51 protein-coding genes (1 of these 51 running past the window's edge) are annotated in these 56,825 nt (G+C 69.0%); 27 read left to right on the top strand and 24 right to left on the bottom strand.

Translation table 11 applies throughout. The features are described from left to right. Both FL344_RS20940 and FL344_RS20945 read left to right on the top strand, forming a co-directional pair. On the top strand, positions 1 to 258 hold a 258-nt coding region (locus FL344_RS20940), incomplete at its 5' end, for a ThiF family adenylyltransferase (protein ID WP_228565238.1). A 12-nt stretch (positions 259 to 270) separates the two neighbouring features. After that, the gene (locus FL344_RS20945; protein ID WP_141619774.1) at positions 271 to 603 is read left to right on the top strand and encodes a rhodanese-like domain-containing protein; all 333 of its coding nucleotides are present in this window, start codon (positions 271 to 273) and stop codon (positions 601 to 603) included. Between the two features lie 15 nt (positions 604 to 618). Here FL344_RS20945 and FL344_RS20950 read toward each other — a convergent pair whose 3' ends face one another. Beyond that, a complete protein-coding gene (locus FL344_RS20950) occupies positions 619 to 2,913 on the bottom strand; it encodes a serine/threonine-protein kinase (RefSeq protein WP_141619775.1) in 2,295 nt (764 codons plus the stop codon). A gap of 254 nt (positions 2,914 to 3,167) precedes the next feature. Here FL344_RS20950 and FL344_RS20955 point away from each other — a divergent pair, with 254 nt between their 5' ends. The 14 genes from FL344_RS20955 (at position 3,168) to FL344_RS21020 (ending at position 18,585) form a co-directional block, all read left to right on the top strand. Further along, positions 3,168 to 3,629: a hypothetical protein gene (locus FL344_RS20955; RefSeq protein WP_141619776.1), complete on the top strand. Its 462-nt coding sequence runs from the start codon at positions 3,168 to 3,170 to the stop codon at positions 3,627 to 3,629. A gap of 176 nt (positions 3,630 to 3,805) precedes the next feature. Continuing rightward, on the top strand, positions 3,806 to 5,164 hold the full coding sequence (locus tag FL344_RS20960; protein WP_141619777.1) for a hypothetical protein: 1,359 nt from the start codon (positions 3,806 to 3,808) through the stop codon (positions 5,162 to 5,164). A 17-nt stretch (positions 5,165 to 5,181) separates the two neighbouring features. Beyond that, on the top strand, positions 5,182 to 5,895 hold the full coding sequence (locus FL344_RS20965) for a VTC domain-containing protein (protein WP_141619778.1): 714 nt from the start codon (positions 5,182 to 5,184) through the stop codon (positions 5,893 to 5,895). A 6-nt stretch (positions 5,896 to 5,901) separates the two neighbouring features. Beyond that, on the top strand, positions 5,902 to 7,602 hold the full coding sequence (tmk, locus tag FL344_RS20970) for a dTMP kinase (protein WP_141619779.1): 1,701 nt from the start codon (positions 5,902 to 5,904) through the stop codon (positions 7,600 to 7,602). Between the two features lie 9 nt (positions 7,603 to 7,611). Continuing rightward, positions 7,612 to 8,319, top strand: coding sequence for a DUF4956 domain-containing protein (locus tag FL344_RS20975; RefSeq protein WP_141619780.1), 708 nt, complete (start codon positions 7,612 to 7,614; stop codon positions 8,317 to 8,319). Beyond that, positions 8,316 to 9,101: a hypothetical protein gene (locus tag FL344_RS20980; RefSeq protein WP_141619781.1), complete on the top strand. Its 786-nt coding sequence runs from the start codon at positions 8,316 to 8,318 to the stop codon at positions 9,099 to 9,101. The genes FL344_RS20975 and FL344_RS20980 overlap by 4 nt, the downstream gene beginning before the upstream one ends. Before the next feature lie 129 nt (positions 9,102 to 9,230). Continuing rightward, entirely contained in the window at positions 9,231 to 10,865 is a 1,635-nt protein-coding gene (locus FL344_RS20985; RefSeq protein ID WP_141619782.1) for a metallophosphoesterase, read from the top strand. A 129-nt stretch (positions 10,866 to 10,994) separates the two neighbouring features. After that, complete coding sequence (locus tag FL344_RS20990; RefSeq protein WP_141619783.1) at positions 10,995 to 12,413, top strand: RsmB/NOP family class I SAM-dependent RNA methyltransferase; 1,419 nt, start codon at positions 10,995 to 10,997, stop codon at positions 12,411 to 12,413. Between the two features lie 30 nt (positions 12,414 to 12,443). Further along, positions 12,444 to 14,219 (top strand): M61 family metallopeptidase, encoded by a 1,776-nt coding sequence (locus tag FL344_RS20995; RefSeq protein ID WP_141619784.1) that lies wholly within the window; start codon positions 12,444 to 12,446, stop codon positions 14,217 to 14,219. A gap of 11 nt (positions 14,220 to 14,230) precedes the next feature. Continuing rightward, a complete protein-coding gene (locus FL344_RS21000) occupies positions 14,231 to 15,697 on the top strand; it encodes a tetratricopeptide repeat protein (RefSeq protein ID WP_141619785.1) in 1,467 nt (488 codons plus the stop codon). 44 nt (positions 15,698 to 15,741) lie between these two features. After that, positions 15,742 to 16,125 carry a carboxypeptidase-like regulatory domain-containing protein gene (locus FL344_RS21005; RefSeq protein WP_228565239.1) on the top strand — a complete coding sequence of 128 codons (384 nt, stop codon included), beginning with the start codon at positions 15,742 to 15,744 and terminating at the stop codon, positions 16,123 to 16,125. Between the two features lie 275 nt (positions 16,126 to 16,400). Continuing rightward, entirely contained in the window at positions 16,401 to 17,282 is an 882-nt protein-coding gene (locus tag FL344_RS21010) for a ribonuclease HII (RefSeq protein ID WP_141619787.1), read from the top strand. Beyond that, the gene (locus FL344_RS21015) at positions 17,279 to 17,914 is read left to right on the top strand and encodes a hypothetical protein (protein WP_141589558.1); all 636 of its coding nucleotides are present in this window, start codon (positions 17,279 to 17,281) and stop codon (positions 17,912 to 17,914) included. The genes FL344_RS21010 and FL344_RS21015 overlap by 4 nt, the downstream gene beginning before the upstream one ends. A 41-nt stretch (positions 17,915 to 17,955) precedes the next feature. Next, the gene (locus FL344_RS21020) at positions 17,956 to 18,585 is read left to right on the top strand and encodes a histidine phosphatase family protein (RefSeq protein WP_141619788.1); all 630 of its coding nucleotides are present in this window, start codon (positions 17,956 to 17,958) and stop codon (positions 18,583 to 18,585) included. A 25-nt stretch (positions 18,586 to 18,610) separates the two neighbouring features. Here FL344_RS21020 and FL344_RS21025 read toward each other — a convergent pair whose 3' ends face one another. The 3 genes from FL344_RS21025 to FL344_RS21035 form a co-directional block, all read right to left on the bottom strand. Next, on the bottom strand, positions 18,611 to 19,966 hold the full coding sequence (locus FL344_RS21025) for an aminotransferase class I/II-fold pyridoxal phosphate-dependent enzyme (RefSeq protein WP_141619789.1): 1,356 nt from the start codon (positions 19,964 to 19,966) through the stop codon (positions 18,611 to 18,613). Positions 19,967 to 20,261: 295 nt separating this feature from the next. Further along, a complete protein-coding gene (acs, locus tag FL344_RS21030) occupies positions 20,262 to 22,217 on the bottom strand; it encodes an acetate--CoA ligase (RefSeq protein ID WP_194863187.1) in 1,956 nt (651 codons plus the stop codon). A gap of 55 nt (positions 22,218 to 22,272) precedes the next feature. Then, positions 22,273 to 22,767, bottom strand: coding sequence for a hypothetical protein (locus FL344_RS21035; RefSeq protein WP_141619791.1), 495 nt, complete (start codon positions 22,765 to 22,767; stop codon positions 22,273 to 22,275). 61 nt (positions 22,768 to 22,828) lie between these two features. Here FL344_RS21035 and FL344_RS21040 point away from each other — a divergent pair, with 61 nt between their 5' ends. The 4 genes from FL344_RS21040 (at position 22,829) to FL344_RS21055 (ending at position 27,033) form a co-directional block, all read left to right on the top strand. After that, a complete protein-coding gene (locus FL344_RS21040) occupies positions 22,829 to 23,251 on the top strand; it encodes an NUDIX hydrolase (RefSeq protein ID WP_140861898.1) in 423 nt (140 codons plus the stop codon). 15 nt (positions 23,252 to 23,266) lie between these two features. Then, positions 23,267 to 24,577: an RIP metalloprotease gene (locus FL344_RS21045; protein ID WP_228565240.1), complete on the top strand. Its 1,311-nt coding sequence runs from the start codon at positions 23,267 to 23,269 to the stop codon at positions 24,575 to 24,577. Positions 24,578 to 24,918: 341 nt separating this feature from the next. Next, positions 24,919 to 26,181 (top strand): CmlA/FloR family chloramphenicol efflux MFS transporter, encoded by a 1,263-nt coding sequence (gene cml, locus FL344_RS21050; protein WP_141619792.1) that lies wholly within the window; start codon positions 24,919 to 24,921, stop codon positions 26,179 to 26,181. 48 nt (positions 26,182 to 26,229) lie between these two features. Then, positions 26,230 to 27,033: a hypothetical protein gene (locus tag FL344_RS21055; RefSeq protein WP_141619793.1), complete on the top strand. Its 804-nt coding sequence runs from the start codon at positions 26,230 to 26,232 to the stop codon at positions 27,031 to 27,033. Positions 27,034 to 27,042: 9 nt separating this feature from the next. Here the strand turns inward: FL344_RS21055 and moaD are convergent, their stop codons facing one another. The 11 genes from moaD to FL344_RS21110 all read right to left on the bottom strand — a co-directional run bounded on the left by moaD (position 27,043) and on the right by FL344_RS21110 (position 38,122). Beyond that, a complete protein-coding gene (gene moaD / locus FL344_RS39940; protein ID WP_141619807.1) occupies positions 27,043 to 27,723 on the bottom strand; it encodes a molybdopterin converting factor subunit 1 in 681 nt (226 codons plus the stop codon). Between the two features lie 8 nt (positions 27,724 to 27,731). Continuing rightward, a complete protein-coding gene (locus tag FL344_RS21065) occupies positions 27,732 to 29,564 on the bottom strand; it encodes a PKD domain-containing protein (RefSeq protein WP_141619794.1) in 1,833 nt (610 codons plus the stop codon). Between the two features lie 7 nt (positions 29,565 to 29,571). After that, positions 29,572 to 30,300: an MXAN_2562 family outer membrane beta-barrel protein gene (locus tag FL344_RS21070; protein ID WP_141589564.1), complete on the bottom strand. Its 729-nt coding sequence runs from the start codon at positions 30,298 to 30,300 to the stop codon at positions 29,572 to 29,574. Then, positions 30,297 to 31,196: an MXAN_2561 family MXYO-CTERM-anchored protein gene (locus tag FL344_RS21075; protein WP_228565241.1), complete on the bottom strand. Its 900-nt coding sequence runs from the start codon at positions 31,194 to 31,196 to the stop codon at positions 30,297 to 30,299. The genes FL344_RS21070 and FL344_RS21075 overlap by 4 nt, the downstream gene beginning before the upstream one ends. 125 nt (positions 31,197 to 31,321) lie before the next feature. Further along, the gene (locus tag FL344_RS21080; protein ID WP_141589566.1) at positions 31,322 to 32,356 is read right to left on the bottom strand and encodes an aspartate-semialdehyde dehydrogenase; all 1,035 of its coding nucleotides are present in this window, start codon (positions 32,354 to 32,356) and stop codon (positions 31,322 to 31,324) included. 52 nt (positions 32,357 to 32,408) lie between these two features. Next, positions 32,409 to 33,146 (bottom strand): tRNA (adenosine(37)-N6)-threonylcarbamoyltransferase complex dimerization subunit type 1 TsaB, encoded by a 738-nt coding sequence (tsaB, locus tag FL344_RS21085; RefSeq protein WP_026113974.1) that lies wholly within the window; start codon positions 33,144 to 33,146, stop codon positions 32,409 to 32,411. Positions 33,147 to 33,157: 11 nt separating this feature from the next. Further along, positions 33,158 to 33,661, bottom strand: coding sequence for a septal ring lytic transglycosylase RlpA family protein (locus tag FL344_RS21090; protein WP_141619796.1), 504 nt, complete (start codon positions 33,659 to 33,661; stop codon positions 33,158 to 33,160). 7 nt (positions 33,662 to 33,668) lie between these two features. After that, entirely contained in the window at positions 33,669 to 35,300 is a 1,632-nt protein-coding gene (rseP, locus tag FL344_RS21095; protein ID WP_194863189.1) for an RIP metalloprotease RseP, read from the bottom strand. 84 nt (positions 35,301 to 35,384) lie between these two features. Further along, positions 35,385 to 36,215 carry a phosphatidate cytidylyltransferase gene (locus FL344_RS21100; RefSeq protein WP_011552626.1) on the bottom strand — a complete coding sequence of 277 codons (831 nt, stop codon included), beginning with the start codon at positions 36,213 to 36,215 and terminating at the stop codon, positions 35,385 to 35,387. Next, positions 36,212 to 37,003 carry an isoprenyl transferase gene (locus FL344_RS21105; RefSeq protein WP_011552625.1) on the bottom strand — a complete coding sequence of 264 codons (792 nt, stop codon included), beginning with the start codon at positions 37,001 to 37,003 and terminating at the stop codon, positions 36,212 to 36,214. Before FL344_RS21105 ends, FL344_RS21100 begins: the two co-directional genes overlap by 4 nt. Before the next feature lie 165 nt (positions 37,004 to 37,168). Next, positions 37,169 to 38,122, bottom strand: a complete 954-nt coding sequence (locus FL344_RS21110; RefSeq protein WP_194863190.1) for an SDR family oxidoreductase — start codon at positions 38,120 to 38,122, stop codon at positions 37,169 to 37,171. A gap of 125 nt (positions 38,123 to 38,247) precedes the next feature. Between FL344_RS21110 and FL344_RS21115 the strand changes: the two genes are divergently transcribed. From FL344_RS21115 to FL344_RS38580, 4 genes are all read left to right on the top strand, one after another. Continuing rightward, positions 38,248 to 39,285 carry a YafY family protein gene (locus FL344_RS21115; RefSeq protein ID WP_141619799.1) on the top strand — a complete coding sequence of 346 codons (1,038 nt, stop codon included), beginning with the start codon at positions 38,248 to 38,250 and terminating at the stop codon, positions 39,283 to 39,285. A gap of 197 nt (positions 39,286 to 39,482) precedes the next feature. Beyond that, positions 39,483 to 39,617, top strand: a complete 135-nt coding sequence (locus FL344_RS39790; protein ID WP_255508235.1) for a hypothetical protein — start codon at positions 39,483 to 39,485, stop codon at positions 39,615 to 39,617. A 57-nt stretch (positions 39,618 to 39,674) separates the two neighbouring features. Then, positions 39,675 to 39,839, top strand: a complete 165-nt coding sequence (locus tag FL344_RS38575; RefSeq protein WP_194863191.1) for a hypothetical protein — start codon at positions 39,675 to 39,677, stop codon at positions 39,837 to 39,839. Positions 39,840 to 40,862: 1,023 nt separating this feature from the next. Beyond that, positions 40,863 to 41,822, top strand: coding sequence for a tetratricopeptide repeat protein (locus FL344_RS38580; protein WP_194863192.1), 960 nt, complete (start codon positions 40,863 to 40,865; stop codon positions 41,820 to 41,822). A 59-nt stretch (positions 41,823 to 41,881) separates the two neighbouring features. On the opposite strand, the gene FL344_RS21130 is transcribed toward FL344_RS38580, so the two are convergent. Next, a complete protein-coding gene (locus tag FL344_RS21130) occupies positions 41,882 to 43,990 on the bottom strand; it encodes a serine/threonine-protein kinase (RefSeq protein ID WP_141619800.1) in 2,109 nt (702 codons plus the stop codon). Between the two features lie 128 nt (positions 43,991 to 44,118). Here FL344_RS21130 and FL344_RS21135 point away from each other — a divergent pair, with 128 nt between their 5' ends. Together FL344_RS21135 and FL344_RS21140 are read left to right on the top strand one after the other, a co-directional pair. Next, the gene (locus tag FL344_RS21135) at positions 44,119 to 45,261 is read left to right on the top strand and encodes a serine/threonine-protein kinase (RefSeq protein WP_141589574.1); all 1,143 of its coding nucleotides are present in this window, start codon (positions 44,119 to 44,121) and stop codon (positions 45,259 to 45,261) included. Further along, positions 45,258 to 46,208, top strand: coding sequence for an RluA family pseudouridine synthase (locus FL344_RS21140; protein WP_141619801.1), 951 nt, complete (start codon positions 45,258 to 45,260; stop codon positions 46,206 to 46,208). Before FL344_RS21135 ends, FL344_RS21140 begins: the two co-directional genes overlap by 4 nt. Before the next feature lie 10 nt (positions 46,209 to 46,218). On the opposite strand, the gene FL344_RS21145 is transcribed toward FL344_RS21140, so the two are convergent. Further along, complete coding sequence (locus tag FL344_RS21145; RefSeq protein WP_011552617.1) at positions 46,219 to 46,632, bottom strand: secondary thiamine-phosphate synthase enzyme YjbQ; 414 nt, start codon at positions 46,630 to 46,632, stop codon at positions 46,219 to 46,221. Between the two features lie 48 nt (positions 46,633 to 46,680). Between FL344_RS21145 and dinB the strand changes: the two genes are divergently transcribed. Then, positions 46,681 to 47,889 (top strand): DNA polymerase IV, encoded by a 1,209-nt coding sequence (gene dinB / locus FL344_RS21150; RefSeq protein WP_141589576.1) that lies wholly within the window; start codon positions 46,681 to 46,683, stop codon positions 47,887 to 47,889. Between the two features lie 131 nt (positions 47,890 to 48,020). Here dinB and pcnB read toward each other — a convergent pair whose 3' ends face one another. From pcnB to FL344_RS21185, 7 genes are all read right to left on the bottom strand, one after another. After that, positions 48,021 to 49,718, bottom strand: a complete 1,698-nt coding sequence (pcnB, locus tag FL344_RS21155; RefSeq protein ID WP_141619802.1) for a polynucleotide adenylyltransferase PcnB — start codon at positions 49,716 to 49,718, stop codon at positions 48,021 to 48,023. A 404-nt stretch (positions 49,719 to 50,122) separates the two neighbouring features. Then, on the bottom strand, positions 50,123 to 51,163 hold the full coding sequence (locus FL344_RS21160) for a phosphatase domain-containing protein (RefSeq protein WP_011552614.1): 1,041 nt from the start codon (positions 51,161 to 51,163) through the stop codon (positions 50,123 to 50,125). Further along, a complete protein-coding gene (gene plsX, locus FL344_RS21165; protein ID WP_090489927.1) occupies positions 51,160 to 52,197 on the bottom strand; it encodes a phosphate acyltransferase PlsX in 1,038 nt (345 codons plus the stop codon). The genes FL344_RS21160 and plsX overlap by 4 nt, the downstream gene beginning before the upstream one ends. 10 nt (positions 52,198 to 52,207) lie before the next feature. Then, positions 52,208 to 53,494 carry an MFS transporter gene (locus FL344_RS21170; protein WP_141619803.1) on the bottom strand — a complete coding sequence of 429 codons (1,287 nt, stop codon included), beginning with the start codon at positions 53,492 to 53,494 and terminating at the stop codon, positions 52,208 to 52,210. Between the two features lie 94 nt (positions 53,495 to 53,588). Beyond that, complete coding sequence (gene gltC / locus FL344_RS21175) at positions 53,589 to 55,610, bottom strand: adventurous gliding motility protein GltC (RefSeq protein WP_194863193.1); 2,022 nt, start codon at positions 55,608 to 55,610, stop codon at positions 53,589 to 53,591. Continuing rightward, on the bottom strand, positions 55,610 to 56,380 hold the full coding sequence (locus FL344_RS21180; RefSeq protein ID WP_141619805.1) for an outer membrane beta-barrel domain-containing protein: 771 nt from the start codon (positions 56,378 to 56,380) through the stop codon (positions 55,610 to 55,612). Before FL344_RS21180 ends, gltC begins: the two co-directional genes overlap by 1 nt. Next, on the bottom strand, positions 56,377 to 56,825 hold the 3' portion of the coding sequence (locus FL344_RS21185; protein ID WP_090489337.1) for an outer membrane beta-barrel domain-containing protein. Its footprint extends 379 nt past the window's final position; only the last 449 of its 828 coding nucleotides appear in the window; its start codon lies beyond the right edge, outside the window; it ends in the stop codon at positions 56,377 to 56,379. The genes FL344_RS21180 and FL344_RS21185 overlap by 4 nt, the downstream gene beginning before the upstream one ends.

Below are 56,825 nucleotides of genomic sequence, written 5' to 3' on the forward strand. Positions count from 1 at the left end.
GCGCCCTCGTGCGCGGAGGCCGGCGTCCTGGGCGTGCTGCCCGGACTCATCGGTCTGCTCCAGGCCACCGAGGCGCTCAAGCTCATCCTCGGCCAGGGTGAGCCCCTGGTGGGGCGGCTGCTCACCTTCGACGCGCTGGGCACCCGCTTCCAGGAGCTCAAGCTGCGTCGGGACACGCAGTGCCCCGTGTGCGCGCCGGGCGCGACGGTGGAGCTCATCGACTACGAGCGCTTCTGCGCCGCCCCCATGCCCGCCTGAGGACGTCACGCCATGCCCATTCCCGAGATTGCCCCCGCCCGCCTCGCCGAGCTGCTCGCCGGCCCCGCGGAGTCCCGCCCCGCGCTGCTCGACGTGCGTTTTCCTACGGAGAATGCGTGGGTGGCCCTGCCGGACTCGCTGCTGATTCCCCTGCCTGAGTTGGAAGAGCGCGCGGATGAACTGGAAGCCCTACGCGGCCGGCCCGTGGTGGTCTACTGCCACCATGGTGTGCGCAGCCTGGACGGCGCGGCCTACCTGATGTCGCTGGGCATCGACGCGGTGTCGCTGCGAGGCGGCATCGACCTGTACTCCCTGCAGGTGGACCCCAGCCTGCCCCGCTACTGACGGGGCGGCACGCCGCTAGCCCACGAAGGCGGACAAGTCTTCGGTCTGCTTGTTGATGAGGCCGGGCTTGATCTCGACCTCGAACATGAAGGGCTCCTTCAGGGGCCCGCCCTGCAGCTCCAGCTTGTGGCGGCCCTCCATGAGGTCGAGCTTCATGCCCTTGTTGCCCAGGTAGGTGCCCTGGTCCTGGCCATTGCGCTTCACGGAGATGCCGCGCAGACCGTCCGGCTTCAGCGTCAACTGGAGCTGGCCCCGGCGGAACTCGTAGGTGAAGGACTTGGCCTGACCGGGCTCACCGAAGGCGAGTGTGTCGACCTCCTCCTTGTAGATGCCCTGCTGCTCATTCACCAGGATGAGCGTGTCCTGGAGATGGACGCCCGTCGCATTGACGAGGGGGGTCTCCCCCAGCTCCGTCACCGGCTGCGGACTGCCGCAGCGTTCGGTGTGGCGCACCGAGACCTTCACCTTCTCGTTGGTGTTGACCGATAGCGTCACCGACTGCCCGTCGGAGGCACGGCTGTTGAGCACCGAGAGGATGGGCTTGTGGAACACCACCCCCACGGCCACCAGCCCCACGATGAACCCGACGGTGGCGATGTTGCGCTTGGCCACACCCGCGCGAGCGCTCCGCGCGGACTTCTCCAGCGCCCGGTCCACCTCCGCGTCCTCGGCGCGCGAACGCGACAGGGCCACGCTCGACGTCCGCGAACGCGGCGGGGGCGACGGCATCTCCGCGCGGCTCGACGTGCGGCGGCGCGGCGGGGCCTCGGAGGGGTGGATACCGGAATGCATTCCGGTCCGGCGGCGAGGAGGCGGCGCGGGCTCCGGCGGCGGAAGCATGGTCCGCTCGTCGTCCAGCTCCTCGTCCTCCATCCGGGTGCGCTCATCGACCGCCGCCATGCTCGCGCGCGAGCGGGACGGGGGCGGCCCCGGATCCTCCACGATGGGGGCGGCGCGCGTGGCGGAGCGGCGAGGCGGGGGCGGCTCGCCCATGCCGGTCCGGCTCAGGTCCGAACGGGAGCTCGTCCGCGCAATCTGCGTGGAGTTGGGGTTGGACGGACGGCGCAGCTCCGCGGACGTCCTGCTCCGGCGCGGCGGCGGGGCCTCCTCGATTCCGGACGGCGCATCCCACTCCCCCTGTTCATCGGGCTCCGCCGTGGGCACCGCGGCCGAGGTGCGCCGGGGCCCCATGGACGTGCGGGAAGACGAGCCGCGCTGGCGCTCGCGAACCGAGGCCTCGCCCGGAGGCGCCTCCCAGTTCATGTCCGCGGCGGCGGAGGTGCGGCTGCGGCCACGCTCATGCGGCGGCGGCGTGGGCGGCATGGGCGTGCCGGAGTTCGCGGAGTCCTCGCCCACGGGAACCACCTGGCCCTGGGCCTTCTCCTCGGCCAGACGGTCGGCGAAGAGCGTCTCCATCAGCTCGGAGATCTGCACCGAACCGGCCACCCAGCGCTGCCCGACGAGAATCTCTTCCAGCGCCATCTGGAACTGGCGCGCGTCCCGGTAGCGGTCGTCCGAGTTCTTCGCGATGGCCCGCATCACCACCGGGTCCATCTCCTCCGGAACGTCCGCCACCTGAGAGGGTGCGGCGATGGCGCACTCCATGGCGGCCTGCAGCGTGGCCAGCTCCGAGTCGCGCTTCAACGGACGCACGCCCGTGAGCAGCTCGTAGAGCACCAGCCCGATGGCGAAGATGTCCGCGCGCCCGTCCAGCGGCTTGCCGGCGGCCTGCTCCGGCGCCATGTACGCGAACTTGCCCTTGATGGCGCCCGACTTCGTGAGCGACGCCTGATCCGCGGCCTTGGCGATGCCGAAGTCCACCAGCTTCACCGAGCCGTCGAAGCTGATCAGGATGTTCTGCGGCGAGATGTCGCGGTGCACCACGCGCAGGGGCCGGCCGGCGTCATCCGTGCGGCTGTGGGCGTAGTGCAGGCCCTCGCAAGCGGCGGCGACGATGCGAATGGCCAGCGGCCGCGCCACCCACTGCCCCGTGCTGGCGGCCTTGCGCATCACCCGGCCCAGGTCCTCGCCGTGGATGAACTCCATGGCGATGTAATAGGTGCCGTTGGCCTCGCCGAACTCGTAGACCTGGGCGATGTTCGGATGATTGAAGCGCGCGGCAATCAGCGCCTCGTTCCGGAACATCTCCACGAACTCACGGTCCTCCGCGAGATGCGGGAGGATACGCTTCACCACGAGGTTCTTGTGGAACCCCTCGATGCCCGTCTGGCGCGCCAGCCAGACCTCGGCCATGCCGCCCGTGGCGAGCTTCTTAAGAAGCTGATATTTCCCGAATGATTGAGGGTTCATCCCGGGACATTGCCGGCGGGGAGCAGGCTCAGGTGGAATGCAGCAGGGCAGCGCATCTTAGAGGACAGGCACTTCGGAGGCAAAGGCACCCCGGATTCAAATCCGGATGGGCACTGATCGCCAGCCTCCTCATTGCAACTACCACGGTTGCGGCTCCCGCGAACGATCAGATTCGTGTCGAACGCCGTGGGGACGTTCTGGAGCTCCGCTGGTCCGACGCGGAGGAGCGCCTTCAGGGGACCATCCACCCCGCCATGCCAACAGAGGGAGAGCCCATCTCCGTGTCGTTGCATGTAGGCAACTTCGAGGGTCCCGAATTCGACGGCCCCCTCACCGTCACCTTCCACCCCACCGGGTCGCCTTCCCAGCAGACGAAGACGCTGACGCGGGACGGGGTCAACTGGCACACCCAGTTCACTCCGGACGAGCCCGGCCCCTGGGACCTGGAGGTGCGATACCGAGGGACCCACCTGAAGGTGATCACCGCGCGCTTCTCCGTGGCCAGCTCGCCCCTGCCCCGCGGCATGGGCTGGGTGTTGATTCTGGTGGGTGCCGGCACGGCGCTGGCCCTGGGCCTGCGCAACGTCCTGCGGCGCGTGAAGTCGTCCGGATCCACCCCTGGGGCAACGGAGACTCCGCCCCCACCCGCGGCGCCCTCCACGCCGGAAGCGGGCAGCGTCCCCACCCCACCGGCCGATCCTCCGTCCGGGCAGTAACTCCTTCCAACCGACGGGCATTCGTACAGGGTCGCCTGCCGCGACATTGGGAACTTCCGTTCCCTGTCACGGCAACGTGACGACCAGGTCACTGCTTTTCTGCGCCGTCGGGCCCGCTTTTCGTCGGGAACCGAACCTCCCCCAACCCTCCGCGTCCGCTCATCGAACGGGCACCCGTGTTGCAGTGGACGCGCTCCGGTGGCGGTCGGGGAGGCGTGGACATGGGCGGGTGGCGGGTGAATGAGCGGACGAGGCGGAACCTGCTCGTCGCAATCTTGATGGGCATGCCGGCGTGGGCTGTCGCCAAGACACCCGGCCCACGGACGGAGGCAGTTGCCGCCCCCGTGGAGGATGACCCTCTGTCGGGTGGCGTGGTGGACGGCGTTGAGCCTCCTGAGCCCTTGCTGCCGGAGGACGACGACGCGCAGGCGCCACTCGAGGGCGCCATGGCCCAGGCCCTGCCGCCTCCGTCGCGGCCCGCGCCCGGCGCGCAGCCGCCTTCCGTGAGTCCTCTCCCCGGAGCGGATGACGGGGCGACGGCAGAGCAGGACGCGAACAAGCGCAAGAAGAAGCAGCGGCCCGGTCAGCCCCAGGATGATTCGCTGGGCGAGAATCCGGACGCGATTGACGACAAACCCAAGGGTGAGGCGCAGACCATCCGCGTCATCGGACGCGTATCCGCACGGGCCCGCGCCGACGAGCGCAACCAGTACCAGCGCCGTCTCTCCATCGCGGACGCACGCGTGGGCGTGAGCACGTCACTGCCGAACCTGGAAGCCGAAGTGACGGCGGACCTGGCGGACTCGCAGATACTCAAGGACGCCTTCGTGCGTCTGGCGGATGACCGCAAGCGCTTCCGCCTCTACGGCGGCCAGTTCAAGACGCCCTTCCTCCAGCGCTCGCTGGAGTCGTCGTGGGACCTGCCCATCCAGACCCGCGGACTGGTGGAGGAGTACATCACGGAGACCCATCAGATGGGTGGCCGCCGCATGGGGCTGATGGGCGAAGTCCGGCTGAAGCAGGTCTGGGGGCTCAAAATCTCCGCGGGCTTCTTCCAGGGGGCCATCGACGAGGCGGGCGTGCGGTTGAAGGAGGACGCCGCCGCGCGCGTGAGCCTGCGGCCCTTCAACTTCAAGCCGCTCACCGTGGGCGTCAGCACCTACGTCTCCGAAGCAATGGACCTGGCGCGCAAGCACGCGGTGGCCGCGGACGCGGAGCTGAAGCTGGCGGGCATCGTCTTCACCGGTGAGGCCATTTCCGGACGGCTTCCCCTGGGACCCTTCACGGCGCAGATGCTGCTGGCCCAGTACCTCATCCACGTGGGCAACGAATGGGCCATCCAGCCCGTCGCGGGCGTGGAGGCCTTGCAGCTTCGCGGCGACACGGTGCGGGGGGACGGACATTCACTGGTGGGCGGCTTCAACGTGCTGCTCGGCACCCGCTTCCGGGCCCAATTCCAGACGGAGCGCGCGCTGCGCCCCGGCGATGAATTCCCTGGCCTGCAGCATTCCATCGAACTCGGCGCACGCTTCTGAGCACGGAGACCCAAACGATGCTGTCGTTCGCGGAAGGTGAAGTCACCAAGCTCCGGCGGGAATTCAAGCTGGTGCTGGAGGAGAAGACGGCCGCGGCCCTGGGCTCGCGCCTGTCGCTGGAGCTGGAGGGGCACCTGCCGCCGCCCACGCGCATCGTGTCCGTGTACTTCGACCGGCCCGGTGGCCCGCTGGCGGCGCGGGCCCTGCTCACGCCGGAAGACTGTCTCAAGGTTCGGACGAAGGAGTACTCACCGGACCGGGGCGCGGACGGCGAGGCACGGGTGGTGCTGGAGGTGAAACGGGAGCGCCACGGCCTCACGCAGAAGCGCCGCGTCTGGGTGCCGCGCTCGGACCTGGGCCGCGCGCTGCACGGCGGGGCCAGCCTGCTGCCGCTCATCGCCGGAGGCAGTCTCAGCCCGGTGCTGGCGGTGACGTACACGCGCCACGTGTACCAGTCGTCGCAGGCGTGGCGGGTGACGGTGGATCGAGACATTCGCTACCACCGGATTGCGCCGGAGCAGGCGCTGTCCCAGCTTGCGTTGTCGGTGGAGCGGCTGGAGCCCGCGCAGTGGGTGGAGCCGCGAGTGGTGGTGGAGGTGAAGCATCTCGGGCACGACCTGCCCGAGTGGCTGGCATCGCTCAATCCGGGCGGAGCGCCGGCCTACAGCAAGTTCGCAGAGGGAATGGCGAAGGTCCACGCTTTCGCCGCGGATGGCGTCGCAGGGGGATAGGGCACAGTGTTCATCGACTTCGAGGGAATTGACGGAAGCGGCAAGACGACGCTCTCCAACCTGCTGGCCGCGAAGCTGAAGCGGCTGGGCTACCGGGTGGCGCATGCGCGGGAGGGCGGCGAGCTGCAGGCGCCCGCGGCGCGGCGCATCCGGGAGCTGACGCGAGACTCCCGGCTGCTGGAGATGTCTCCACGCACGGAGTTCTTCCTCAACCTGGCGCGGGACGCCCAACAACTGGATGAAGTGGTGGCGCCCGCGCTGTCCCGGGGCGAGGTGTGCATCACCGACCGCTACCTGTACTCACAGCTGGCGCTCAGCGGTGGAGGCCGCGGGCTGCCCATGGACGAGCTGCGCCCCGCGTGCGAGCTGGCCTCGCAGGGCTTGTGGCCGGACCTGGTCATCCTGGTGGACGTGGATCCGGACCTCGCCCGGCTGCGCAAGCGCCTGGGCAAGCTCCAGAGCAAGCGCGTCAATGATGGGGACAGCCGGAAGGGACTGGTGGGCGCGGGCCTGGCGGTGCGCGTGCGCGAGTCCTTCCTGGAGATGGCGCGGAAGGATCCGCAGCGGTGGATCATCCTGGAGAACAACGACGTCCCGCTGCGCGTGCTGGAACAGCGGCTGGTGGACGCCGTCGTCGCCCGGCTGGAGGGTCGCGAGCAGCAGGTGCAGCGCATCATCCCGGCGCCGGCCCGGCCGCGGCATGCCAGCCCCACCACGCTCGAGAACCTGGAAGAGCGCTTCTTCCAGACGCTGGACACCGTGGAGCAGCGCGAACCGGCGCTCGCGGTGTGGATGTTGAGCGGAATCCCGGGATTGGCCGCGCACCAGCAGCGCCTGGCCTTCGCGGAGCGCTTCCCGGGCCTCACCGCGCGCGGCATGGCGGGCCTGGCGGACGTACCGGCCATGGAGCTGCGCGAGGTGCTGGCGGACCTCGCCCCCGCGGAGGTGGCCTTCAGCCTCACGGGCCGCATGGACTCGCGCGCGGCCATGTTGCGGCAGCGGCTGTACGCGCAGGCCCCCACGGAGGTGCTGGCGAGCCTCAAGAACGATGGCTCGACCCCGGCGTGGGCCCTGCGCGAGCGCGCCATGCGAGACGGGCGGCTGGCCGAAGTGCTCGCGGGGCTCGCCGGCCAGGACTGCGAGGAGTCCTGGTTGGTGCGCGAGGCGGGCATGCAGCGCAAGCTGTTCTCGGAGGTGGCGAGCAGCCTCACCGGTGTCCCGGGGGCGCGGGCGGATGCGCTGCGCGAAGTCCTGTTGCCGCATGACCGGCTGGCGGTGCTGCGCAGCACCCAGGGACTGGACACACCGGTGGCCCGAGGTCTGCGAGAGGCCCTGGCGGGCAAGGCGCTGAAGCTGGTGCTCCGCTCGCTGACGGGCCTGGACACCGAGGAAGCCTGGGCGCTGCGCGAGCGCGGCGCGCCGCAGACGAAGGAGGCGCTGGATTCGGTGGACGGCATGGATGCCACGCGGGCCTGGAAGCTGCGTGTGGACCATCTGGGACGGTGGCCCACCACCGCGCTGTCCTCCTTGAAGGGACTGCCCATGGGACCGCACGCGCAGGCGCTCATCGAGCGAGTGCTGGCGGAACAGCCAGACCGGCTGCCGGTGCTGCGCAACGCCTACGCAGTGGCCGCGACCGCACGGGCGCTCGCGCAGCAGCCCACGCGCACGGTCCGCGTGGACACCTCTACCCGAATGGAAGCCTAGGTCACCGCCATGGACGCATCATTCTCAGCCCTGTTCGAGGGCGCGAAAGCGGAGCTCAGCGCGCTGTCCGTCACCGCGATTCTGCCGCGGATGCTGGCCGCGGCGCTCATTGGCACCCTGCTGTCGCTGCGGCCCTGGCGTCTGCTCATGAAGCGGGCGCTGCCCAAGGCGGACATGATTCAGGCGCAGGTGCTGCTGTGCGCGGCGGCGGCGGTCATCACTGCTGTCATCGGCGACAGCCTCGCGAAGGCCTTCGGGCTGGTGGGCCTGGGTGGATTCGTTCGGTTCCGCTCGGGACTCAAGGACCCGCGTGACGCGGCCATCCTCTTCCTGATGATTGGCCTGGGCATGGCGTGCGGCCACGGCAGCCTGGGGCTTGCATCCGTCGGGACGGTGTTCGTGATGGTCCTGCTCTTCGTGCTGGATTGCTTCAACCGCGAGGAGGCGCCCGCCACGGCGAAGCAGCGGCTGGTGCTGTCGGCGCAGTCGGATGACCTGGTGGGCGCGGAGGCCACGCTGCGCCGGGTCCTGGGTGAGCGGAACGTCATGGTGAAGAGCTGCGCGCTCGACTTCGACGGGCGGCGGCTGGAGTTGGAAGTAGAGGAGCCGGAGCCGGGCTCCCTCGCCGCGGCGCTGGGCCGCACGGAGGGGGCGGCCCTGCGAGGCTTGCGGTGGACGGCGGTGAATCCGAGGAGCACACGGGAGGAGCGGGTATGAGGCGCAGCTGGGTGGCCGTGTTCGCGGCGGGGTGGTTGGTAGCGTGTGGCGGCAACAGCCTGCCCGCGGGAGATTCGCAGGACCCGACACCCGGCGGCGGACTGCCGGGAGAGCCGGTGCCGCCGGGAGGACCGGATGGTCAGGGCAACGGAGAGGAGCCCACCGGGTCGCAGTCGCTGTGGCCGCTGACCTCGGGCAGCACGTGGACCTACGACATCCAGGACCCCGTCGAGGGCAACTTCCAGAAGCAGGTGACAGTGGTGGGCCCCGGCGAAGTCCCTGGCCAGCCGGGCATCAACGCCATCCAGGTGCACAGCCGCCAGGACCGCGTGCGCAACGGCACCCTCTATGAGGAGTATTCGTGGCAGGTGGAGCTCACCAACGGGCTCGTCGTGCGTCTGCGCGAGGACGACTACCGCAATGGCCAGCAGGTCCGCTCCACCACCTGGTCACCGGCCACGGTGAAGTCCGTGGCGAGCGTCCCGGACGCCCTGCCCTGGACGTACAAGAGCGACGTGCTCGAGCACATCACCCTGGGCGACGGCTCGAAGGACCAGAAGGACCCGACGTACATCTGGAAGGTGCTCGAAGCCGGCGTGACGGTGACGACGCGGGCTGGAACCTTCACCAACGCGGTCAAGATTCAGCGCGACAAGGTCAACGACAACGGAGAGGTGAAACAGGACAAGACGCGCCTCTACTGGCTCGTCCCGGGCATCGGAAAGGTGCGTGAGGAAGGCGAACGCACCGAGGACCTGGCGGCCTACGACATCAAGCCCTGACGCCTGACCGGGGAGGAGGCGGATACACGGGGCCCTGCCCCACCGTCTCCTACGCCGAGAGGGGGCAGGATGAAGGTCAGCGGTTGAACGGTTGCGCCTCTATCCCGAGCTTGTTCGGGAGGAGGCCGCATGCACCGGAAGACCCCCTTTCACCTTGCCCCCTGGGCGGCCGCGCTGCTGCTGCTGGCCAGCACCGCGAGTGCAGGGACGCTGTATCGAGACCCTTATCTGCAGAAGGTGGGGCCGGACACGGCGACGATCGCCTTCCGGCTCGCAGCCAACTGCCAGCCTGAGGTGCGCTACGGCGAAGGAGCGGCCAACCAGTCGGCTGTCTCCCAGGACGGCGGGAAGTTGCACGCGGTGGTGCTGACCGGGCTGAAGCCGGGCACCGAGTACACGTACGAGGTGTCGGCCTGTGGCCTGCGCACGCCTCTCAATCGATTCCGCACCGCGCCGGTGCCGGGGACCCGCAGCGTGCACTTCGTGGCGGTGGGCGACTTCGGCACGGGCGGCTCGAACCAGAAGAAGGTCGCCGCGGCCATGGTCAAGCGGCAGGCGGAGCTGTTCGTCGCGCTGGGGGACAACGCCTACGCCGATGGCACCGAGGCGGAAATCCAGAACAACCTCTTCGTGCCCATGGAGGCCCTGCTGGCCCAGGTGCCGTTCTTCGCGGCGCTCGGCAACCATGAGTACGTGACGAACCAGGGGCAGCCCTACCTGGACAACCTCTACCTGCCCACCAACAACCCCGAGGGCACGGAGCGCTACTACTCGTTCGACTGGGGCCACGTGCACTTCGTGGCGCTCGACTCCAACTGCGCCGTGGGACTGGCGTCGGCGGACCGTTGCACGCGGGATGCGCAGAAGGCGTGGCTGGAGCGGGACCTCGCGGGGTCGACGCAGCCGTGGAAGATTGTCTTCTTCCATCACCCGCCCTGGTCCAGTGGCGAGCACGGCTCGCAGCTCTCCATGCGCCGCCACTTCGGCCCCGTCATGGAGAAGTACGGCGTGGACCTGGTGCTCACCGGGCACGACCACAACTACGAGCGCAGCAAGCCCATGAAGGGGGACGCCGTCGCCGGGTCCGGCGAAAAGGGCATCCCCTACCTCGTGGTGGGCGGCGGCGGCGCGACGCTGAGGAAGCTCCCCGGCAGCAAGCCGGACTGGAGCGTCATCCGTGACAACCAGGCCTATGGCTTCCTCGACGTGACGGTGGTCGACGGCACGCTCACCGCGCAGTTGCTCGGGGTGAACGGAGACACCGTGGACCGCTTCACGCTCCAGAAGGAGCTGCCTCCGCAGGAGCAGCTTCCCGAGGGTGAGCTGACGCTCTCCGTGGAGGGCGAGCGGGGCGTGGCCCCCCACCGCGCCTTCTTCCGGGCCACGCCGTCCCTCGAGGCCGCCACGGTGACCTGGGATTTCGGCGACGGCGGCACGGCCGAGGGCGAGGTCGCCGAGTACGTCTTCGCGATTCCCGGGCAGTACACGGTGACGGCCACCGCCACCCAGGGCACGGTGAAGCAGACGGCCACCGCCCTGGTCCAGGTGGCGGAGACTCCCGGTGAGGAGCCCCAGACGCCGGACTCCGGCACGACGGACCCGGGCTCACCGGATCCCCGCCCGGGGCTTCCGGATTCTCCCGGCCTGCCGGATGACGGCATGAGCAGCTCGAGCGGTGGCTGCGCCGCGGGCCCCACCGCCACCCTCCTCCCGGCGGCCCTGGCCCTGCTGGCCGCGGGTCTGCTCCACCGGCGCCGCAAGTAGGGCCTCCCCGAACAAGGTCCCCCGCCCCTCCTCCTGACGTCACGCGGCGGCGGGGCAGGCGTCCGCCGGGGCGGATTTGCTTTCCGCGCTTGTCAACCCGGCCCGAGGAATGCAAAGCCGCATTCCGTCATGGCCACCCAACGCAAGTCCCGCCCGCACTCGCGGTCGGCCCCGAAGAAGTCCGGCGCTCCGTCCGGGAAGAAGCTCTCTCCCTCCGAGCGGCCCGAGAGGCCCCTGCGAGAAGACCTGGTCCTCCAGGCCTGCCTGGAGGCGTACGGCTCGGTCCGGCACGAGGGCCGCATGGCCGACCGCGCGCTGGACTTCACCCTGCGCCGCAAGGCCAACCTCTACTCCAACGAGCGCCGCGCCGTGGCCGAGCGCGTCTACGGCCTGCTGCGCCGCCAGCGGACGGTGGACTTCCTGCTGTCCCGCGCCCACCCGCGCTTCGACAGCCTGGAGACCTCGCGCCAGGACGTGCTCCGGTTGGCCGCCTCGCGCGTCCTCTACGGCGAGCCCCACGGCCTGGTGGCCCGCCAGTCCGCGCTGGCGCCCCCGGATGCGCAGGCCCTGGGTGCCCTTCCCGAAGCCGCCGCCGCCCTGGAGGCCCTGCCCGCCCGCGAGCGCTTCCCCATCGCCGCGTCGCTGCCGGACTTCCTCGCCGACCGCTTCCTCCAGACGTTCGGCCGGGATGCTGCTCGCGCCGCGGAGGCGATGAACGAGCGCGCCCCGCTGGTCGCCCGCGCCAACCTCCTCAAGGGGGACCGCGACGCGCTGGCGCAGCGGCTGAAAGCGGAGACGGTGGACGTCAAGCCCACGCCGCTGTCGCCCATGGGCCTGGTGCTGGAGACGCGAATCAACGCCTTCTCCCTGGAGAGCTTCCGCGAAGGCATGCTGGAGCTCCAGGACGAGGGCAGCCAGCTGCTCGGCATGCTGGTGGACGCGCCGCCCACGCGCGTGGTGGATGCGTGCGCGGGTGCCGGCGGCAAGACGCTGCAGCTCGCCGCGCAGATGAAGAACCGGGGTGACTTGCACGCCCTGGACATCGATGAGCGCCGCATGGAGGACCTGAAGAAGCGCGCGCGCCGCGCGGGGGTGCACAACGTGCGCGCCCAGCTCATCCCCCACGAGGGCCCGGACGCCGACGCCGCGCTGACGCCCCTCAAGGGCAAGGCGGACCGGGTGCTGGTGGACGCGCCGTGCAGCGGCACCGGCACCTTCCGCCGCAAGCCTGACGCGCGCTACCGCCTCACGCCGGAGGATTTGGAGATGCACGTGGGCCGGCAGAAGGCCCTGCTGGCGCGCTTCGCCACGCTGGTGAAGCCCGGCGGCCGGCTCATCTACGGCACGTGCAGCGTGCTGCGGGAGGAGAACGAGAACGTGGTGGAGGACTTCCTCGCGAAGCACCCCGAGTTCACGGTGAAGCCGGTGGCGGAGCTGCTGGGGGCGGAGTTGGCCGAGAAGGTCGGCCCCGGCCCCTACCTCCGGCTGGCGCCTCACACCCACGGTACAGACGGATTCTTCGGCGCCGTCCTCGTCCGCGCGAAGTAACCTGCGGCCGGGGGGAGAGAGACACTGCTCATGCACCGTGCCGTCCGCTACCGCGTCTCCATGCCCCGACCGCATACGCACCTGCTGGAGGTGGAAGCCTCCTTTCCAGGAGGCGCCAGCGTGCTGGACGCCGTGATGCCGGTGTGGACGCCCGGCAGCTACATGGTGCGGGAGTTCGCGCGGCAGGTGCAGGACATGACGGCCCATGCACCGGACGGAACGCTCCTTCCGGTGCGGCGCGCCGACAAGCGCACTTGGCGGGTGGACGCGAAGGGCGTGGCCGTCACGCTGCGCTACCGCGTCTACGCCAACGAGCTGACGGTGCGCACCAACCACCTGGACGGCTCACACGCCTACTTCAACGGCGCCGCCACGTTCCTCTACACGGAGGACACGCGGGGGCTGGAGCACCACGTCACGGTGGACGCGCCCCCGGGCTGGCGGACCTTCTGCGCGCTGGGCCAGCGCGCGAACACCTTCATCGCCCAGGACTACGACGAGCTGGTGGACAGCCCCTTCGAAGTCGGCCCCCACACGCCACTCACCTTCAGTGTGGAGGGCGTGCCGCATGAAGTCGTGGTGTGGGGCGACACGGTGCAGGACCCGGAGCGGCTGTGCGCGGACCTGAAGCGCATCTGCGAATGCCAGGCCCGCGTGTTCGGCGGCCTGCCCATGCCGCGCTACCTCATCCTGCTGTACCTGACGGACCGGGGCCGAGGCGGCCTGGAGCACAAGGCCAGCACCGCGCTGTTGTTCCCCCGCGTCGGACTTTCCACCAACCGCGGCTGGGAGGACCTGCTCACCCTGGTGGCGCATGAGTACTTCCACCTGTGGTTCATCAAGCGGGTGAAGCCGCGCGCGCTGGTGCCCTTCGACTACGCGAAGGAGAACTACACCTCGCTGCTGTGGGCCTTCGAGGGCTCCACGGCGTACTACGACAACCTCTTCGTGCGGCGCGCCGGGCTGATGTCCGCGCAGCGCTACCTCACGCGCCTGGGCGAAACGCTCACCGCACTGCATGCCACGCCGGGGCGGCGCGTGCAGACGCTGGCGGAGGCGTCGCTGGTGAGCTGGGTGAAGCACTACCGCCCGGACGAGAACTCGCCCAACAGCGCCATCTCCTACTACCTCAAGGGCGAGGTCGTCTCCGCGCTGCTCGACCTGGAGATCCGCCGCGCCACCGGTGACGCCCGTGGCCTGGATGACGTCGTGCGCGTCTTGTGGCAGCGCTACGGCGACGGCTCTGGCGTTCCCGAGGACGGCGTCGAAGCCGTGGCCAGCGAGGTGGCCGGCGTGGACCTGACGCCCTTCTTCGACCGGGCGCTGCGCACCACGCAGCCGCTGGACTACTCCGTCTTCTCCCACGTGGGCCTGGAGCTGAACTTCCGTCCGCGCGAGGCCGCCAGCGACAAGGGAGGCACGCCGCCGCGAGGCCGGGCGGGAGAAAGCAAGCCCAAGGGCTGGCTGGGCGTCACCACGCGGGGCAGTGGCACCGTGGCGGTGGTGATGGATGGCTCGCCCGCACAGGACGCGGGGCTCTACGTGGAGGACGAGCTGGTCGCGCTGAATGGCTGGAAGGTGGACGGCGCCACCCTGCTGTCCCGCTGCGAGGAGCGGAGGCCCGGCGAGACGGTGCGGCTCACGGTGTTCCGCCGCGACCGGCTGCTGGAAATCCCGGTGGTGCTGGGGACGAAGCCCGCGGAGGCGGCGTGGCTGTCCCGCGTGGAGCGCCCCACCGACGCCCAGAAGGCCGCCTATCAGGCGTGGCTCGGAAGCCCCTGGGAAGAGGCCCCTGGGCAATCGTAGGCTTGGGGGCCATGAGCCCCTCATCGCCCAACATCATTCCACCGGATGTGCCCCTGCCCCGCTGCCAGCGGCATCGGTCCACCGTGGCCGGGTGGCGTTGCGAGAGGTGCAACGAAACGCTCTGCCCCGACTGCGTGGTGGGCCGGCGGGCCCAGACGGTGGAGCTGGTGGCGTGCGAGCGCTGCGGCGACGTGGCGCAGACCCTGCTCACCTCCCGCAGCCGGGTGTCCGTGGCGCAGCGGCTCAAGGGCGCGTGGCGCTACGTCTTCACCCCGTCCGGCGCGCAGGTCATGGTGGCGGTCAGCATCTTCCTGGCCGCGCTCCGGTGGCTGGTGGAGCTGGCCATCTCCTTCTCGGCCCTCATCCCGCTGACCATTTACGGAGGCGTCTTCTGGGGCACCTTCTTCACGCTCGCGCGGGACTCGGCGCGCGGCGAGACGGCGCTGCGCTCGCCCGACTACCGCGACTACTTCCATGACGCGGTCCTCCCCGGCCTCCGCGGCGTGGTGACCTTCGCCATCGTCTGGATGCCCGCGTTCCTCTACGTCACCGTGCTGCGCCCGCTCCTCCAGGAGGGGCGCTCAGCGCTCGGCGCGTGGATTCGGGGCCTGGACACCCCCGGGCTGCTGACGGTGGATCCGGTGCTGATCGGCCTGCTGCTGCTCGGCGTCCTCTGGCTGCCCGCGGCGCTCCTCATCACCGCCGCGCGCCAGCCACTGCTGACCCTGTTCGACGTGCCCGGAACCCTTCGCATCGTCCGCCGCCTGGGCCGGGACTACACGTTGGTCGCGGGAACGCTGGTGGGCCTGGGCGTCCTCCACCTCATGACGCACGGGGTGGCGTTGCTGCTGCGCATGCTGGACCTCTTCGTCATCTCACGCGTGCTGGCCGAAGCCGTCACGCTGGTCATCCCATTCACCGCCGCGCACGTGGTGGGGTTGCTGCTGTACACGCGGGGCGATGCGCTGGGGTATGGCCTCGAGCAAGACTACCTGGCACCCGTGCTGGGCGACGCACAACCGAGCCGCAGGGCGCCGCCCCTGCGCGAAGCCGGGCCCATTCCCTTCACCGGAGCGGCGGCCACTGCCACCGAGACGGGAAGTGCCAACGATGACACCCTGGAGGCGCTGGCGGCCGCGGTGAACGCCCGCGACGTTCCACTCGCGATGTCGCTGTATGCCACCGTGCAGCAGCAACCGCGGCTGCGTGTGCCCCCGGAGCATCACCTGTTCGTCGGACAGGCCGCGGCCGTGGAAGGAAATTTCCCACTGGCGGTAGCGGCGTTGGAATCCGCGGCAGATACGGCGCCCGATGAGCCCACCGCACCCCGTGCGTTGGTACTTCTGGCGCGTGTGTTGGGTGAACGGATGCACGACACGCCGCGCGCGGAAGAAGTCTACCGCTACGTGCTCCACCGTTACCCAGACACGGCAGCGGCACGCTTCGCGAGTGAACGCGTGTCTCCGACTTCCGACTGATACAGACGTTGCCGCGCTCGCACGCCAGCATCACCCTTCACGTCATGGTTCGCGCACGCTGGTTTTCGTGGCTCATCGGTTTCGGTCTCTTCGCGGCATGTGACCAGGCGCCTCGCATGGAGCGCGCGGTGGACGACTGCCGGGCGGAGCAGGTGTCGCTGAAGGTGGAGGTGCTGTCGGCGGAGGGCGCGCGCGTGCGCGGGGCGACAGTCACCGGCACCAACGTGACCTCCAACGTGAGCATCACCGGCGTGACAGACGACCAGGGCGTCAGCACCGCCATCAACGAATCGCTCGCGCCCAGCGCGGTGCGAGTCGTGGCCACCGCGGGCGCCAAGGTGTCCGCGCCCCAGCAGGTGGAATGGGTGTGTGACGCCTGCAACTGCCAGCCAGAGCCGGCCACCCTCCAACTCCAGCTCAATCCGTAGGACCCGCGCCGCGTGACGCTGAGACAACCTCTGTTTCATGGATTCATCTGAATGAACGCAAGGGAGGTTGTGCTCCACCCACCCCATGGAGTACGGCTGGTGACATGCGTGACGCTCGTCAGCCTTCCCCGCGTCTGGCCTACCCTGCGTCCAGGGGGGCCCTCCAGTCGGCTTCCTCCGAGTACGGGGCCGCGGGGATGTGTTGCCGCTGCGAGCGCGTCCCCTGCGCAAGGGGGCCTGTCAGCCCACGTTCCAGGTAGGTCCGGGCCCTCATCATGTCCGCAGACACCGTGGAACAGTTGCTTCAGTGCGCGCTGTCCGAGCTGACCGCGCGCTTCGTCACCCAGGCCAACCCTGTCCCCACCGGCTTGCTGGAGGCGTTGGACGCCGACCCGCGCGCGGGCGCGCATGCGCTCGCCCGGCGCATCCGTTCGCGCCAGGAGAAGAACCGCGCGGAGGGCCAGCGCATGCGCAAGCTGCTCCGTTTCGAGACGGAGCTCTGGGAGCAGGGCCACACGCACATCGCGGGTGTGGACGAGGCGGGCATGGCACCGCTGGCCGGGCCCGTCGTGGCCGCCGCGGCCGTGCTGCCCAGGGGCTTCCGGCTCAAGGGGCTGGATGACTCGAAGAAGATTCTCGACGCCGAGAAGCGCGAGTCGCTGGCCGAGGCCATCAAGCGCGACGCGGTGGCCTGGGCCGTGGGCCGCGCGGAGGTGGAGGAAATCGACCGCATCAACATCTACCACGCGGGCCTGCTGGCCATGCGCCGCGCGGTGGAGGGGTTGTCGGTGAAGCCGGACCACCTGCTGGTGGATGCTCGCACGGTGCCGGAGTGCTCGGTGCCGCAGAAGGGCATCATCAAGGGGGACGCACTGTCGCTCAGCATCGCGGCGGCCTCCATCCTGGCGAAGACGACGCGCGACCGTTGGATGGCGGAGCTGGATGACCAGTACCCGGGTTATGGGCTCGCCGCGCACAAGGGCTACCCCACGCCGCAGCACCTGCAGGTGCTGCGCGAAAAGGGCGTGCTGCCCATCCACCGACGCAGCTTCGCGCCGGTGCGCGAGGCCCTGGGCCTGCCGACCAGCGCACCGCCTTCCGCCCTCCAGGCGGAGCTGTTCCCCGAGCCCCCTTCCCGAACAGGGGTGATGTCATGAGCGCGGACCGGGACATCGACGAGTGGATGGCCGCGCGAGGCATCACCCTGCCCGAGGCCCGCGCTCGCACCCGCGCGGTGCTAGAGGAAGTGGGCCTCACCCGCCCCGGCCGCCAGCGCATGAGCGAGCCCAAGCTGCTCAAGGCGGCGGAGCTGCTGACGGGGCGCTTCTTCTCCGTGTGCGCGGACGGCGCGTGCCTCAAGGTCGCGCAGGCCAGCGGGCGTGAGCCGATGCGTATCGAGCCACGGCTGCACTGCGAGCGCTGTGGCGGCTCGGCCAACCGCCGCGCGGAGGTGGCCTTCGTGGAGGCCTGCCAGCGCTACGGCGTGCGCCGCGTGGTGGTGGTGGGTGGCTCGCCGGCCGTGCGTGAGGAGCTGGAGGCGAAGCTGGGCCACCAGATTGACTTGCGGATGGTGGACGGCACGGAACGCCGCACGGCGGACCGCGCACGCAGCGACCTGGACTGGGCGGACCTGGTGCTGGTGTGGGGCGCCACGGAGCTGCACCACAAGGTCAGCGGCCACTACACGCATGGTGGGCCGGCCTACAGCCACAAGGTGGTGCACGTCGTGAAACGGGGCGTGGCCGCGCTGTTGGAAGAAGGCATCACCCACCTGGAGCGGACGCGCTGAGTGCTGGACTCAGGCGACGCGCCAAAGCGACGCTTGAGTCCATGACGACCGAGTTCATCCTGCTCCGTCACGGAGAGACGGAGTGGAACTCCCTGGGGCGCCTCCAGGGACATCAGGACAGCACCCTGAGCCAGGTGGGCCTGCGCCAGGCAGACGCCCTGGCCGCACGCCTGGAGCCCGTCCGCTTCTCGGCGCTCTATTGCAGCGACCTGGGGCGGGCGCGGGAGACGGCGCGGCGCATCGCCACCCGCACGGGCCACACCGTCCAGTCCGACCCCCGCCTGCGCGAGCGGGGCCTGGGCATCCTGGAAGGCCTCACCCGGGACGAGGCACGCCAGAAGCACCCGGACGTCTTCGCCGCGTACTCCGGTGGCGCGCCGGACTACATCGTCCCCGGAGGGGAGAGCACGTCCCAACGGCTGCGCCACGCGGTGGAGTGCCTGGAGGAACTGGGCGCGCGCCACCGGGGCGAACGGCTGGTGGTGGTGACCCACGGAGGCGTGCTCAGCCTCCTGTTCCGTCACAGCCTGGGGATTCCACACGCGGCGCCGCGCACCTTCTCCGTGCTCAACGCCGGGTGGAACCAATTCGACTACCACGAAGGTGCGTGGCGGCTGGTCACGTGGGGTGACGTCACCCATCTGCGTGCCGCCAGCCTCGACGACACCTGAGCGCCCGCGCGGACGCTCGTGGAGACTACAGCTCCACCTGCGGACGCTGCTCGTCGCGGCGGGCCGCGCGCGTCGCGGCCGGACGGACCTCCAGCTCGGCGCGGGCCTCCTCGATGGCGTCGCACACCCCGTCGGCGGCCCGCTGGACCTGCTCCAGCGTGTGGGACGCCATCACCTGCATGCGGAAGCGCGTCTCGCGCAAGCGAACGGCCGGGTACTCCACCAGGTTGGCGAAGATGTCGCGGTCGAACACCTTCTTCGAGGCCAGCCGCGCCACCTTCGCGTCGCCCACCTGCACGGGGACGACGTTGGACGGCTCGCCCAGGCACGTCACGCCCCGCGCCTCGAAGGCTCCGCGCAGCGCCAGGATGTTCTCCATCGCCTTCGCGCGCAGCGCGTCGCCCTCTTCCGAGCGGACGATGCGCAGCGACTCCAGCACCACCGCCGCCTGCATGGGCAGCAGCGCGTTGGAGAAGATGTGGGGCCCGCCCATGATGCGGATGAACTGGCGCACCGCCGGCGAGCGCGTGGCCACGAAGCCGCCATTGCTCGCGAACGTCTTGGAGAAGGCGCCCACCACCAGGTCCACCTTCCCCAGCAGGCCCTGCACGCCCAGGCTGCCCGTCCCCCGGGGCCCCATCGCGCCCAGGTCATGGGCCACGTCCACCAGCAGCGTCGCGCCGTACTCACGGCAGATGGACTGGAGCTCTTCGATCCGCGGCACGTCCGAGTCCATGGAGAACAGGCCCTCGGTGACGACGAGCACCGCGTTCTGCGTGTCGCGGGCGCGAATCTCCTGAAGCTTGCGCCGCATGGCGCGGTTGTTGAGGTGCGGCACGCGGCTCACGTTCGTCGTCGCGGCGGCGGCGCCCTGCTGGAGGCACGCGTGCGACAGCGCGTCGAGCACCACGTGGTCATCGGGGCGCACCAGCCCGACGATGACGCCGAAGCCCGCGCCCCAGCCGGTGGAGAACAGCGCCACGTGCGGCGTCTGCAGGTGCTCCGCGAGCGCCTTCTCCAGCATCAGCGACGGCGTCGTATTGCCCCCCAGCATCGCCGAGCCCGCGCTGTGCAACCCGTAGTCCTGGATGGCCCGCTGAGCCGCCTCCACCACCGCCGGGTGCGTGGACAGCGACAGGTAATCCTGCGAACCGAAGTTCAGCCCCTGGCGCGCCGCCCCCGTCTCGCTGCGGACACCACACGCCGCCTTCGGTGCCGCCTCCAGGCTTCGCGAGTACGGCCACAGGCCCGCCTGCCGCCGCGACTCCTGCCACTCGAAGAAGGGCTCCGTCCGCCCCAGCAGGTCAGGTCCCGTCGGCTGCGCGTAATGGGAGATGAAGTGGGTGAAGAGCGGCGAGTCGAGTTGAGCTCGGAAATCCATGAAGCACGTCCAGGGGGAAAGGTCGCGCTGTCAACGAGAGGCGCGGCGCTCGGGGAGGGGGGCGAGCGGCGCATTTAATGCCTCTGCATCTTTCCAGTGTCAACCGGCCTACCCTGACGGCTCCGCTGTATTCGTTTGTTCCGATTCAACCGGATGTGCTGCGTAGGCTGAAACAGGCGCGAAATACCCAGATAGGCACGTATTGCCCGGGTCGAAAACGACGAATCCTGGTTTTTCACCCCAGGGCAGAGGTGGATTTTGACGCCCCCTGCCCTGAAGTGCGAGCAAGTGTCCGTCAGTCGTCGTTCTGCCTCAGCGCGGCCAGGACGTTGAGGTCCTCCAGGGTGGTGGTGTCCCCGGAGGCCTGCTTGCCCGCGGCCACGTCGCGCAGCAGTCGGCGCATGATCTTCCCCGAGCGCGTCTTCGGCAGCGCCTCCGCGAAGCGGATTTCATCCGGGCGGGCGATGGCGCCAATCTCGCGGCCCACGTGGGCGGCCAGCGTCTTCTTCAGCGCGTCAGACGGCGTGTTGCCCTGCTTCAGGGTGACGAAGGCCACCAGCGCGGTGCCCTTCAAGTCGTCCGGACGGCCCACCACGGCGGCCTCCGCGACGGTTTCATGCGCCACCAGCGCGCTCTCCACCTCCGCGGTGCCCAGACGGTGGCCGGCGACGTTGACCACGTCATCCACGCGGCCCATCAGCCAGATGTACCCATCCGCATCCGTGCGGGCGCCGTCGCCGGTGAAGTACATGCCGGGCAGCTCATTGAAGTACGTGCGCACGTAGCGGTCCGGGTCGCCGTACACCGTGCGCAACATGGAGGGCCAGGGGCGCGTGACGAAGAGCAGTCCGCCCTGCCCTCGCGGCACCGTGTTGCCCTCTCGGTCCAGAATCTCCGCGTGGATGCCGGGCAGCGGCAGCGTGGCCGAGCCGGGCTTCGTCGGCGTGGCGCCCGGGAGCGGCGACACCATGATGCAGCCCGTCTCCGTCTGCCACCACGTGTCCACCACGGGGCAGCGGCCCCCGCCGATGACGTCGCGGTACCACATCCACGCCTCGGGGTTGATGGGCTCGCCCACGCTGCCCAGCAGACGCAACGAGGACAAGTCGTGCTTGCGCACGGGCTCCTCGCCCAGGCGCATGAAGGCGCGGATGGCGGTGGGCGCGGTGTAGAGGATGGTGGCCTTGTACCGCTCGATGATGTCCCAGAAGCGGTCCGGCCCCGGCTGGGTGGGCGCGCCTTCGTAGAGGATGGTGGTGACGCCGTTCATCAGCGGGCCGTAGACGACATAGGAGTGGCCCGTCACCCAGCCCACGTCGGCGGTGCACCAGTAGACGTCGTCCTCGCGCAGGTCGAACACCCAGCGCGTGGTGAGCGACGTATTCACCGCGTAGCCGCCCGTGGTGTGCAGCACGCCCTTGGGCTTTCCAGTGGAGCCCGACGTGTAGAGGATGAACAGCGGGTGCTCGCTCTCCACCCACTCCGGTTCACATTCCGCGGACTGCCCGCTCACCAGCGTGTCCCACGCCACCAGCTTGGGCCCGGACAGCGCCAGCGTGCTGCCCGTGCGGCGGAGCACCACCACCTTCTCCATGGTGGGCATGTGCGGCAGCGCCGCCTCCACGTTCTTCAGGAGCGGCACCACCGCGCCCTTGCGCCAGCCGCCGTCCGCGGTGAGCAGCACCTTCGCGCCCGCGTCGTTCATGCGCTCGTGGAGCGCCTCCGCGGAGAAGCCGCCGAACACCACCGAGTGCACCGCGCCAATGCGAGCGCACGCCAGCATGGCCACCGCGGCCTCGGGCACCATGGGCAGGTAGATTCCCACCCGGTCCCCCTTCCGAACGCCCAGCGACTTGAGCGCGTTGGCCAGCTTGTTCACCTCGGTGGACAGCTCACCGTACGTGAGGCTGCGGCGGTCGCCGGGCTCCCCCTCGAAGAGGATGGCGGGCTTGTCCTTGCGGGTGGCCAGGTGCCGGTCCAGGCAGTTGTAGGCCAGGTTCGTCTTGCCCTCGACGAACCACCGCGCGTGCGGCGGATTCCAGTCGAGCACCGTCTGGAAGGGCGCCTTCCAGTACAGCTCCTCGCGGGCGCGGTCGCCCCAATACTTGTCAGGGTCCTTCGCGGCTTCGTCCCAGAGCTGCTGGTACTGCTCCATGCTCCGGATGTGCGCGCGCCCGGCGAACGCCTCTGGCGGCGGAAAGACGCGTGCTTCCGTCAGGACCGAGTGAATCTCATGCTTCGAAGCCGCCATGCGTTCCTCCAGCGTGGACAATGCCACCCTGTTCTAGGAACGCGGAGCGCGCGGCTCAACCCTCCGTGTCGCAGCGCTTCGATTCCTTGACGGCCTCGTAGCGCAGCCACATCTCGCACACGCATTCGTCGGGGCGGCGCGTGTCGTAACGGACTCGCAGCACCCCCTTGAACTGCGTTTCGCACTGCGTCGTACCGTCGATGTGGATGTTGATCTGGTCCAACAGGCACTCCTGGCCGTTCACCTCGGCGGCGGCCTTGACCACGCTCCCGTCGATGGAGAAGTGGTCTCCATCCTCCAGGAAATAGCCCACGAGGTGGCTGTCCAGGAAACCGAAGTCCAGGCGGACGACGCGCCCGCTGATTTGCAGGGTGCCGTAGAGCTGGCTGCGGTTGGTCTCCAGCAGGCCGCAGTCGTCGCGGAGGACCTCGACGGGCTCGAAGACGTAATCCCCCGGCTCCTGGACGTGGGGCAGACAGCCCACCAGGCACGCCAGGAGCAGGCCGGAGAGGACGAGGCGATGGCGTCTCGGAGTCGACACGGCGCGCACAATACTCCACGGCACGCATCTAGGAAGTGCGAGCGTGACGGCAGCGGGTAGACTGGGGGTCATGCCCGAATACCGCAACCCCAAGCCCACCGTGGACTGCATCATCGAGCTGCCCGGTGAACGCATCGTCCTCATCCGGCGTGCGAATCCGCCCGTCGGCTGGGCGCTGCCCGGTGGCTTCGTGGATGAGGGCGAGCCGCTCGACGTCGCCGCCGTGCGCGAGGTCCTGGAAGAGACGGGACTTCACGTGAAGCTGTCGGAGCAGTTCTTCACGTACTCGGACCCCCGGCGAGATCCGCGGCAGCACAACATCTCCACCGTCTACATCGGCTCGGCCGAGGGCGAACCGCAGGGCGCCGACGACGCGGCCGAAGCCCGCGCCTTCCGCGTGGATGACCTGCCGAAAGACCTGTGCTTCGACCACGACACCATCCTGTCCGACTACGTCACGTACAAGCGGACCGGCCAGCGGCGGAAGCTCTAGGAGCGGCGCGGGAGGATGCATTACGCGCTCGTCCTGCTCGCCCTGGGAGGCCTGCTGACCATCCATGAGCTGGGGCACCTCGTCGCCGCGCGGATGCTCGGTGTGCGGGTGCCCCGCTTCGTGTTCGGTTTCGGTCCACCGCTGGTGTCCTTCCGTCTGTGGGGAACGCAGTACGTGGTGGCGGCGGTGCCCCTGGGCGCCACGGCGCACTTGCAGGGGATGAACCCGCACCGTGCGGACGCCGACGAGGCCGCGGGCTTCGCCGCGCGCGGGCCGCTGCTGCGCATCCTCATCATCCTGGCGGGGCCGCTGGCCAACTATGCGCTCGCGCTGGGCGTCCTGTTCGCGCTGTACACGTCGGGCACGCACGTGGTGGTGCCGCTGACGGTGGGGACGGTGCAGCCGGGCTCGGAGGCGGCGCGCGCACAACTGCTGCCGGGGGACCGCATCGTCAATGTCGCGGGACAGCCGCTGAAGAGCTGGTCGGAGTTCGTGGAGAAGGTGGGCGCGGCGCCGGGTGTCCCGCTGGAGTTGGGCGTGGAGCGCGGCGGCGATGCGCGCTCGGTGGTGGTGCGGCCCCGGCCGGATGAGCGGGGCACGGGCCGCATCGGGGTGAGCCAGCAGTACGTCTACAAGGCGCACGGCACGGGTGAGGCGCTGAGCCATTCGTTCACGCACACCGTCAAGGTGGCCGAGGAAGGCGTGGCGCTGCTGAAGCGGATGATGCAGCACGGCCTGGAGAGCGCGGACGCGGCGAGCCCCGGAGCGCTGGTGCGGCAGGAGTCCGCGGATGCGATGTCGTCCGGGACGGATGCCCTGCTGCGGACCTTGGTGGCCGCGTCGGTGGTGCTGGCGTTGTTGACGTTGCTGCCCGTGCCTGGGCTGGATGGAGGCCGCGTGGTGCTGCTCCTGGTCGAGGCGGCGAGCGGCCGGCGGATTCCCCCTCGCGTGGAGACCCTGGCGCAGACGGTGGGGTTCCTGGGAATCGCCGCGGCCGTGGTCTTGATGGCGACCGCGGAGATTCGGCGCGCGTTGCCGGCGCGGTTCGGCGTGGAGGAATCGCCGGCTCAGGATGCGGGGACAGCGGGGACAGAACAGCCGTCGCCTGCGGCGTCAGATTCCGCGAAGGGCACGGCCCCCTCTCCTGTTCAGACGCCCGGCGCGCCGGTGAAGGGAGGCGACACGGCTGGCGCCACTCCGGCCGGGGCGGCCGATGCTGGCACGACGGGGGCCGGGCCTGCTGGGACAACCGCTGCGAGCACTGGAAAGGGCACCAGTCCTGCCACGACGGGTTCCGCCGCGGCAGGAGCTGACGCGGGGACGTAGTCAGCATCCGGTGTTGCCCCTGGCGCCGCGCCTGCCGGAACCCACGGACCGGAAGCAGCCACACGAGGCGCCAATGCCCCCGCCGGCCATGCCATGCGCTGCACCTCATGTCAGGAAGACTCGGCGGCTACGTCCCGTCCGGTCACGGCGGACGGTTGTTCAGCACCGCCGTGATTGCGACACCCAGCCCCGACCTTCGAGCGCAGACGCGCCGCATGGGAGCCAGCGAATGGGAAGCACCGTATCCGCAGATGAGTGAGCCGCGGCGACACGTCAATCGTTGCCGCGGCCATCTGCCCCCAGCTCATCCCGGTACCCGTGGAGAGGCAGAGCGCCGCCAGATGTTCCTCATTTGTGCGGATGCAATCGTGCCTGACTTCAAATCCCCGTCGTGGAATCACGCTGTGCCAGCAGCGCTGTTGCTGATGGCGCCCTTCGACCTCCTGGCCTCACTGGCCATGGACATCTACCTGCCAGTCGTTCCGGCGATGCCCGGAATCCTCAACACCTCTCCCGCCATCGTCCAGCTCACCTTGAGCCTGTACATGGCGGTGCTTGGGCTCGGCCAGATGGTGTTTGGCCCGGTCTCCGACCGCATCGGCCGGCGCCGAGTGCTGCTGACAGGCGCCCTCCTGTTCGCAGTCACCTCCTTCCTGCTCGCGGGAACCTCGGATGCCGCGATGTTCGTCGGCCTTCGGCTCGTCCAAGCCCTGGGGGCATCCGCGGCCCTCGTCGCCACGTTCGCGACGGTCCGCGATGTCTATGCGGAGCGCCCCGAGAGCGCGCCCCTCTACAGCCTGTTCAGCGCCATGCTGGCCTTCGTCCCCGCGCTCGGGCCCATCGCGGGGGCGCTGCTCATGCAGCGCTGGGGATGGCGCGCCATCTTCATCACGCTCGGAGTCCTGGCCACGGCGGCGCTGCTGCAAGCCTTGCCACGGTGGCACGAGACGCGCCCGGCGCAGGGCCTCCCGTCGCGTCCCGCGTTCCGGCACATCCTGCGCAGCGCCACGTTCTGGACGTACACCCTGGGCTTCAGCGCGGCCATGGGCTCCTTCTTCGTGTTCTTCTCCACGGCGCCCCGGGTGCTCATCGGTCAGGCCGGCTTCTCCGAGCTCGGGTTCAGCCTGGCTTTCGCCACCGCCGCGCTCGCGATGATTCTGACGACCCGCTTCGCGAAGCGCTTCGTGGGGAGTTGGGGGCTGGCGGGGAGCCTCACGCGGGGCATGGGCATGTTGCTGCTCGGTGCGGGACTCCTGACGGCCGGACAGCTCCTGGCACCGCCGTCGTTCTGGACGTTCGTCGCGCCGATGTGGCTCATCGCGGCCGGCATCGTGTTCTCCGTCTCCGTCACCGCGAATGGCGCACTCCAGGCCTTTGGCGATGTGGCGGGAACGGCGGTCGCGCTCTACTTCTGCATCCAGAGCCTCATCGTCGGCGTCCTCGGAACGCTGATGGTCGTCCTGCTGGACGGCGACACGGCGTGGCCCCTGGTGGGATACGCGTCCTTGATGGCAGGGGTGACGTTGACGGCGCTTCAGCGCCTCCAGCGCCGACAACGCGTCCTGACGAAGCCCGCGATGGCGGAAAGCCCCGAGGCCCCCTAGCAGACGTCCCACAACCGCGCCGCGGGGGCCTGCTCCCGCGGCGCGGCGGTGGTTTCCACCTTTCCCGCCTGGGACGGAACCCTGCCCGCCTCCCGGCTGTCCAGGGACCAACCGGGCGTCGGCCGTCTTTCGGAAGACGTCTCCTGGACGATGAAGGAGCCGCGAGCCATGCAAGGCCCTATGCTTCCCCCCGCGATGAACACCAAGGCAGGCGGTGGACTCTTCTGTGAGCTGTACTGGGGCAACAATCTGTCCGAGGCGTGGAGCTATGGGCCGGAGCATTCGAACATCCACGCCGCCCCGGACGAGACGGCACCGCTACCGCTCTACGGCTTCACCCTGCCCGAAGAGCCGTTCCTGCTCGCCGAGCGCACCGCTCAGGGCTGGCGCATCCACCTGCCGCCCGCTGCCCGTGCCGAACGCGCCATCCAAGGCAACTCCTATGCCGCCGTGCCGCAGACGGACCTGCGCCAGCACGACGGACGCACGACAGTGGAGCTCGCGGAGGGCATGACGCTTCGCCTCTCGGAAGGCCAGCTCTCGCTGCGCATCCAAGGCTCCGTCGTCAAGGAACAGGTCAACCGGCTCCAGTGGAAGGACTTCGGCTGGCTCATCATCGTGAGCATCCTCTTCCTCAGCCTGCCCGTGGGCTTCCTCATCGCGGGCCCCACGCCCCAGCGCATCGAGGAATCCAAGGTCCGCGCCATGAAGATAGCTGCTGACAAGGAAGCCGCGCGCCGCAAGGCCATGGGCCTGGACACCCCCCTGCGTCCGCTCACGGATGAAGAGCTCGGCATGCAGCCCGACGGCGGTGACGACGTCACGGTCCCCGCCTTCCTGCGCGTCCGCTGAGGCGGCGCTTCAGGGCCCCAGGCCGACCCAGACCTCCCCATCCTCGAAGAACTCCTTCTTCCAGATGGGGACGTCCTGCTTGAGCCGCTCGATGGCGTACTCGCAGCCACCGAACGCCTCCTTCCGGTGCGGCGACGCCGCGGCGATGACGACGGCCAGTTCGCCGGGTACCAGCGTTCCCACGCGATGGATGATGGACACGCGCACGCCGGGAAACCGCTCCGCGGCCTCCGCGCCAATCTCCGCCAGCTTCTTCTCCGCCATGGGCGCGTAGGCCTCGTACTCCAAGCGCAACACGCGGCGGCCCTTCGTCTGATTGCGCACGGAGCCGCTGAACGTCACCAGCCCGCCGTAGGACTCCCCGCTGACAGCCTCCACCACCTCTTCCAGCCGCAGGGGCCGGTCCACCACCAGGAACTTCCCAGGTGCGCCTCCCGCCACGGGGGGAATCAGCGCCAGCTCCGCCCCATCTCGCACCGGGGCATCCGGACCGACGAACTCCTGGTCCACGGCCACACGAAGATGCGGCAGGAGTGGCGCCAGCGCCGCGTACTTCGCGCTCAGCAGCCGCAACACGTCCCGAACATGCGAGCCCTCGGGCAAGTCCAGGGACTCACGCACCTGCCCGGTGCGCTCGCGAGCCGCGGCGAAATAGAGGACGGTGATGCGCACGTCCCCGGCGTCCACCATGTCGCCGCTCAACGCGAAGCCTCCTGCTCCGCGCGCAAGGACAGGCGTCCCTTGAGCCGGCCCCCGCCCTCCACCGGGCTGAAGTCGAGGAAGCCCGAGTCCAGCGGCGTAATCCGATCCAGCAGCGCCCCCGAAAGCGCCTTCGTCGCCCCGAGCAGCATATTGGGCACTCCGGGTATCTTCTCCGCCGCGCGCAGGTCCGAGCGCAGCCGGCCCAGGTCCACCATCACCGACACGTGGCCCGAGCTGAAAGCCTCACCACCGAAGCGCTCCCGCAGCTCCGCGCCCACGTCTCCGCGAGGACGGCCCTGCAGCAGCTCCCCCGCCAGCAGGCTGGCCCGCTCGGGCGTGATGCGCAGCTCCACCGGATGCTCCCGAACCCGCGTCCGGAAGAGCGTGCCATTCGCCTCCTGCTGCGTCGTGTAGCGCAGCACGGAGTCCTCCAGTTGCTTCTGCACGAGCGCCCGCACAGGCTCCGACTCCGTCAGCCCCGCTTCGAACACGATGGAGCCCTTGATGTCGGGCCGCTTGTTCCGGATGAAGTTGCGGAAGAAGGCCGGGATGTCGAAGTACGCGCGCAGCACCACGTCGCCGCGCAGCGCCTTGAGCAACGCCTCCACATCCAGTCCTTCACGACGCCAGGACGCCACCATGCGCTCGCGGCGCTCGGAGCCCGGCGCACCGAACACCAGCCGAGCCAGCTCCTCGGGCGGCACGGAAATCTGCGCCGCGGCGATGGGACCCAGCTCCGCGTCCTTCAGCAACGCCGACGCGGGCGCGCGGGCGCCCTGGAACAATGGCGCCGAGGAGGACAGGAAGCCATCCAGGTCCACTCGCTCCGGCTTCACCGCCAGCGACGCGGCGAAGCCGCGAATCGGATGGGTGCCTTCTTCATCAGGCGCCACTCCGGGCTGTGTCCCGGAGAAGAGGTACATGCTGCCGCTCGCCACCTTCCCGCGCAGCTCGGTCAGGAGCGCATCCTCGGAGATGCCCGGCCCCGTGAGGCTTCGCACCGCCTGGCGGGCCACTTCCGCGTCGGGAATGGCCAGCACCTGCGCCTGCTGAGACTCGCCCTCGTCGGGCTCCTCCAGCCCCTCCGGCACGGCGAGATAGAGGTAGCCTCGGTCCTCGAAGAGCAACATCGGGGGCCCACCTGACGCGGGCTCCACGGTGGCGGAGCCGTCCGGCTGCGGCATCACGCCGTGCCCCGCCCGCTCCAGCTCACCGGCAACGGCCTTCAGGGCCGCCTCTGGCTCCGTGATGCCCAGCAGCGTCACGACGCCGTCGAACTCCGGGAGCAGGAAGAAGCCGAAGCCCTCGTCGGGGTCCACCACCGAGCCGGTGCCGTTCTCCAGGTCCGCGAAGAGCAGTGGCAGCAGCGGGGATGACTCCACGGCCCGCCGCGCGTTCTCCGGCCCCACGAGCCGCGCGTAGAAGTCCATCAACTGCTCCACGTGGCCGCGCAGCTCGGGCAGCCACATGACGGTGCGCGCGCTGGAGGGCACCGCGCGCAGCACGGGCCGAGGCACCACCGTCAACTGGACGCGGCCGACCTCCTCGCCCTCGTGCAGGGCGCGCACGGTATAGGCGCCTGCCCGGGAGAAAGCGTGGGACACCCACGGCGCCGTCTGGGCGTCGCTGCCGTCACCAAAGTCCCAGGTGACGGCGGTGGCGTCCTCGCGCTGCGAGCCGAGGTCGACCGGCACGCCCGCTTCCACCGTCCGGTCCTGCCCCAGGTCCGGCCGCACCGCGCGACGGCAGCCGGAGGCCCAGGGGCCCACGGCGACCGTCATCAGGAGGAGCGCGACAAAAGACCCAGGGCGGCGCGGAATGAGCGGCATGAGCCGCTTAGTAGTCCAGCGCCAGTCCGAACATCCAGCGCCGGTTCGACAGGTTCAGCCCCGGCCCGCCGAAGTTGTCCACATCCGCATAGGTGTACTCGGCGAAGATGTAGCTGTGGTTGACGCCCAGGTCGGAGTCGAAGTCGCGCGCGAAGCGCGGCTCCAGGACGTCCAGCATGAAGGCCACGCCACCCGTCGCGCCCCAGCCCCACTTGCCGCCCGAGCCCCGGTTGCCCCCCACGGCCTCAGTGCCCGTGCCCTTGAGGATCCACCACGGCGTGTAGATGAGCCCCAGCTTGCCGTAAGGCACCAGCGGGATGCCCCACTCGAAGGCGGCGTAGTCGAACTTGTAGAAGGCGTTGAGGCTCAGGGGAATCAGACGCAGCGCAGTACGCTCCGCGGCGTCCGCACCGGAGGCCAGCTTCGCCGTTCCGTACTTCTCGCCATAGCCCGCCGAGAAGCCCACGCCCGCCGTACCCACGCCCTGGTAGAAGTATCGCTGGAGCTCTACCTCGAACGTCAGCAGCGACTCGCCGCCAAAGTAGTCCTGGTACGGCGTACCCGTGAGGCCGGGCTCTTCGTCGATGAGGGGCTTGTAGCCACCCAAGCGGAATTGAATGCCGCCCGAACGTGGCGAGCGCAGCGAGACTTCCTCCTCCACCACTACCGTGTCCTGCCCCCAGGCGGGCAGCGTGGCGAGCAGCGCCACGACTCCCAGGGCCGATGCCCGACTCATGACCGCTTCCTCCTCGACGACAGCCAGACTCCGAGGGACGCCAGCATCGCGCATCCCGTGATGCCACCACCCGCCGCGGCGCAGCCACCCGTCTCAGCGCCGCCAGCTCCGAGGTACCCTTGGTAGAAGCCGTTGCTCGCAATGGGCGTCCCTGTCGCTGCGGGCGAAGGTTCGCTTTGGTTCCCCGCCCTGTCGATGGCAATCGCCTGGACGGCATACTCGACGCCGTTCTCGAGCCCTTGATCCATGCGGAAGACCGCGTTCGACGAAACCTGCCGCTTCGTCGAAATCACTTCACCCGCGCCCACACCACCGTCCTCGCCCGGAACGGACTGAAGGACCTGCACCTCCATGAACACCGCGTCGCTCGGCACCTTGACAGAGACACTCAGCGCGGCGTCCAGCCCCGTGACGCTCGGAGTCTCCGGCACCGCAGGGGGCTCCGGGTCATAGATGAAGCTGATGGAGGGCGTCCCAACCGAAACGAACGAGTCGTCGCAAGTGCCCAATCCTCCCAGCCGCTTGGTCGTGGCGCAGAGCCGGAACGTCTTGGTTGACGTTTGCGACTCGCACTTGGCGCCGTCCGCCACCAGCGCCTCGGACGCGTTGAAGGTCACCGTCCCCGTCAGCCGAGTATCATTTACCGGGATCTCGTCGAGCGACAGGTCGCCCGCCCCTGGCGCGCCCGTGCAACTCGATTCGTTCGAAAGCCAGAGGTGGAGCACGTCGCAATTGCCGGCGACACGCGTCCAGTTGACCGTGCGGTCCAAGCCGCAGTTCTCCTGGGAGACGACAATCTGATCGTTCTGGAGGATTTCGGCCGAGGCTGAAAACGTCACGGTCTGCCCCAGGGCAGTCGACGCGAAGAGCAAGAGGCCAACGAGAGTGAGGCGCATGGGTACGCCCAGGCTAGCAAGCGGGAGGCCACATGAAACGCATTCCCGTCCGCTGGGCATCACTCCGGGAGGGCCGTCCCGCCGCGCCAAACAGGCAGGACGGCCACGGAGGCTTTGCCAAATTGTCAGGCGGGGCGCTCGGCCAGGCGGAGTCCGGCTTCCACCAGGTTGAGGGCGGCACCCCGGCTGGCGTTGTCCACCGAGGCGAAGAGCGTCACCCACTCCGGCGCCTGGGGGAATGCGCGCACCCGGCCCACATGGACCGCCGGGTCGGACGTGACGAGCATGGGCATGGGGTACACACGCTCACCGGGCACATCCAGCACCTTCAAGGCCCCGGACGTCTTGAGGGCCGCGCGCACCTGCTCCACCGGGCCCGCCTTCTTGAGCTGCACGTTGAGGGTGAGGCCATGGCCGTAGAAGGTAGGCACCTGCACCGCCGTCCCGGCGATGACGGGCACATCCCCCTTGGACGAGAAGAGCCGGGCCGCCTCCAGCGTCCAGCCGCCCTCCTCCTCCGTCCAGGGTGAATTCACCATGAAGCCGCCGACCTGCGGCACCAGGTTGAACCCCACGCGGTGGGGAAAGGCGTGCGGCTCCGGCTCGCGGCCCGACAGCAGGTCCGCCGTCTGCTTCTCCAGCTCCGCCACACCGCGCACACCCGCGCTGGACGCCGCCATCAGCGCCGTCACCTGCGCGCGCGTCACGCCGAAGGCCTTCCGCAGCGGCTCCACCACGTGCACCGCGGCGGTCGTCACCGCCCCCGGCAGACACACGATGCGGCCCTTGAAGGTGAAGCCCGCGCCCAGCACGTCCGTGTTGAAGCCCGGCAGCACCATGGGGACGTTGCCGTCACCTCGGAAGGCACTGCTGACGTCCACCACCCACGCGCCCGCGGCCTGCGCGGCCGGAGCCAGCGTGCGAGAGGCCTCGGCGGGCGTGGCCAGCAGCACCAGCTTCACGCCCCGGAAGGCGTCCGGCGTCGCGCGCTCCACCTCGAGCGAGTCCTCGCCGTACTCCACCTCCATGCCCTTGGAGCGCTCGGAGCCGAAGACGCGCACCTGTTCAGCGGGCACGTCCTGCGCGTACAGCGCGGCGAGCACCTCGCGGCCCACCACGCCCGTCGCGCCCACCACGCCAATCGTCAAGTCGTCTCTCATGGCGCGTCCTTTACGCCACCGGAGGCCGGGAGCGCGAGCACCACGAGACGGCTCAGTCTTCCTTCAACCGTGCGGTGGGCGCCGGTCCGGGCAGCGGCGGGAACTTCGGGTTGCGCTCCGGCTCCGAGGCCCGCACGTAGTGCGGCTCCATGGCGAAGAGCGCCTCCAGCGACTGCGCTTCCGGAAAGCGCGCCAGCTGCGCCAGCGCCACCGCTGACGGGAAGGTCGGCGCCGCCAGCAGCCGGTGTGGCGCCACGCCCTGCGACTCCAGGGCGGCGCGGTAGTCCACCAGCGCGGGCCCCAGCGCCACGGCCCGGGGCTCGGCGGCCATGCGCGCGGCCACCTCCGCGGGTGACATGGCCGTCTCCGGCTCCAGCGGCTCCACCGTCCCTCCCTGACGCACGTAGGCCCCCAGGTACAGGTCGTCCTTGCGCGCCACCGCCAGGCAGTACAGCGGCACGCCCTCGGGGCCCTCCAGCGCCACCGCCGCCAGCGACGAGGCCCCGGCCACCTTCAGCTTCGTCGCGTAGGCCAGCGACTTCACCGTCGCCAGGCCGATGCGCAGCCCCGTGAAGGAGCCCGGCCCCAGGCCCACCACCAGCCCCTCCAGGGCGGGCAGCGTGGCGCCATGACGTTCGAGCAGCTCCCCGACGATGCCGGGCAGCAGCTCGCTCTGCTTCCGCGGCGGCCCCACCACCACGTGCTCCAGCGTGCGCAGCGCGCCATCCGGCGCTCGCTCCACCAGGGCCAGCGACAACGTCAACGTCGAGGTGTCCAGCGAGAGAAACATGGGACGGCTCACTACACCGGCGCGGCCCACATTGCCTGCGGAATCTCCGACAGCCGGTCCTCGCAGCGGTACAGCCGGACGCGCACCACGCCCTTGTCCAGCATGTCCAGCTTCCGGGCGGCGCCCTTGGACAGGTCCACGATGCGCCCGTCGATGAAGGGCCCCCGGTCATTCACGCGCACCTTCACCGCGCGCCCGTTCTCCATGTTCACCACGCGCAGGCACGAGCCGAAGCGCAGCTTGCGGTGCGCGGCCGTCATCGCCTCCTGGTCGAAGCGCTCCCCGCTCGCGGTGGGCCGCCCGTGCAGGCCGGGGCCATAGAACGAGGCCAACCCTTCGCCCAGGTACGAGCGCGGCATCTGTTCGCGCCGCGTCACGCCGGGCGTACCACTGCGGGACTTCGGCGACTTCGACGGGCGGACGGGTTCCTCCACCGGGTCGGGCCTGGCCGCGCGCGAGGCGCACGCGGAGGTGAAACCCAAGCAGAGCAGTCCGGCAACGGCGATTCCTCGCATGCGTCCTCTAGCGGGTGATGTCGTTGGTCACGGCCAACAGCATCAGCAGGACGAGCAGCGCGAGCCCCACCATGTTGGCCACTTCGCGGACGCGAACAGGGATGGGGCGGCGGCGAATTCCCTCCCAGGCGGCGGAAAGCAGGTGGAAGCCGTCGAGCACGGGAATGGGCAACAGGTTCATCACCCCCAGGTTGATGGAGATGAGCGCCATCAGGTGGAGGAAGCTGTCCAGGCCCTGCTCGGCGCTCTTCGACGCCAACTGGTACATCATGATGGGGCCGCCCACGGTGTTCATCGGCACCGAGCCCACCAGCAGCCCGCCGAGGACCCGCACCATCTGCCCGACGATCTTCGGGACGATGAGCGCGGCCTGCTTCAGCGCGGCGCCCGGCCCCAGATGCACCGTCACCTCATCCAGCACCGGCATGTCCGCCGTGGAGAGCACCCAGTTGCGCACGCCCAGGACGATGGGCGAGCTCGCCGTGCCCATCTCGTCCTCCGTCTTCAGCGGCGCCTGCGCCAGCGTCTCCGTGCGCTCGCCGTCCGCGCCCCGCCACGTCAACTGGAAGGAACGTTCCTTCAGGGCGTTCAGCTTCGAGGAGAACTTGACGAAGGACTCCGGCTTCTCGCCATCCAGGGCGATGATGCGGTCTCCGGGCCGCAGGCCGCCCTTCTCGGCCGCGCTCCCCGGCGCCACGGTGGCCAGATACAGGTCGGACGTCTCCGCGCCCACCGTCGCCAGGCCCACGCCCGGCTGCTTTGGCACGGTGAGCTTCAGCACGGAGGGCACCCGCCCCGTCACGACGCCCGCCGCCACGGAGTCCATGCGCCGGAGGGTGAGCTCCAGGGGCGCGCCCTCCGCGTGCTTGTCCAGCTCCTGCTGGAAGCGCGCTTCCGTCTCCACGCTCACGCCGTTGACGGCCAGGATGCGGTCGAAGGTCCGCAGTCCGGCCTTCTCCGCCACCGAGCCCGGCGGCACGCCGACGATGGGCGGCTTCGACACGGCCTCCACGCCAATGGAGCCGCGCTCCACCGTGTCGATGGGGGACGTCTCCACGTTCTTCGTGGGCGTCACATCCAGCGTCAGCTTCTGGCCGTTGCGCTCCAGGACGATGGGGACGGGCCGCTCGAAGCGGCCGACGAACGCCTCCCGCATGTCGTTGAACGTGCGCACCGGCTCGCCATCCACGGACAGGATGCGGTCTCCAGGGCGGATGCCGGCGGCCTGCGCGGGCATGCCCTCGCTCACCGTTCCCACGTAGGTGGAGGTGGCCTGGTGCGGGCCCAGGAAGACGAAGAAATAGACGAGGATCGGGAAGATGAGGTTGAAGGCCGGCCCCGCCAGGACGATGAGGCCGCGCTTCCACGGGGGCTGCGCCAGGAAGCCCCGGCTGGCCTCCTCCGGGCTGAGCTCCTCGTGGGGCATGTCGCCCGCCATCTTCACGTAGCCGCCCAGGGGCAGCAGGGCAATCTGGTACTCCGTCTCGCCCTTGGTGAAGCCGATCAACTTGGGTCCGAAGCCGATGGAGAACTTCAGGACCTTCACACCACAGGCCTTCGCCACCAGGAAGTGGCCAAGCTCGTGCACCGTGACGAGCACGCCGAGCAGAATGACGAAGAACCCGATGTTTTGGAGCATGGGCGCAACAGTAATCGTGGGCGCCCAGGCGGACAACGCGCAACCGGGCCCGCCGAGCAGGCGGGCAGCCGAAAGAGGCGGTCCCTAGGGCAGCAGGCCCCGGACGAACTGCACGTAGACGAACACCAGGGGCGCGTTGAACAGGAGCGCGTCGATGCGATCCAACACACCACCGTGCCCGGGGATGAGGACGCCCGAGTCCTTCACCCCGTAGGCCCGCTTCAGCATGGACTCACACAGGTCGCCCACCGGCCCCAGGATGCCGCCGGCGATGCCCAGCAGCACGCAGTCCCACACCGTGAACACGGGGAAGAAGAACTGCCGGGCAATGAACATACCGCCCACCGAGCCCAACATGCCCCCGAAGAAGCCCTCCCACGTCTTGTTGGGGCTCACCTCCGGGTAGAGCTTGTGCTTCCCCAGGAACCGCCCGAAGAAGTAGGCGGCGGTGTCATTGGCCCAGGTGATGACCAACGCGCAGATGACCCAGGCCAAGCCGTGGTCGGGCAACAGGCGCAGCGCGGACACGGCCGTGAGGCCCACCGCGCCGTAGAGGAAGCCGTTGACCAGGTGCGCTGTGCGGGTGGGCGCCTCCGCCAGAGGCCCCTTGAAGAGGTGGTAGATCCACGCGAAGAACGCGAAGACGATGGTGAGCCAGAAGGCCGTCTCGCCCGTGCGCGCCGCGTCCCGCATGGGCAGGAAGGGCAGCACCGCGGCGAAGGCCATTCCGACCCAGGAGGCCACCGTCAGGCGCTTCTGGACAATGAGGTAGTACTCACCCACGCACGCGGCGGCGGCGGCGCCCAGCAGGGCCGCGCTCCAGTAACCACCGAGGAACAGCAGCAGGAGGACCAGCGGCAGCAGTGTCACCGCGGAGACGACGCGGATGACGAGGTTTCGGTTCTTGTCGTTCACGCCTTGGCCTGCTGAGGAGCGTCCTCCCGCTGCACCTGTGCGGACGTGAGGCCGAAGCGGCGCTCACGCTGCTGGTACTGCGACACGCAGCGGAGGAACTCGTCAGTACGGAAGTCCGGCCACAAGGCGTCGGTGAAGCACATCTCCGCGTACGCCATCTGCCAGAGCAGGAAGTTGGACACGCGCAGCTCCCCACTGGTCCTCACCATCAGGTCCAACGGGGGCAGTCCCTGCGTCCAGAGGAACTGCTCGAAGTCGCTCTCCTCCAACCGTCCCGCCGCCAGTTCCCCACGCTCCACGGCCTCGGCCAGCCGCCGCGCTGCGTGGAGGATTTCCTCACGCCCGCCGTAGGACAACGCCAGCGACAGCACCATGCCGGTGTTGTGCGCGGAGTCGGCCCGGAGCCGGTCCAGCGGATCACGCACGTAGCGCGGCAGCCGGTCCACGTCTCCAATGGCGTTGAGGCGAATGCCGTTGTCCAGGATTTCGGAGCGCTCGCGCTCCAGATACTCCCGGAGCAGGTCCATCAATCCGGCGACCTCTTCCGCCGGACGCGCCCAATTCTGCGACGAGAACGCGTAGAGCGTCAGCGCCTGGATGCCCAGGCGGCGCGCGGTGCGCGTCACTTCGCGCACACTCGACGTCGCCTCCCGGTGCCCCTCCAGCCGGGGCAGCCCTCGGGACTCCGCCCATCGCCCGTTGCCGTCCATGATGATGCCCACGTGGCGCGGCATCGGCCGGGCCTTGACGGCTTGTTCCAGGGTGGAAATCACTGAAGGGCGTTCCATGAAGCCGCGCACCCTAGCGATGCCGCCGCGCGCCGTCCACGGGCGCGTGCCCCAACCGTCACGGTCGGCCCCTGACTGGTCGCCCGGTGGCGGTGGGTGGCCGCTCCCCACCAGAGTGCAGGCGCCATGTAGGCACAGGTAGGCAACCGTTCACTTGGTGGCCTCTCAGCCCAGGGGCCAATCCGGGCTGGCAATCTCCATGGGGCCGTCGCGCCAGGACGTGTAGGCGTCCTCGTCCGCGACCTGGTACGGCCTGCCGAAGGCGCGCGCGAAGTAGTCGCCCCAATGCGGCTGGGAGCCGTCGGCGTCCGTGAAGCCGTACTCCCGGGCCAGGGCCCAGGAGCTGAAGACACGGCCGGCCTTGGCGCCCACGTTCGGATCCGCCGCGAGCGCCGCCACCGCCCGGCCCACGAAGCAGGGACTCTCCGAGGCGATGAAGTGCGGGTCCTTCGCCGCGCCATCGCGCCAGTTCGCTTCCGTGACGCCGAAGTTCTCCAGCATCTCCTCGGAGCGGAGGAAGCCGGGCGTCAGCGCCAGCGCGGTGACCTTCGTGCGGCGCAGCTCCCGGGACATCCCGAAGGCGAGCCGGATGACGGACATCTTCACCAGGTCGTACCAGAGGTTGCCGCGGTAGCCGAACGAGTCCCCATCCGTGATTTCGACGATGAGCCCCCGCTCACCGCCCAGCATGAGTGGCACGGCGTGGCGGCTGGTGAGCAGATGCGTGAAGACGGCCCGTTCGAACATCTGCTGCCCCTTCGCGGCGGACTGTTTCCAGAACGCCGGGCCGAACTCGGTGAGTCCGTCGCCGCCCCAGATGTCGTTCACCAGGATGTCGAGCCGCCCCTGCTCCCGCTGGATGCGCGCGCACAGGGCTTCGACCTCCGATTCGACGGAATGGTCCACGCGGACGGCGATGCCCCGGCCGCCCTTGGCGTCGACGATTTCGGCGGTCTCCTCGATGGTCTCCGGCCGCGAGCCCGTCGCGGGCCGTCCGCGCACGCTGCGCCCGGTGCAGTACACGGTGGCGCCGGCTTCTCCCAGCATGGTGGCGATGCCGCGCCCCGCGCCTCGTGTGGCTCCAGCGACCAGGGCGACGCGTCCTCCGAGTGGCTTCATGGCGGGCACTCCTCCAAGCCCACGGGCGGCCGTGGACCGCAGTGGTTCGTGTTCGCACCCTAGGCAGGGAATCCTGACATCCCCTGTCATGATTCCCCGCCTAGACTTCGCTTTGGAACCTGCCCATGCGCGCCGACCGACTCGTCAGTTTGACGCTGCTCCTCCAGACACGCCCGAAGATGACGGCGGGCGAGCTGGCACGGGAGCTCGATGTCTCCGAACGGACCATCCACCGGGACCTCGACGCGCTCTCCGGCGCGGGCGTGCCCGTGTACGCCACCCGAGGCGCCGCGGGCGGCGTGGCGTTGATGGAAGGCTGGCGTACCCAACTCACGGGCTTCACCCGGGCGGAGCTGCATGCACTGGCGGCCGTGGCGGCACCGGGGGCCCTGGATGACCTGGGCCTGACGTCGGCGCTGCGTTCGGGCCTGGTGAAGATGGCGGCGTCCCTGCCCGCACTCCAGCAACCCGCGCTGGAGTACGCACGCCAGCGACTTCACGTGGATGCGTCCTCGTGGTTTCCAGAACGCGAGGCCGTGCCTCATCTGGCGACGCTGCGCGACGCTGTCTGGCAGGACCGCCGCGTGTCGCTGACGTACCGGGACTTCGAAGGCAAGCCGAGCCGCAAGGTGGTGGACCCGTACGCGCTCGTCATCAAGGCGGACCGTTGGTACCTCGTCGCGAGCACGAGCGAGGATGAACCACGTGTGTATCGAGGCTCGCGCATGGACGGTGCACGGATACGCCCGGAGACCTTCATCCGGCCGGCGCGCTTCGACCTGCCCGCGTTCTGGAAGGCGTGGTGCTCACGCTTCGCGGAGAAGCGGGCGCAGTACGAGGTCATGCTGCGATTGACGTCGGAGGCGCTGGAGGCGCTGCGAAAGATTCGGCCGCGAGCGGAGGGTGCACGGCTGGATGCCGCGCAGCTCGCAGCGGATGGACGCAAGACAGTGGTCGTGGACTTCGAGCGCGAAGCGATTGCCTTCAGCCAGCTCTGCGACGTCGGCTCGGGCTTCGAAGTGCTCGCCCCGGAAGCACTGCGAACAAAGCTCCTGAAACTGGCGACGGGCATCTTCAATTCACATGAAGGTACCGCATCGCAAAGTGAGTCCGCGCGGCATACAAACGCTCGCTCACGCGAACACCGCCCATTGGACTCCTGAGAGTCGGTGTCGGAGCTGCTCGACAATGGAGAGTGGGACCTGCGCGTCTCCATCGAGGAAGTGTCCAGCGTGGATGGCCACGTCCCGCACATCTGCGACCTCGCCAAGACACCTGCGGGTGACTTGCTGGCCGTGGTTTACTTCCGCTGGTTCGACACGCAGGCGTCGACGCCGCTCATCCGTCGCAAGAGCGGACAGTGTCAACTCGCCCCCGGACCTGGGCGCAGGAGATTCCCAGCGGGGCCGACTTCTCCGCCGTCGCCCCGAAGGACGACACCACGCTCGCACTGACGACCAACGACACGTTCAACGAGCGCAGCGGCGAGGTCTGAATTCAGTCACCCGACAGCGCGCACGTCATTGGCCACTTCACCGGCCTCGTTCGCACCATGACCTACCTCCGCGATGAACTCTGGGTCGCGGGTCAGATCCAGCGCGAGGAGAACGGCGCCATCGGCCTTGCATTCTGGGATGGGACCGCGTGGAAGCCTCTCCCGGGAGGCCCCGCGGACGGCTCCATCTACGAGTTGCTCCTTCATGGCGACGACGTCTGAGTGGGCGGAGCCTTCCCCCAAATCGGTGGCATCTCCAACAACATTGTCGCCCCATGGAATGGGCACACATCGGAGACATACGACTTCCCCATTGCAGGCAACGAAGTCTACGCGCTCTCGACCCGCGACGGCGGAGCGCCTTACACGGGAGGTGCGTCCACCTACAACTTCAACTTGGACGGAGTGGGCTCAATCGCGCGGTGGAACGGCACGTCCTTGGAGATGCACGCTGGTGGAGTCAGCACCGGGTTCTACCCGGGAGTGGTGACGGACCTCGTGTTCAACCAGGGCAAAGTCCACGTTGGGGGCTGGTTCAACCTCGTCAACAGACAGGGCTACGGCAATCCACTGGCCCTCGATGCGAACGCCCTATCGCGGTGGTCTTCCGCCCAGCATCGACGGCGCCACGCCACAGAGCATCGCCCCCTACAAAGGAAGCCAGTAGCGAGCCGAAGGCGCCGAGCTGAGCTGCGGCGCGCGAGTGCTTGCCGTAGGAGGAGAACGGTGCACAGTGCAAGCAATGGGCGCCATCTCCCATGCAGGAGACGTGGCCGTGCCTCTCACGGTGCTCCGGCTCGCAGACTCGGGCTGTCAGGCACTGGGCGAGCTGCCAGACATGGAGTGCTTCGACCTGGCAGTGAATACTGGAGGGGGACATCTATGTCGCCTGCATCGGCTGTAACGCCACGCAGTCCCAGATGCGCACCTGGAGAAGGACCGAGTGGGAGCCGCTTGGCCGACAGCATCCTGCCTTCCATGGGAGTGGCGCACTTCCTCAAACGCGCCGTCGCACCTTGATGAGCCGCCGGGCGAGGCGTGCCTGGCTGAGCACGCTTCGCCCGGTTGAAGGCATTCCTGTCATTTATGACTGCACCAGGTGTCACAACAGACTCCACCCCAGTCAGACATGAAGCCGATGGCACTCGATCCATCTGCCCGAGAATAAAACGACATCGCTTCAGCGCTCGCGAATGGCAAATTCGCCCACGCCCTGTCCGCACCATATGCTATCAGCGCAACCCCATGAAAAACAGACCTACCGGGAAGCGCCAACCTTGGGCCTTGTTTCTGGGACTAACGCTCCTTACTCCTGAACTTGCGCTCAGCCAGCCAGCCGCGGCGCCGCCTGAAAAAGCATCGACCGCCAGTGCCACCTTCCGGGCATACATCAGAGCAGCCGCACAACTTTACGAGGAACTCGAATACGAAGCGGCGTTGAATGTACTGGACTCAGCAAGGTCACAGGCAAGCTCAAAGGACGAACAGGCTGAGGCATCGCTCTATCAAGCCATTGTCCTCGCCGATCTCGGACGTCGACACCAAGCACTCAAGGCCTTCGCCGAAGCGCTGCGACTCAAGCCGAGCGCCCAGCTTCCACTGAAGGTATCCCCGAAGATCCAGCGAGAATTTGAACGAGTGTGGGATCAGCAAAAGTCAGCTGACTCCGCTGACTCCGCTGACTCCGCTGACTCCGCTGACTCCGCTGACTCCGCTGACTCCGCTGACTCCGCTGACTCCGCTGACTCCGCTGACTCCGCTGACTCCGCTGACAAACAAGAGACATCGCCCCTCCCAACGGCAAGCGCCAGCGACAGTCCGGTGATGCATCCGGAATCAACGCCAGCACCAACAGCGAAATTCTCAGCCCCGCCCCCCAACAACAAACAGGCGCCACTCGATCTACGCCCAGAAACAACCACACAAGAAAACGGCCTGCGGGTCAAACAAACCCCAAACTGGCTCATTGGAGTATCTGCATTGTCCGCCACCGCCGGCATCATCCTAGCCTCGCGTTCCATTCACAACCACAACAAAACGCCAGAGCGAGACGACGCCTCAACCCGAGTCAGCATCAGCCGCACAGCCGAATGGCAGCGAGCCGGCTCGATAATGCTGTTCTCCACTGCGGCCATCACAGCGATCGTGGCGTTCGTCAGCAACGTGGAAGACAGCGCTGCTCCAGCCCCAAAGAGTGCGCGCTGAACCAGCGCATTGGCCTCCGAGCTGAGTTCAATCGACATCCGCAGGAGAGTTCAGCCAACTCACTCCGCTGCAAGGTTCAATTTGAACACCGTGGACTGACCCGCCTTCACGGCAACAGGCCGAGTGACGTCTTTACCCAGCTCTTCATTGACGAGCCGGAGGGTGTGCCGACCCGCCGGCACCTCGACGACTTCAAGCGGCGTTTCGCCCAATTTTCTCCCGTCGAGATAAACAACCGCATAGGGCCGGATGCGCAACTCCAGCCGGCCTTTCGCGACCGCCGCGACCTTCCGCGGCGCCATTGATCCCTTCGCTTTGGGTGTCGCCGATGGCGGCACGATTGCAACGGCTGGCTCCGCCCGCGTCTCCTCCGGGATGGCAGCGTCCGTTGAAAGGACAGGCGCGTCGGCAATGCCCTCCTGCTTCATTTGGACGCCGGCGTCTTTCGTCTCGTCGACTGGCTCGGCCTCAAGCACCGCTTCGCTTTCAACCCACCCAGTAGCCTTGGCGTCTTCCTGAAGCGCGGACTCCACAGAAGCCTCAGCAACTCGCGGCGTGTCCACGAGCCCAACCTTCGGCTCCTCACCATCAAACAAAACGAGACCCACGCCCAAGGCGAGGAGCACACCGCCGACGCCTACGACGGTACCAGTCCACTTCTTCTTCGCGAGCCCCGGCACAAGGTACTCAGAGCTTCGCGTCTGAATGGCATCTTCGACATCCTCGACAACGGCGGGGACCGGTACCGGGTTGACAACATCTTTGGGAAGCAGCGCCGCGAGAGCGGCAAGCTCCGCGCCACCGTCCACTCCCCGCCCGTCCGTCGGAAGGCGCCCCACCGCGAGCTGCGGACCTGTCCCCGGCTGCCCGGCCATGCGCACGGGAGGATTCATTCCCTTTGATTCAGGCCCAGCCCCCTGAAGCTCGAGCTGGAGTCCTTCCACAAGTGCCGAGGCCGGGACAGCGGACGCGGCGACACGCTCCGCATCGGGCCGCGGCACGCCATGCTCCGCGGCCACGGCGCCGATGGCGATGGGCAACGACTGCGTGGGCGCTGTGCGCTCCACGGGATGCAGCACCACCTGGCTTCGCACTGACCGAGTGGGAACTGGCCTCGCTGGCGTCGTCACCTCCCCGGATGGGGGCACCACCTTCGCCAATGCTTCTTGAGGCACGGGCGTCGTCGGCGACGTCGAATCCAACGGGGACACCATGGACGAGACGGGCACCTCTGGGAGCTTCGTCACGCTCCCCGAGACCACCTCCGGCCCCCACTGCACGATGCGCTGAGCAATCTGGTACGGACCGACCGGCTCCCCCGTGGACAACACGAACCGCTCCAAATCGTCCTGAAGCGCGCGGCAGTCCAGGTAGCGCCGCTCCCGGTCCTTCGATAGCGCCTTGTCGAGGACCTGCTGCAACGCCACGGGCACATCCGGCCGCCGCGCCGACACCGGGATGAACGGCTCGAACAGAATCGCCTGCATCACGCTCACGTCCGTTGTCGCATCGAACGGCCGCTTCCCCGTGAGCAGCTCGTACAGCACCACCCCGAGCGCGTAGACATCCACCCGCCGGTCCATGGCCTTCGCCTGGAGCTGCTCGGGCGGCATGTACGCCACCTTGCCCTTCACCACGCCCGTGAGCGTCCGGTGCCCCTGCCCCGCCACCTTCGCGATGCCGAAGTCCACCACCTTCACCGCGCCCTGCCGCGACACCAGGATGTTGTCCGGGCTCACGTCGCGATGAATCAAGCCCAGCGGCTCGCCCGTCTCCACGTCACGGAACTCGTGCGCGTACGCCAGCCCCTCCGCCGCGGCCGCCACCACCTTCGCGCAGAAGGCGGGGGGCAGCGCTTCCTCCGCGGCCCGCTTCACCAGCTTGCGCAGGTTCGGGCCGTCGATGAACTCCATGGCCAGGAAGAAGCTGCCCTCGGCCTCACCGAAGTCGAAAATCTGCACGATGTTCGGGTGCTCGAGCTGCGCCGCCAGCCGCGCCTCGCCCAGGAACATCTCGACAAAGGCCGCGTCCTCCGCCAGGTGCGGAAGGATGCGCTTGAGCACAAGCGTCTTCTCGAAGCCGCGTGGCCCCGCGGCCTTCGCCAGGAAGACCTCCGCCATGCCGCCTGACGCAAGCTTTCGCACCAGTTGGTACTTCCCGATTTGCATTGACTCGGGTTCTCCCAGGTTTGTCGGAAAAGTAAAACCACTTGCCGCCAGTTCTGCCGTGCGCCGAGCAATCAGGCGATGCCAACGTTGACCCTGACGTGACGTGGTCCGTAGGATTTCGGCACCCCATGCCCCCGAAGGTCATCGGTCCCTACCGCGTTCTGGAGACGCTTGGCAGTGGCGGGGCAGGAACCGTTTATCGGGCCCTGGACCGCCGCACCACCGACGAGGTCGCGCTGAAGCTGCTTTCAGCCGGCCCCGCGCGGGATGCTCGTGCCGCGCGCAGACTCGCCCGCGAGTTCGACACACTCGTAGACCTGTCTCACCCCAACGTCGTGAAGGTGTTCGAGTCCGGCGTGCACCAGGGCGTGCCGTACCTGGCCATGGAGCTCATCGAGGGCCTCACCCTCCGCCACTACCTCGACCTGAGCAGCGGCGACCGGCAAGCCCCTCCGGGCAGCCACACGCCGCGCAGCCCCTTGTCCGTCCTCCGGACCGCGGACGACGACTTCGGCCCCTTGAGCCGGAGCTTCTCCGATTCGATGGATGACTCGGAGGACAGCCCGTTTGACGGCACCTTCGGCCTGGAGGCCTTCGCGGAGGAGGCCCCCAGCGAGGACCTGGAGAGCTTCGCCTCCAGTGGCAGCCCGCACGTGGGCATCGGCTCGGATGATTCGCTGGAGGGCTTCGACCTGCCGCCCCCCATGCCGCGCCCCGCGGAGCCCGAGGAGGAGCCGGGGCGCGTGGTCCGCGAAGAGGACCTCAACCGGCCCGAACGCATGGGACGTCTCAAGGACGCCATGCTCCAGATTTGCGAGGCCCTGGCCTACATCCACGGCCACGGCCTGGTTCACCGCGACCTCAAGCCGTCCAACATCATGGTGGACGACGACCGGCAGGTGCGGCTGATGGACTTCGGGCTCGCCAAGTTCCTGGCGGACGACGCGGCCATCACCGAGGCCGGCAAGCTGGTGGGCACCTACCGGTACATGGCGCCGGAGCAGATTCTGGGCGAGCCCCTGGATGGACGCTCCGACCTGTACAGCCTGGGGGTCATCCTCTATGAGCTGCTCAGCGGGCGGCCCCCCTTCGACGCGAAGACGCCGCACGAGCTCTGGCGCCAGGTGCTGGAGACGGAGCCGCCCCCCGTGCTGGCGCTGAACCTTCACGGGGACCCGCAGCTCGCGCGCGTCGCCCACCGCCTCATCCGCAAGGAGCCGGACGACCGGTTCCAGACGGCCGAGGAAGTCTACGAGGCCCTGTCCGAGTGAATCCCTCCAAGCTGCACACCCTCACCGTGGACGCCGACAAGGCGGGCCAGCGGGTGGACCTCTTCATTGGTGAAGCGCTGGGTCTGTCTCGCGCGCGCCTCAAGCGCCTCTTCGAGGCGGGCGCGGTGAAGGTGAATGGCCGCCCCGCGAAGAAGGGCCTCACGCTCACCGCCGGGCAGCACATCGCCGTCGAGGTGGAAGAAGAGTCCCGCGAGGCCGTGCCCGACGCGGACTTCCCGCTCACCGTGCTGCACGAGGACGACTCGCTCGTGTTCGTGGACAAGCCCGCGGGCCGGCCCTCCCACCCCCTGCAGTCCGGAGAGACGGGCACGGTGGCCAACGCGCTGGTGGCCCGCTATCCCGAATGCGCCCAGGCCTCGCTGGACGCGCGAGAGGGCGGCCTCTGCCACCGGCTGGACGTGGAGACCTCTGGCGTCGTCGTGGCCGCGCGGACGCGGGACGCGTGGAACGCCGTGCGCGAGGCCTTTGGCAGCCGCGCCGTGGACAAGCGCTACCTGGCGCTGGTGACAGGACCACTGACGGACGAGGGCGACATCGACCTGCCCCTGCGTCACCACCCCCGGCATCCGGACCGCGTGGAGCCCGCGCCCTACGGGGCCGAGGACGCCCGGGACGCGGTGTCGAAGTTCACCGTGCTGTCGCGCGCAGGTGAGTTCAGCGTGGTGGAGGTGAAGATTCTCACCGGCGTGCTGCACCAGGTGCGCGCGCACCTCGCGGGCATTGGCGCCCCCATCGTCGGCGACAGCCTCTACGGCGGGCGCGAGGCCCCGGAGCTGGGCCGCTTCTTCCTGCACGCTCGCTCGCTGGGCCTGACGCACCCGCGGACGCGGCGGAACATGACGGTCCACAGCCCCCTGCCCCCGGAGCTGCGCGCGGAGCTGGAGCGGCGCGGCCTGCCCCTGCCCCGCGGTGAGCAGCGGGACTGAGGGCTTTCCACTACTCGCCCATCACCTTGACGATGACGCGCTTTCGGCGCTGGCCGTCGAACTCGGCGTAGAACACCTGCTGCCAGGGCCCCAGGTCCAGCTTCCCGCCCGTGACGGGGATGATGACCTGGTGGTGGACCAGCAGTGACTTGAGGTGGGCGTCACCGTTGTCCTCGCCCGTGCGGTGGTGGCGGTAGTCGGGACCGGCGGGCGCCAGGTGCTGGAGCCACTCCCAGATGTCTTCATGGAGACCGGGCTCGTCGTCATTGACGAAGACGCCCGCGGTGATGTGCATGGCGGAGACGAGGACCATTCCCTCCTGGATGCCACTCTTGCGCACCAGGGCCGTCACGGTGTCGGTGAGACGGACCAGCTCCCGCCGCCGCGGTGTCTCGAACCACAGGTACTCCGTCAGGCTCTTCATATCCGTATCCGCCAGGCGTCAGAGTGCCCCGTTAAAGTGACTCACACCATGCGAGCCATCATCCACGTGGACATGGATGCCTTCTATGCATCCGTGGAGCAGCGGGACAACCCGGCCCTGCGGGGCAAGCCGCTCATCGTGGGCGGGCATGCCCAGCGCGGTGTCGTGGTCGCCGCCTCCTACGAGGTGCGCCCCTTCGGCGTGCGCAGCGCCATGCCCATGGCCCGCGCGACGAAGGCCGCGCCCCATGCGCTCGTCGTGAAGCCCCGCTTCGCCGCCTATGCCGAGGCCAGCGAGCAGGTGTTCGCCATCTTCGAACGCTACACGCCGCTCATCGAGCCGCTGTCGCTCGACGAGGCCTTCCTGGACGTGACGGCGTCGGTGGGCCTCTTCGGCACGCCCGCGGACATCGCCCGGCGCATCCGCAAGGAGATTGCCGACGAGTTGAACCTCCCCGCCTCCGCGGGCGTGGCCACGGCGAAGTTCGTGGCGAAGATTGCCTCCGACCTCGCCAAGCCGAATGGGCAGCGGGAGGTGCGCGCCGAGGAGACGGTGGCCTTCCTCGCGGGCCTGCCGGTGTCGCGCCTGTGGGGCGTGGGGCCGAAGACGGAGGAGGCGCTCCGGCTCGCCGGGCTGAAGACGATTGGCGACGTGGCGGCCCGGGACTTGGACTGGCTGGAAGACAGGCTGGGCTCCAGTGGACGGCACCTGTGGGAGCTGTCCCAGGGCATCGACACGCGCGAGGTGGTGCCGGACCGGGCCGCCAAGAGCGTGGGCGCGGAGGACACCTTCGACGAAGACCTCGTGGGGGTGGACGCGCTCAAGCCGCACGTCCACGCCCAGGCCCTGCGCGTGGCCCGGCGGCTGCGGCGGGCGGCGCTGAAGGGCCGCGTGGTGCAGCTCAAATTGAAGTTCGCGGACTTCACGCTCATCACCCGGCGAACCACGCTGCGCGAGGCCACGGATGACGGGCAGACGCTCTACCGCGCGGCGCTGGAGCTGCTGGACAAGTCGCACCAGGGCAAGCCGCTGCGGCTCACCGGCGTCAGCGTGCAGTTGGACGAGGAGCCGCCCCAGTTGGGCCTCTTCCCCGCCGCCGCGCCGCGCACCGCGAAGCTGAACGCGGCGCTGGACAAGATTGCCGAGCGGTTTGGCAGCAAGGCCATCACCACCGCGGACATCGCCGGCAGTGAGGCCACCGACAGCGCCGAACACCGCTCCGAGCGCCCGGTGGACAAGGGCGGGCCCAAGGACTGAGGGCCCGGTACGGGTGGGGCCTCACGCCTGTTCGCGGAGCGGCCCCACACCTCACGGTAAGGACTTCGACGCAGGCAGCGCCCGGCCCGGAAGCCAAACCGGTGCCCTCACATCACGGACGCGACCTCGAGTCAGGCGTCGCCCGACTCGGAGGATGAACCGGCGCTCTCACCGGACGAGCCGTTCGGCGAGGGACGGCGGCGGCGACGACGGCGACGGCGCTTGCGCTGGCCTCCCGCGTCGGACTCCTCGCCGTCCGCTGCGGCGGCACGCGGCTGCGGCACCTCGCCGGCCTTCCAGGCCTCCAACTGCTCGCGATTCTCGCCCGTGGCCTCCACCGTCATCTCGAACACGGTGAGGGCCTCGCTGAAGAGGGGGTGCCGCTTGAAGGCGGCGCTGCGGCGACGGCGCTCACCGGACAGGGTGCGCTGGGCCAGCAGCAACATGCGGCAGCGCTCGGCGATGCGGCGCGGCAGACGCGCGGACTGGACGAAGCCCGCGAGCAGGTCTTCCACCACCTGCGACACGGACGGGCGGGCCTCCTGCGACTCCTCGGGCCCCGTCGAGCGGCTGATGGGAATCAGCAACATCGCCAGGAGGATGGCGTCGTCCAGCGCCTCGCCCGAGGACACGCGCCGGTCCAGCGACTCCGCGAAGGCGTAGAACGTCTTCTCGCCTTCCTTACCGTGCTGCTTGAGGTACGCGTTGACGGGCGGCAGGAGGATTTTGAGCGCGTCCAGCGCGTCCAGCAGCTTCAGCGCCGGCGCGGACACACCGCCGCGGATGAGGCGGAACGTCTCCTCCAGCAGGCGCGCGGGCGCGCAGCGGGGCAGGTCCTCCACCGCGCCTTCCATGGCCGCGTACGTCCGCGACTCGATGTCCAGGCCCAGCTTCGCCGCGAAGCGCACCGCGCGCAGGATGCGCACCGGGTCCTCGCGCATGCGCACTTCCGGGTCGCCAATGGTGCGGATGAAGCGCTCATCCAGGTCACGGCGGCCCCGGACGTAATCGATGACCCGCCCTTCGGCCACGTCGTAGAACAGGCCGTTGATGGTGAAGTCACGGCGGCGCGCGTCCTGCTGCGCGGTGCCGAAGACGTTGTCGTGGGTGATGAGCAGGTCCTCACCGTCCCCCTCATCCTCACCGCCGTTGGCCGCGTGCTCCAGCTCCGTCGGATTCGCACGGAAGGTGGAGACCTCGATGATCTTCCCGCCTTTGAAGTAGACGTGCGCCAGCCGGAAGCGCCGGCCAATCAGGCGGCAGTTGCGGAAGATGCCGCGCACCTCGTTCGGCGTCGCGCTGGTGGCGATGTCGAAGTCCTTCGGCTTGCGCCCCAGCAGCAGGTCACGCACGCAGCCGCCCACCATGTACGCCTGATGGCCGTGCTGGTGCAGGCGGAGCACCACCTTGAGGGCGTCCGGGTCCAGCTCGTCGGGGTCGATTTCCGCCGGCTCGCCGCTGGGCCGGACATGGGGCGCGTGCAGCGCGCGCTCATCGGGCGTCGGCTCCGGTTCGGGCTCCAGGACGATGGGGACTTCCTCGACGTCCTCGCCCCGGGCCTCGGCGGCGTCCTCGGCCTCTGCGGCGGCCAGCGCGGCCTCGGCGCCCAGGACGGCGTCGTCCAGGCCCGACTCGGTCGGGTCTATCTCGTCGTCATCTTCCTCGTCGTCCTCGTCCTCGGCATCCGCGTAGGCGGGGGCCGGAGGCGGCTCGGCGGGGGTGGCGACTTGTATCGAGGGGATTTCAGTTGGGGCCTGCTCGTCGGCGGCCACGGGCTTGGAGGCGCTGTCCTCTTCAGGGTGCGCCGACAGCTCCAGTTGGGAGTTCATGGGAACCTCTTGTTCGCCGCGCTCGGAAGTCCCTGCCGCCTCGGGAGAGGCAACCTCGCGCGCGTCATTCTCGGGCGCAGGTGGCAGCAGACCGCCGGCAGGCGGCGTCTCAGTCAAATCTCGTGTCATCAGCCAGGGACACCCCATCGGGGCGCTTGTAGGCCTGCCGTCTATACCGCATCCTCCGGGTAGGGAGTAGCGATGGACGACATTGTTGTCGGATGTCACCGGGCAGCGGGCTCCCCCGCCCGCTTTCCTGCTCCCAACCAGGGGACAGGGCACGCGCGAAGCGTGGGGGCCGCGGGCCTGTGTCCTGTATCAACACAGCGTCCGCCGGAAACGTTCTGGGGCCGGCCCGCGAGGGGAATGCAGGCCCACCCGGGGGGCAGCCGAGCGGCCTGCCCCTACTGCGGCTTGGTGCGCCCCTTGTGGTTCCGGGGCAGCGCGTGGTGGATGAGGGAGACGTAGTCCACCGCCTGCACCGGAGGGGGAGGCGGCGGCGTGCCCAGCGCGGCCAGGCGCTTGCTGAAGGCGGCCAGGATGTCCGGCATGGGCCGCATCGCCGCGAGCAGCTTGTTGGGCCCCTCCAGCGCCTGGGACAGCGCCACCGCCGCCTGCTGGAGCGGCAGCCCGCGCCGCAGCAGGTCCTGGAACGAGTTGGACAGGGTGATGATGTTGTGGCCCGCCGTCTGCACCATCTCCACTGCGATTTTCAGCACCTGCGGCGCCGTCAGGTGGCCGTCCGCCAGCAGCACCAGCGCGGCCTGGAAGTAGTTGAAGATGGGGACGACGCGCGGCCCGTAGGGCGTGAAGTGCGCGGGCGGCGTCAACCGGTCCAGGTGGATGAAGATGCGGCGCACCGGGTCGCCCACGGGAATCTTCTTCCACGCCTCGCGCACCCGCAGCGCGTCGTCCGGGTACACCCCGCCCGCCTCGAGCACCTGCGACAGCACGCGCTCGTCCACGCGGCCCGCCACCAGGTCCGCGAAGAGCGAATAGATGAACGCGTCCGCCTCCGCGTCGTCACCGAAGAGGACTTCCTCCGCCTCTACCGGCGCGTGCACCCGGCTCTCAAGAATCGCGGGCAGCTTGTAGCCCACCTGCCCGCGCAGGGCCCGGAAGCGGCCGCGCAGCAGGTTGCCCACGTTGTCCTTGAGGACGAACTCGTCCCACCGCACGCCGTCCAGCTTGAGCTTCTCCTCTAGCACGGCCCGCATCTGCTTCGGGCTGCCGGAGACGATGCACAGCCGCGAGTCCCCGTTCTCCGACAGCTCGCGGATGAGCGCGCTGGCGCCCGGCACGGCCACCTTCTGGTGGGCCTTCTGGAACGCCGTCCGCACCAGGTCACGGAGCGAGTCGAACTCCGTCTGGAGGTACGTCTTGTCCAAGTCCCAGCGATAGATGCGCCGGGGCGGACGCGGGTCGATGCGGTCCGGCAAGCTCACTTCTTCAGGCCTTCCCGGATGGCGGCGCCCAGGTTGTTCGACACCACCTTCGCCGCGACCTTCCCCGCGTTGGCGATGGCTCGCGACTTCGAACGCCCGTGTGCCTTGATGAAGATTTTATCGAACCCCAGGATGGGGGCTCCGCCGTACTGGTTCCAGTCGGTGATGTCCTTGATGCGCTGGATGCCGCTGGACAACATCGCGAGCCCCGCGCGCCAGCGCAGGCTCTCCTTGTAGGCGTACTGGGCCAGCTCCACCACCGTGTCGTGGACGCCCTCCAGCATCTTCAGGCAGACGTTGCCCACGAAGCCGTCGGTGACGATGACGTCCGCGGTGCCCTTCGGGATGTCGATGCCCTCCACGTTGCCGATGAAGTGGATGTCCTTCATCTCCGACAGGCGGGCATGGGCCTCCACCACGCGGGGCGGGCCCTTCTGCGGCTCGATGCCGTTGGACAGGAGCGCCACCTTGGGGCGCTCGTTCTGGGAGATGATGCGCGCGTAGGCGGAGCCCATCACCGCGAACGTCACCAGGTCATCCGCGGTGGCCTCCACCGTGGCGCCCACGTCCAGGATGAGGGAGAACGGGTCCCCCTTCGCGCCGCGCACCGAGCGCGTCGGGTACACCGTGGCCAGCGCCGCGCGCCGCACGCCGGGGATGAGCTGGAAGTGCCGGGCACACGCCAGCACGCCCGCGCCCGTGTTGCCCGCGGACACCAGCGCCTGCGCCTCGCCCTCCGCCACCAGCCGCGCGGCCACCGCCACGGACGCGTTCGGCTTGCGCGCCAGCGCCTCGCCTGGCTTCTCGTCCATGCCGATGAAGTCCGCCGCGTGCTGCACGGAAATGCGCTCGCCGTTGTGCTTCGTCTCCGCCAGCGCGTCGTCGATGAGGGTGCGGTCCCCCACCAGGAGCGTGTGGATGTGGGGGGACTCGAGCGACAGCATCGCCGCTCCCCGGACCACCTCGGCCGGGCCGTGGTCCGTTCCCATGACATCGAAGGCAATCGTCACTGGCTGCGGCTGCGTCCCCACCATGTCCTCCATCTTAGGACCTTTGCTCGGCCCCCGCGCCTGCCATTCTCGTCTGGGCCACCAGGGACAATCCCAGGAGCCCCGCCATCGCCACCATGCCCGCCGCCGTCCCGTACGGGGCCGTGGGCCCCAGCCGGGTGAAGAGCCAGCCCCCCAGCGCCGGCCCCAGAATCCGCCCCAACGAGCCGAAGGCCTGGTACGCCCCCAGCACCGCCCCCAGCCGCTCCGGCGGGGCATGCAGAGATACCAGGGCGGACAGACACGGTGTCACGAGCGCCGACCCCACCGCCAACAACCCCATCACTGGGAACAGCCACGCATAATCCGGCGCTACGGGCAACAGGGCCAGCCCCGCCGCCGTCAGTCCGAAGCCCACCGTGGCCAGCAGCGCCTCGCGCCCCGGCGCGCTCCCGGGCCCACCCGTCAGCCGGCGCACCAGCCCGCCCTGCACCGCCGCGGAAATCACCCCAATCGCCGCGAAGAGCCAACCGGAGCGCAGGCTGGCCTCGCGCAGCACGTCCAGGTCCGTCACCGCCGCCCGGAGGAACAGCCCACCTTCCTGGAGCGGCACCGGCCCGGACGACAGGAAGCGCGTCAGGAGGTAGACGGAGAAGGTGCCTTCCATCTGCGCGAAGGCGGTGGTGAACACCAGCATCAGCACCAGGCAGCGCCCCACCACGGGCAGGCTCATGGCCAGCGTGGCGCCCTTCAGCGTGCGCGCGTGCCCTTCCCCCGGGCGCCCCTCCACCCGCGTCTCCGGCAGGTAGAAGTACGTGCCCGTCAGGTTGATGGCCACCAGCCCCGCCGCGAACAGACCGATGGCGAGGTTGCCACCCCAGGCGCCCAGGAAGCCGCCCAGCGCCGGTCCCAGCACGAAGCCCAGCCCGAAGGCCGCGCCAATGACTCCCATACCCCGCGCCCTGTCCTTCGGCGTGGTGATGTCCGCCACCACGGCCTGTGCGGTGGAGATGTTGCCACCGGAGATGCCGTCGATGACACGCGCCAGGAAGAGCAGCGGCAGCGACTGCGCGAAGGCGAACAGTAGGTACGCCAGCAGCGAGCCCACCTGGCTCACCAGCAGCACCGGCCGGCGGCCGTACCGGTCGCTGAGCCGGCCCAGTATCGGGGCCGACACCAGCTGCATCAGCGAGAAGACGGAGATGAGCAGCCCCACCGTGAAGGGCGAGGCACCGAACCGCACGCCGTACACCCCCAACTGGGGAATCAGGATGCCGAACCCGATGAGGTCCAGCGCCACGATTCCGAAGACGACACGGAGTGACGCCGCCCGCCGCACCACCAGTTGCCCCTTTGCTGAAAAAAGAAAACCGCCGGAGCGCGAAGATAGCGCCCCGGCGGCTCGAATGGGGGAGAAGTCCCGGGTCCGAAGGGCTTTACATCGCCTCGGCGGACTGGACGTTCCGGTTCGCGGTGTCGCGCTCGATGCAGCCCTTGGTCATCGTGTACTGGTAGGTGCCCAGCTCGTCACGCCAGTACTCGCCCTCGTACGGCCAGTAGAGCTGGTCGTCCTGCACGGCGACGGAGTACTTGTACTTCTTGACGATGGCCGTGCGGCCGCCCGCCTTGAGCTGCTCCTCCAGGAACTCCTTCTCCTTGGTGGTCGTCTCGAACTTGATGCGCAGGCCGTTGGCCAGCAGTTGCTTGAGCGCCACCAGCTCCGTCTCCAGCTTGCCCTTGGCCATGATGCCGGCCTTGGAGATGAGCGCCGTGCGCTGCACCTTGAGTCCCTCCAGCAGGGCCTTGCTCAGCTCGGAGTACTTGAAGGTGTCCGCCCGGCTCGCGAAGGCGTCCATCTCCGCCTCCAGCTCGAGGATGGAGTCGTTCGTCTTGCGCAGGTCCTGGTCCGTCAGGGCCAGCCGGAGGATGCGCTCCAGGATGATGTCCGTCTCGTTCTTCTCCAGGCCGTCCTTGTTCTTCTTCTGCACGTCGGACAGCACCGAGTAGTACTCGCTGGCCTCCATGTTCTTCTTCACCAGCGCCTCCAACTGGTCGTGCACGGGCAGGTAGGTGCGCTCGAAGTCCTGGAGGATGATGTTGGACTCCCGGTAGCGGCAGTTCTCGTAATAGATGACCGCCTTCAGGATGAGCGCCTCCGGGAAGTACTCCTCGCGGAAGAAGGGCGACGACAGGGTGATGAGGCTGCCCAGCGCCTGCTCGTACTGGCCCACGCGGTAGTTGGCCCAGCTGGACTCGAAGAGGGCCTCCAGCCACTGGGTGTTCCCGCGCTCCACCTTGCCCAGGTAGAAGAGCGCGAAGCGGTTCTGCTGCATGCCGTAGTGCGTGCGAGCCAGCTGCATGAAGGCCAGCTCACGCAGCGACTTGTCCAGCTTCGCCTGGTCCGCCGTCTTGCCCGGCACCGGACGCGTGAGGCGGACGACTTCCTTCATCGCCTCAATGGCGGCCAGCATCTCCCCGTTGGCGCGCTTGGCCGCCGCGTCCTTCTGACGGCTGCCGTTGCGGAAGGAGGACAGGCCCTCCAGGTACTTGGCGCGAGGGAAGAACGGGTCGGTACGCGGAATGGTCAGCGCCAGCCGCTTCACCTCCGAGAAGCTCTTGTCGGCCTCCTCGGGCTGCCCCACCTGGTCCAGCGCGCGGCCACGCACGAAGTGGTAGCGCGCCAGCAGGTAGCGGAACTCGTTGCGGTACTTCTCAGGGAACTCCTGGTTCGCGTGACGGGCAATCTCGTCGAGGATGACCGTCTCGTTCTTCGTCTTGCGGCTGATGAAGAAGAGCCACTCCAGGCTCGTCTTGAAGAACTTGGTAGACGGGCCCAGGGAGAGGATCTTGGAGAACTCGCCCAAGGACGAGTGGTACATGCCCATGCGGTAGAGCGACTTGGCCAGCACGTAGCGCGCCTCGGTGTGCAGGCCCGCCAGCTTCGGGTCCTCCAGCAGCTCGTGCGCCGCCATGGAGGCCTTCTCGTACTCGTCGTTCTTGAAGAGGCTGACGGCCACGTCCAGGCGCTGGCGGTCCGCCGTCTTGCCGGAGACGTCCACCGCGTCGAAGGACATGGTGGGCGCGGCCGGCTTGGGCGCCTCCTGCGTCAGGTCCAGGCCCATGCCCATGCTCCCGGTGTTCGCGGGAGGCGAAGCCGGGGTGGGCGCGGGCGTGGAAGGGGCCGCCGCGGGTGCCGTCTCCGCGGGAGACACGCTCGTGGGCGCCTCGCTGGAGGAAGCAGCGGCGGCATCGTCGTCCGCGCCCTCCTCCTGCACCGGCACGGGCTTCGCCTTGTCGGCGCGGCTCTTGCGAGTGGGCTTCTTCTTGGAAGTGGTGCGCTTCTTCTTCTTGGACTGGCCGGCGAGGTCCAGGCCCTCGAAGTTCTGCGCGTAGGAGGGAGCCGTCCACGCGAGCGACAGCCCGAGGACGGCGACACGGATGAGCCGGAAGGAGCGCATCATGACTCGGACCCGAAGAAGAAGGAGACACCCAGCTCGAACAGGAGCTGGTTGCGCAGGTAGTTGCCGGACTCCGCGGTGCCCTTCTCCACGTAGATGAGGTCACGCAGCTCCGTGCGCAGCGTGATCCACCGGTTGAGGAAGAAGCGCGCGCCGACGCCCAGGTTGGCGCCCGGCGTGAGGTAGTTTTGCGCCTCCGCGCCCGGCGAGTCACCGGGACCGCGGTACTGAACCACCGAGGCGCCCGCGATGCCGTACAGGTCGAAGTGGACGAAGGCCTCCGCCAGCAGCGACACCTTGCCGTAGATGGGCGCCCACTGGACGTCCGCGCCGCCCAGCAGCTTGATCTGCCCCGGCGCGTTCCCGTCCAGCTCGTCGAGCGTGGGCGGCACACAGCCGCGCGTGGAGCCCTCGCCTCCGTCCCCGAACGTGCACTTCTGCGCCGCGCCGGCCACCGTGTTGATGGCGTAGCCCACGCGCAGGCTGACGCCCAACGTCTCCATGGGGTGGTACGTCAGCGTGCCGCCGAAGATGTACTTGCTGTAGAACGCGTCGCGCAGCGACAGCGTCGCGGACGGGCTGAACTCGAAGCGGCCCTTCTTGAGGAAGACGTGGCCGGAGACCGGCCGGACGCGCTCGCGCAAGGGCCCGAGCCGGTCCTTGTCGACCTCCGACACGTCGCCGGCTTCCGCCTCTTCGGTGGTCTGGGCGAAGCCCAGCACGGGCGCCGTCAGACAGAGGGCGAGGAGCACACGGAAGAAGCGCTTCATTCCGAGTCCCTCCCCGTCGACTTGAACGGCAGGAACAGCGAGATGCCTGCGTTGAGCGTCATGACGTTCTGGATGGCGCCCTTGCTGCTACCCAGGGGCTGATCCACATAAGAGGTGTTGATGAGGGCCACGTTGACGGCGATGTAGTCCTGAGCCACGAAGCGCATGCCCAGGCCCAGGTCAGCGGCCGGGTTGAGGCCTCGCCCCGGGAGCGCCGAGGTCTCCGTATTCACCACGCCCGCACCCGCAAGCAGGTAGCCGTCGAAGTGGAGGATGGAGTTGAGGAACGCCACCTTTCCATAGATGGGGCTCCACTCCACGTCGCCCATCGCGGACCACTGGGGCACCGAGTAGTAGATCTTGCTGTTGAAGGTCCGCTTCGCGGTGCGCACGTCATCCGACGGCAACACCTGCATCAGCGAGGCCCGGGCGGAGATGGCCAGCG

The sequence above is a fragment of the Myxococcus sp. AB036A genome (genome assembly GCF_006547355.1).
GTDB lineage: Bacteria > Myxococcota > Myxococcia > Myxococcales > Myxococcaceae > Myxococcus > Myxococcus virescens.

What these genes read in the sequence shown, in the direction of transcription:
- FL344_RS20945 (WP_141619774.1), top strand. Translation starts at nt 271, where the DNA reads ATGCCCATTCCCGAGATTGCCCCCGCCCGCCTCGCCGAGCTGCTCGCC.
- FL344_RS20950 (WP_141619775.1), bottom strand. Translation starts at nt 2,913, where the DNA reads ATGAACCCTCAATCATTCGGGAAATATCAGCTTCTTAAGAAGCTCGCC.
- FL344_RS20955 (WP_141619776.1), top strand. Translation starts at nt 3,168, where the DNA reads ATGCCAACAGAGGGAGAGCCCATCTCCGTGTCGTTGCATGTAGGCAAC.
- FL344_RS20965 (WP_141619778.1), top strand. Translation starts at nt 5,182, where the DNA reads ATGCTGTCGTTCGCGGAAGGTGAAGTCACCAAGCTCCGGCGGGAATTC.
- FL344_RS20975 (WP_141619780.1), top strand. Translation starts at nt 7,612, where the DNA reads ATGGACGCATCATTCTCAGCCCTGTTCGAGGGCGCGAAAGCGGAGCTC.
- FL344_RS20980 (WP_141619781.1), top strand. Translation starts at nt 8,316, where the DNA reads ATGAGGCGCAGCTGGGTGGCCGTGTTCGCGGCGGGGTGGTTGGTAGCG.
- FL344_RS20985 (WP_141619782.1), top strand. Translation starts at nt 9,231, where the DNA reads ATGCACCGGAAGACCCCCTTTCACCTTGCCCCCTGGGCGGCCGCGCTG.
- FL344_RS20990 (WP_141619783.1), top strand. Translation starts at nt 10,995, where the DNA reads ATGGCCACCCAACGCAAGTCCCGCCCGCACTCGCGGTCGGCCCCGAAG.
- FL344_RS20995 (WP_141619784.1), top strand. Translation starts at nt 12,444, where the DNA reads ATGCACCGTGCCGTCCGCTACCGCGTCTCCATGCCCCGACCGCATACG.
- FL344_RS21000 (WP_141619785.1), top strand. Translation starts at nt 14,231, where the DNA reads ATGAGCCCCTCATCGCCCAACATCATTCCACCGGATGTGCCCCTGCCC.
- FL344_RS21005 (WP_228565239.1), top strand. Translation starts at nt 15,742, where the DNA reads ATGGTTCGCGCACGCTGGTTTTCGTGGCTCATCGGTTTCGGTCTCTTC.
- FL344_RS21010 (WP_141619787.1), top strand. Translation starts at nt 16,401, where the DNA reads ATGTCCGCAGACACCGTGGAACAGTTGCTTCAGTGCGCGCTGTCCGAG.
- FL344_RS21015 (WP_141589558.1), top strand. Translation starts at nt 17,279, where the DNA reads ATGAGCGCGGACCGGGACATCGACGAGTGGATGGCCGCGCGAGGCATC.
- FL344_RS21020 (WP_141619788.1), top strand. Translation starts at nt 17,956, where the DNA reads ATGACGACCGAGTTCATCCTGCTCCGTCACGGAGAGACGGAGTGGAAC.
- FL344_RS21025 (WP_141619789.1), bottom strand. Translation starts at nt 19,966, where the DNA reads ATGGATTTCCGAGCTCAACTCGACTCGCCGCTCTTCACCCACTTCATC.
- acs (WP_194863187.1), bottom strand. Translation starts at nt 22,217, where the DNA reads ATGGCGGCTTCGAAGCATGAGATTCACTCGGTCCTGACGGAAGCACGC.
- FL344_RS21040 (WP_140861898.1), top strand. Translation starts at nt 22,829, where the DNA reads ATGCCCGAATACCGCAACCCCAAGCCCACCGTGGACTGCATCATCGAG.
- FL344_RS21045 (WP_228565240.1), top strand. Translation starts at nt 23,267, where the DNA reads ATGCATTACGCGCTCGTCCTGCTCGCCCTGGGAGGCCTGCTGACCATC.
- cml (WP_141619792.1), top strand. Translation starts at nt 24,919, where the DNA reads ATGTTCCTCATTTGTGCGGATGCAATCGTGCCTGACTTCAAATCCCCG.
- moaD (WP_141619807.1), bottom strand. Translation starts at nt 27,723, where the DNA reads ATGGTGGACGCCGGGGACGTGCGCATCACCGTCCTCTATTTCGCCGCG.
- FL344_RS21065 (WP_141619794.1), bottom strand. Translation starts at nt 29,564, where the DNA reads ATGCCGCTCATTCCGCGCCGCCCTGGGTCTTTTGTCGCGCTCCTCCTG.
- FL344_RS21070 (WP_141589564.1), bottom strand. Translation starts at nt 30,300, where the DNA reads ATGAGTCGGGCATCGGCCCTGGGAGTCGTGGCGCTGCTCGCCACGCTG.
- FL344_RS21075 (WP_228565241.1), bottom strand. Translation starts at nt 31,196, where the DNA reads ATGCGCCTCACTCTCGTTGGCCTCTTGCTCTTCGCGTCGACTGCCCTG.
- FL344_RS21080 (WP_141589566.1), bottom strand. Translation starts at nt 32,356, where the DNA reads ATGAGAGACGACTTGACGATTGGCGTGGTGGGCGCGACGGGCGTGGTG.
- tsaB (WP_026113974.1), bottom strand. Translation starts at nt 33,146, where the DNA reads ATGTTTCTCTCGCTGGACACCTCGACGTTGACGTTGTCGCTGGCCCTG.
- FL344_RS21090 (WP_141619796.1), bottom strand. Translation starts at nt 33,661, where the DNA reads ATGCGAGGAATCGCCGTTGCCGGACTGCTCTGCTTGGGTTTCACCTCC.
- rseP (WP_194863189.1), bottom strand. Translation starts at nt 35,300, where the DNA reads ATGCTCCAAAACATCGGGTTCTTCGTCATTCTGCTCGGCGTGCTCGTC.
- FL344_RS21105 (WP_011552625.1), bottom strand. Translation starts at nt 37,003, where the DNA reads ATGGAACGCCCTTCAGTGATTTCCACCCTGGAACAAGCCGTCAAGGCC.
- FL344_RS21110 (WP_194863190.1), bottom strand. Translation starts at nt 38,122, where the DNA reads ATGAAGCCACTCGGAGGACGCGTCGCCCTGGTCGCTGGAGCCACACGA.
- FL344_RS21115 (WP_141619799.1), top strand. Translation starts at nt 38,248, where the DNA reads ATGCGCGCCGACCGACTCGTCAGTTTGACGCTGCTCCTCCAGACACGC.
- FL344_RS38575 (WP_194863191.1), top strand. Translation starts at nt 39,675, where the DNA reads ATGACCTACCTCCGCGATGAACTCTGGGTCGCGGGTCAGATCCAGCGC.
- FL344_RS38580 (WP_194863192.1), top strand. Translation starts at nt 40,863, where the DNA reads ATGAAAAACAGACCTACCGGGAAGCGCCAACCTTGGGCCTTGTTTCTG.
- FL344_RS21130 (WP_141619800.1), bottom strand. Translation starts at nt 43,990, where the DNA reads ATGCAAATCGGGAAGTACCAACTGGTGCGAAAGCTTGCGTCAGGCGGC.
- FL344_RS21135 (WP_141589574.1), top strand. Translation starts at nt 44,119, where the DNA reads ATGCCCCCGAAGGTCATCGGTCCCTACCGCGTTCTGGAGACGCTTGGC.
- FL344_RS21145 (WP_011552617.1), bottom strand. Translation starts at nt 46,632, where the DNA reads ATGAAGAGCCTGACGGAGTACCTGTGGTTCGAGACACCGCGGCGGCGG.
- dinB (WP_141589576.1), top strand. Translation starts at nt 46,681, where the DNA reads ATGCGAGCCATCATCCACGTGGACATGGATGCCTTCTATGCATCCGTG.
- pcnB (WP_141619802.1), bottom strand. Translation starts at nt 49,718, where the DNA reads ATGAACTCCCAACTGGAGCTGTCGGCGCACCCTGAAGAGGACAGCGCC.
- plsX (WP_090489927.1), bottom strand. Translation starts at nt 52,197, where the DNA reads ATGGTGGGGACGCAGCCGCAGCCAGTGACGATTGCCTTCGATGTCATG.
- gltC (WP_194863193.1), bottom strand. Translation starts at nt 55,610, where the DNA reads ATGCGCTCCTTCCGGCTCATCCGTGTCGCCGTCCTCGGGCTGTCGCTC.
- FL344_RS21180 (WP_141619805.1), bottom strand. Translation starts at nt 56,380, where the DNA reads ATGAAGCGCTTCTTCCGTGTGCTCCTCGCCCTCTGTCTGACGGCGCCC.